A 44,026-nucleotide genomic window follows, 5' to 3' on the forward strand; every position below is an offset into this window, starting at 1 on the left:
TCCACGGTATAGATCCCCGAACCCTCCTGCCGTCATCGCAGAAGGAAAATAGGTGGACGACTTTTACGCCGCCCGCAGCAGGACTATCCCGCCGCTACCGTGGTCGAATTTTGCACCGCCGATCTCACCGACTTCCGACAGCAACTATCTCTGCCAGTCCGGGGTCGGCACGATCATCGAAAACAAGCTGCTGTGGGCGCCGTTCACCACGGCGACCGATCCGACCGTCGTGGACTACCGCTCGATCAAGCGCATCCGCACCCGTCGTTCGATTGAAAAGGCATTCGTCCGGGCAATGCGCAAGTACAATGCCCAGGATCTCGGGCCCCATCTGGCGACTCTGATCTACCGGACGATTTCCGAAGCCTGCGCCGAGCGCCAGGCCTTCGGCGCGATCATCGACTACGAGGTGATCTGGGACCGGGCGCTGAACCCCAACACCTCCCTGCGGGACGGCGCCCTGAAGGTCAAATTGCGGTTTGAGGAAACGCCAGATCTCGTCGATCTGCAGATCTTCACCGAACCCCAGCCGGAAGCATTCGATCTTCTGGCCGACAATATCGCCCAGGCCCTTGAGGCTCTCGGCGACCAGAACATCCGCGTTGCCAGCACAGCTTAAAGGAACCCAACATGGATAGCGTGATCTATGGCGCGAACTGGTATGTCGATACGCTGAACCAGCGCTTGCGCCTCGACACCGTGCAGATGCCGAACCTCAGCCGTGTCCAGGACACGATCACACTGGCCGGAAGCTGGATGGCTTTCGAGAACCCTGGAGAGATCGAGCCCCTTTCGGCCCCCTTCTCCCTGCACGGATCACATGACGACGTCCGCTCGCTCTTCGGCCGCGAGGCCGGCGACTGGACCACCTTCTACTACTATGAACGCCTGCGCGACCTGCAGGCAGGCAAGAACATCGGCCGGGTGGTGATCCTGAAAGGCCTGGTGAGCGCGGTCAGCCAGCCCCGTGTGAGCGGCAAGCGTGGCGGACAGACCGAATATCAGGTTGGTTCGATCGTCGCCTATGAGGACATCGTTGACGGAAAGCGGATCCACGCCTTCGACTTCTTCTCCAACAAGATCGTCATCAACGGCACCGACTACAGCGCCGATCACAACGCGATCATCGCGGCCTGAGGCAGCATCCATGAAAGACAGCAGAAAAACCGGTCTGGAAGTGCCACTTGAAGAGATCCCGATGCCGCCCGAAGCGCTGACCAGTGAGCTGGACAACGCAGCAGCGGCGGCCGCGCCGGAAACGAAACCGGCGCCGCCACCCGAAGCGCCGGTTGATATCGCGGACCTCGATTTCCTCTCAGACCCGGCAACGCGTCTTGCCGAGATACCGCTCAGCCATCCGTTCAAGTGGTGCGGGCGCACCGTGAAGAGCATCACCGTGCGCCGGCTGACCGTCGCGAAAGTCGGTCAGATCGCTTCCAGAATGCGCGACGGCAAGCTGGACCTCTATGAGATCTACGCTGCCCAGACAGGACTTCCGGCCGCCGTTCTGCGCGGCCTGATGGACGATGACGGCGACGCGGTGAGCGAAAGATGCCTGGATTTTTTTCCGCGCGTCTTCCGGGCGGACGACGCCTGAGTGCGCGACCGGAAGACTGGCGGCGCATTGCCGCGCGCACGGCTGCCATCCTTCACACCCCACTTCACCAGGTGCTCGGCTGGGAATGGACCGAGTGCCTGCTGTGGTGGAAAGAGGCCGACGACATCCACGGCGAAACCTTCGGCCTGATGAGCCGGGACTGAAAAGGTGGGGACCTGAATGGACGTTTCGCTAAAGCTGCGCCTTGATTACAAGGACCGAGGCGCACGGCGAGCCAAGAGAGACCTTCAGGAGATCGACCGGGCGGCTGACCGGCTCGACGGCACCGGTTCGCGCAAGCTCGGCCGGGATCTCGACAAGATCAGCGACAATGCCCGCCGGGCAGCCACGGCCCTGGAACTGCCAGCGAACAAGGTGCGCGCACTCAACGCCCAGAAAACCGATCGGGTGGAACGGGAGCTCAAGCAGCTCGGCAATGCTGCGACCCAGGCGGCCCAACGCTTGAGAACAATCGACCGGACCAAGTTCCGCGCCCTGCATGGCGAAGTGGACCGCGCGACCCGGAAAGTGGAAGGGCTCGGCCGGCGGGTCGCGGACCATGGCGCGGTCGTCGTTCCGGCAAAACGCCTGACGGGTGTGATGGGCGGGCTGGAAACGACTGCCGGCCGCGCTTTCGGTGCCCTGGCAGCCTTTGCGGCGGTCGATAATATCGTGCGCGGTTTAAACCAGCTTGAAAAGGGTTTTAACGCCGTGGACGATGCGGCCGCCCGCGTTGCCGTGACCGCAGAAATGCGCGACCCGGAGGTGGTCAAGGCGATCAAGGCGGAAAACACCCGTGTCGCCATGCGCTTCGGCCAGGACACCGAAGCGGTCAACGCGGCCCGCAACGTCTTCGCGGCAGCAAACTTCTCCGTTGCCCGGCAGAACGCCCTCCTCATGCCTGTCGGAAAAACCGCCTTCGCCTCCGGTTCCGAGCCCGAGATTATCGCCCGCGCGGTAACTGCCGCGATCAACAACCTCGGGATCAAGGAAGATCAGGTTCCGGCCTTCCTCGACCAGATCGTCAAGGGTGGCAAGGAAGGCGAATTCGAAATCGAGGCGATGGCAAAATATTTCCCGGAGCTGGGCGCGCTTTACAGCGCCAGCGGCCGCTCCGGACTGGACGCCTCGGCCGAGCTGGTTGCCCTTGCCCAGGTCGTGCGCAAGGGCGCGGGCATGGAAGCAGGCGCGGCAACCAACCTGCAGAACCTCCTGTCGAAAATGGCTTCACCGGAAACCGTGAAGAACTTCCAGGAAAAGGGTGTCGATCTCAAAGCCGTGGCGTCGAATGCACAGCAACAGGGAACGCCCTATATCCTGGCGATTCTCGATGAGGTTCAACGCCTGACTGGCGGCGATGAATTCGCCATTGGCGAACTCTTCGGCGACATGCAGGCCAAATCCGCCCTGCGGCCACTCCTGAACAACCGGGATTTCTACAATCAGGCCTTTGACGCGATCCGGAACAGGTCAGCCGGCATTGTCGATCTCGACGCGGGCTTTCTGGAGAACACACCCAAGGCGCAATCGGATCGCCGGAAAGCTGCCCTGAGCAAGAGTGGCCGCGCGGCCGGTTCCCTTTGGGGCCGCATCACCAATCCACTCATCGACGAGTTCATTGGCTGGATCAATCCGGCCTTCCGCCGGCAGGAGCAAAGCATCGCCAACACCGGCAGGCTCAAGTCGATCGACACCGAAGCCCTCCAGCTTGAGATCGAGGAGCTGAAATCCCGGATCGAGAACCGGCCCGAATCCCGCTTCGGCCTGCCGGATACCGCCCGCCTGCCGCTGGAACTGAGGCTGAAGGAACTGGAATGGCAGCTGCAACAGGCGCGCAAGCTCCAGGGCGAAAGCCAGCCGCAATCTCCGGCGCCCGGCGGAGGCCCCGTTCCGCGCGCCAAACCCGGCACGGCCCCCCTGGAGCGCCTGGTTCCCGGCCCGCAGTCCTTCCGGGAGGCTGGAGACAAGGCCGGTTCGGAGTTTGCCAATGCCCTGAGCGAGGAAGCCGGCAAGGCGGCCGCGATCGCCGATCAGCTCAAGGCCCGATTTTCCTTCACCGCTACGCCCAAGATCAATCCCAGTTTCTCCAGTGCCGACCCGATCTCACACAGGGAGCGCGGTCAGAGGCGGACCTTCAAATCGGCGCCGGCGGCGCCTGCTCCCGCCGTGAAGATCCAGAACACCTTCAACCAGGCCCGTGACCCGGAACGGGCCGCCCGCGAAGCACAGCGTTTACAGAACCGGGCGATCCGCGCCGCCCGGGCGCGCGCCCTGCATGACACCGGAGATTTCGCATGACGTCGCTTGTGTCCATCGGCGCCGCCCAGCTCAAGGTCATCGGTCTCAATCCGCAGCATGTGAGCCAGGCAAGTGAGACCCGCGTACCCGGCCGGGCGACCTTCACCGGAATGGATTATCAATTAACCGGGATCGGCGAGCGAACCTCCAGGCTGGAAGTTCTCACCCTTCCCTTCGTCTTCGGAGGCATGGATGCCCTCGGCTGGCTGCAAGCGCAGCACATCGCGCAATTGCCGGTGCTTTACCTGCGTCTCGGGGCCAATCTGGCCGCCGACAATTTGGGCCTCGTGGTCATCCGCGAGCTTTACGTGGACGAGGACCGCTTCCACCCATTCACCGGCCGCGGCCGGTCCCTCAATGCCGAAATCGGCCTGGTCTTCGTGTGAGGCAACATGAGCGATCAACCCGTCTCCACCTATACGGTCACAGAAGATGCGGAGCGGATCGATCGCATCGCCCGCGACCTTTACGGCAGCGAGCGCGGCGGTACCGCTGAAACCCTGCTCACCGCCAACCGGCGTCTTTCCGGCGACAAGAAAAACCCGGCCGGCGACGTCGCCTTCGGAACAATCCTCAGCGTGCCAGCAGCCCCCGCGCCCGCCGATGAAACCCCGGTGAGGCCCTGGGAATGATCGCCCGCCCCTATGTGATCGTTTCCGGGCCCACCAGCGCCAACCTCGTTCCCTTCTGGGGCAGCGATCTGCTCAGTGTGTCCATCACCGATCAGGCCGGGTACGAGAGCGACGAAGCGGTCCTGACATTCAAGGCACCGCCCTTTTCTCCTCCGCCCAAGGGAACGCGCTATTCCATCAAGGCCGGATTTCTGCCAGGGCCTGCCGCGGACTTCGGCAGCTTCACCGTCAGCCGTACGGCCTTCGGCGGCTCGGCCGAGGATGGCGAGACGATGGAGGTGCATTGCCGGGCGGCCGACTTCATCGACAAGATGAAGGCCAGCGGCTCGAAACACTACGATCCGGAAAACGGCTTCGGCACCGCCGGCAAGATCTTCGAGAGCCTGGCGGCGGAGGCCGGGGTGTCCGCGCTTGTCAGCCCGGCCATCGCGTCGATCGAAATCCCCTACCGGCTGCGGCTGAACCAGAGCCTGCTGGATTTCGCCACCGAGCTGGCCGACGAGATCGGTGCAGTCGTCAAGCCACAGGCGGGCAAGCTCGTCGTCCTGGAGCGGGGCAAGGCGCAATCGGGATCCGGCAAGGATCTGCAGCCGATCCTGATCGACCGGCGCCGGGTCTACGGCTGGGATGTCGATATCGAGGAACGGCCGGCGCACGAGAAGACCGAGACCAGCTGGTACGACCCGCAGAAAGGCCGGGTGGGGCGAGAAAATCAGTCGTTTGGTGAGAAAGGCGGGCCGTTCAGCGCGCTTCACCTGACGCCTAGCCAGGCGGAAGCCAAGAAGACAGCGGCGACGATGGCGACGGCCCTCACCCGGTGGAGCGGCACGGGCTCATTCGAAATGCGCGGCAACCCGGCGGCGGTTGCCGGTGCGCCGGTCACGCTCACCGGATTCGGGGCAGCGATCGGGGCGGTCCAGTGGGTCGCCGGCAGCGTCAGTCACACGATCGATCCGGAAGGCGGTGGCTGGGTGACAACGGTGGAAGTGGAGACGAGGGATGCCTAGCCTAGAAAAGACTTGGCGACAGCCCCAATGATCAGGCTCGCGGTTTCGCTGATCGCTTTTTTTCCGGCTTCGGTGCCTGCTGTTTTTGCGGCTGATTGCAACCGCTTACCGAGAGGCTCTTCGAGGCTTTTCGGATGGGCATTCATCGCCGAGAGTGCCTTGGTCGTAAGTACCATTTCGATGTTGGCACTTTCACCATCAGCGCGAATGAACCCCTCGTCTCGCAACCAGATACAAGCAGCCCAAAGAACCCTTCTCAAAGGCAATCCAGGCGATATTTCTCCGAAATTAAATATTTTGGGATCCGGCCAGTCTTTGCTCGAAACATCAATGATTTCTATGCCGAGCGCCTTCGCTATTGCGGCTTCATCCAAGTCTTCTTTTACAGGAAAGTTGGCGTACAGCTGTGCGAAAATCAGGCCCGTTATCGTATTGAAGTCATCGATGTTATCCGCCATTGCCGACCTCAGATATGCTTACAGCTTCGATCCTTGACGGACGGTCCGGGTTATCCCGGACGGCGGGCCTCCAACGCCAATCTTCAGCCCGCCCGGTAGCCGTAGACAACCACCGCGCCCGGTGCATCGCGCGATGCCCGGATTATATGGACGAGTCGCCATAAGGTTGTCGAATCCCATGAATGAAATTCGTTGCGGCTCCTGCCGCAAACTCTTGATGAAATCCGCCGACCGGGCGATAGTCGGTCCTGTCGAAATCAAGTGCACGCGATGCGGCACATTGAACAACCTGAGGCCAATCGAGCCCTTCTCCGATCGCCACGAGCGATGTACCCAAGGAGAAAACTCTTGTGGCTGTATATCCCCCAAACGAGCCTCAACGGCTTAATGGACTTTCCCTGTGCACCGGCGTTGGCGGACTGGAGCTCGGTCTCCATGTCGCGGAACCCGGATACCGAACTGTTTGTTATGTTGAGCGAGAAGCCTGCGCAGCGGCCACCCTCGTGGCGCGGATGGAAGACAAGGCCCTGGATCACGCGCCTGTCTGGTCCGATGTTAAAACCTTCGACGGCCGCCCGTGGCGTGGCAAACTTCATCTCCTCACTGCCGGATATCCCTGCCAGCCATTCTCGTCCAGCGGATTGCGCCGCGGACGCGAGGATCCCCGGCACCTCTGGCCGGACGTTGCCCGGGTCATCGGTGAATGCGAACCCGAGTGGGTGTTCTGCGAAAACGTCGAGGGACATCTGGACCGTGGATTTGAAGAAGTCGCGGGGGACTTATCGGGACTGGGTTATAGCGTTAAAGCGGGCCTGTTCTCGGCGGCTGAAGTCGGCGCGTCCCACATCCGGAAAAGGCTCTTCATTCTGGCCCACGCCAACGACAAGCATCTATGCCTGCCGGACGGATATCCTGATCGAGGGCGGCGCCTTCCGGTTCAGGACAGCAATCGACCAGAAGGGGAGCCAGCACGCCCTGGGGAATGCGGCGAGGGTCTGGACGACATTCTGGTTGGCAACACAGCGGATGGGTTTAAAGCCCGTTCAAAACCCGATTTACCCATCTTCGCTCCCCCTCCATGTGACCTTGAAGCCTGGGACACGCACCTGTCCAGGAGACTGGACCTTCAACCCGAATTTCTCGGACTGGATGATGGGCTGGCCTATCGGGTGGAGCGATCCAGGGCAGCCGGTAACGGGGTTGTCCCACTGGTCGCGGCTTATGCGTGGCGAACTCTCAGGGGTGCTTACTTCTGAGGAAGTGTGAGAGCTAAAGGCGAAGGGCTATTCAAAGCTATAGTCAAAATTGAATAGATAACATGGCGCCGGCAGCAGACCAGTCAGCTCCGGCGTCAAAAAAATTTTTACATATATGATAACTTCACAAACACTTAGTTCATACATTGTCTTAACGGCTGCATTCCGCGATAATATTAAGAATGAAGACTGGACGAAATGAGCTGTGCCCGTGCGGCAGCGGCAATAAATTCAAGAAATGTTGCTTGAACTCCACGAAACGGAATGTGGAACGCTCGCTCGTGTCTGAACCTAATCCCACCTCTTTGGCACAGGCGAAAGCCATACTGCGAAAGCATCAAGCTGCCGAGAGTGTGCGCCAACAGCAGCAAGGTCATGGCAATCCTATAGTTTCATGGATGGATGAGACGAATGGCTTCCGCTTCGTCGCAGTAAAACTCACGGTCCATTGGGGAAAGGATTGGATTATCTTCCCCAACTTTCTCGACTACTTTATGAAAAAGTCACTCGGGTACGAATGGGGTGCGCAGGAACGTAGCAAGGGTCGTCATCCGCTATTTCGCTGGCTGCAAAAGACAAAAGCTTACAGTAGCCATAAGCCCGGCGAGCCGAAGGTGAAGACCATAGTGATGATGGGCTTCATTGCGTGCTGGCTCCACTTGGCCTATGCGCTCTATCTAATCGCTCACCACGACGAGTTGCCGACGCCGCTGCTCAAACGTCTACGCGACCCCGTCAGCTTCATGCCCGCCTATCACGAGGCACTAGTAGGCGCAGCCTTGGCCGTCTCTGGAATGGAGATTTCCTGCGCCGAGACGGAGGCAGGATCAACCCCAACGCCGGAGTTCAGGGCGAAATCCAAGGCAACGGGAAAGGTCTACGAGGTCGAAGCCAAGCGCAAGAACGGCTGGAGAGCACCTACGGGCGATGTGACAAACGCTGAATTTCAGCGCGAGTTGCAAGGCTACGTGCGCAACCAGATTCACAAAGCGTCGAAAAAGAAGCTTACGAACCCGATCTATTGGATTGAGCTGAGTATCCCTACCATATTGGCACAACTTGACTGGCGCGCCGTGGCCGAATCAGTCGAAATTGCGATCCGGGATGCGGAAAACAGTATGACGGTAAACGGCCAGCCAATAGCGCCTGCCTATGTCGTCATTTCCAACCACACGTTTCTCGCAAACGAGAACGTAACTGGCCATCCGTGCTTCGGCTTCCTGCAAACCATCAAGATTGACGACTTCCCCTCCGGGCAACCCTTGGAGATCGAAGCCGCCCTTGAGGGCTACGATAAACACCGCGACATTTTCTGGCTCATGGAGGCGTGGAAGACAGCCAGCACTGTGCCGACCACCTTCGACGGTTCACCCGCCGAATGGCTCAACAGTGACGGTGGTCTTCAGCGTACGGTCAAGATCGGTGATGTAATCGAGGTGCCCGACATGGACGGCAAGACCATGAAGGCGACGGTGGAAGACATCAGTTCATCTGGCACGGACAAGGCTATGCTTGTGGTCAGAGCTGATGATCGCCGATGGATTGTGACAATGCCGTTGACAGCGGCTGAGGCGCAGGCCGCGCGCCGCTACACGGATGCGGTGTTTGGCAAAGACAATACCTCACACATCCTCCGTAATGACGATCCTTTCGATCTCTACGACTGGATGCTGAAGGCACACGCTAATATGTCGCAAGAACAGGTCGACAGCTTCTTTGAGCGAAACCCTACTCTCGAGAGCTACAAAAGTCTTCCGCTGAAAGAAGCACGTGTTCGTGTCGCTCGCGAATACACAAAGTGCACATGGGCAAGCAGCCAAAAGGACAAGGCTACCAAGCCGGGACGGGCCAGCACCACAGATGAAACGATCTCGTAAGTGGGGCAATGAGAAATTTAATACAGCCTGCGGGCCAACTGAACGCCAGCTTTCCAAGCTTCATTGAAGTTGATCTCAATAGAAGACATGGGTCGCTAGACAATCGTCTACCCAACGAAGAGACACGGCCGATTAGCGGTTGTCGTTAGGTTCAAACTGGGTGCCAAGTGAAGTTGCGCGAAATGCCAAACGAAGTTGCGCGCTACATGTTTTTCGGAGCGTTGCATATTGCACGTTACGCGCGGTTGAAACGGATAAATCGATTTTTCAAAAGGGAGAACTGGCTGGGGTGGCAGGATTCGAACCTGCGCATGCCGGTACCAAAAACCGGTGCCTTACCGCTTGGCTACACCCCAAGGCCGTGGGAACGCTGTATAGCGATGTCGCTTGACCAGCGCAAGCCTTCCCGCAGCCCTTGCCCCTCCCCTCCGGCCCGGTTTTCCCCAGACGGATTTTCGCCGCTTTCGGATGCGGCAGCCCGATGCAGCCGGGCCTCGTCAGGACGGGATCGCAGGGCCGTCTGTGCGGGCGCCCGGCAGGCCCGTTCGCACTGCCCGGAAGGACGGGAAACGGCCTAGGGCTGCAGGCAGCCACGGCTCCCGGACAGCGTGTCGAGTGGAACCGGCGGCGGCTTCCGGCCCGCGGCGCGACCGGCCTTGCGGCCTGATACCCGGCACCGGCCCGACTGTCTTCCCTGCGGGTTTTCCCGGTGTTCAAAAAAACGCCCGACACCGATGCAAAGCTCTTGCGGGAAGAGGTCAGCTTTGCTAAATGAGCCTCCACACAGCGCGGCGTTGCCCGCTGTTCCCGGTGGGCCTGACAATAGCTGGCCCAATATCATGTCGGAGTGTAGCGCAGCCTGGTAGCGCACCTCGTTCGGGACGAGGGGGTCGGAGGTTCGAATCCTCTCACTCCGACCATTTTCTTCAGATCGCATCACTCAGGGCTTCGGCCACCACGCCCATGAGCATGGTGATGACGGCCTTGCGGCACTCCTCCTGACATCGACAATCCGCTCCCGCGCCCCGTCATACGGCATCCCGGGTAAGATGCGTCATCGCTCCGTACCGGTCGCTGGAACCGGACCTCATGAAGAGATCCGGATCGTCTCCCCGCTTTACAAGCGGCTGGCGAAAGGCGCGGGCCTGCGACATCCCCCTGTCGCCCCCCCCACGCCTTTCCGGTTCATCCGGTTAGACCGGCCGATCAGATCTCGATCACGACCTTGCCGATGGCCTTGCCGCCCGTCAGCCGGTCGCAGGCTGCATCAACGTCGGAACATCCGAAGGCAACATCATCGAGCACCGGCTTAAAGGCGCCACTGTCGGCGATCCTGGCGAGTTCCGCCAGATTGGCGCCATGGGCTTCGCGATGGTGGTCATACAGCATCGGGATCAACATGAAGACGACGTTCAACGGCAGGCCCTTGAAGTGAACCGGGGTGAGGTCGAGCTCAAGCAGGGACACGGTGGTCGAGATCTGCGCGTTCAGGGCAGCCGCCTCGGAGGTGTTGGTCAGATTTGCGCGGCCAACGGTGTCGAACCGGCTTTCCGCCTCCCAGCCATCGAATTTTCGGTTTGCATATGATCGGCGTTTCGTATATGAAACAAGAAGGATTTACGACGCGTATCTTTTGGGAGGAACGATGCCGTCAATGAACAAGATTATTGCGCCCGGCGAATCCATTTCGACCGAGAGCCGGATCGACTTGACCCTGGAAAATATCGGAATGTCCTATTCTGGCGTTTCGGTTCTTCGCGGTGTCGATCTGCGCTTCGCAGGCGGTGAAATTCACACCTTGATGGGTGAAAACGGCGCCGGAAAAAGCACCCTCGTCAAAATCATAAGCGGTGTTCAGGCCCCGACGTCGGGCCAGATCTCGATTGACGGCAGACCCGTTTCCTTCACATCGCCCAAGGAAGCCGAGCATTCCGGCATCGCCATCATGCACCAGGAGCTCAGCCTCGTGCCTGAGCTGACGGTCGCCGAAAACGTGATGCTCGGCCACGAGCCGAAATTCGGCGGCCTGGTGATCGACAGGAAGTCCCTGCGTGCCCAGGCCAGCGCCGCACTGGCGCGTTTCGGGTTCAAGCTGGATGTGGATACCCCCGTCAAGAAGCTGCGCGTCGGCGAGCAGCAGCTCGTGGAAATCGCACGCGCCTTGCTGATGGATGCGCGCCTACTGATCATGGACGAGCCGACGTCCGCCCTCTCGCAAACCGAGGCCGACATACTGATGGAAGTCGTCCGCGATCTTGCGCTGCAGGGGGTGGCGATTGTCTATATCTCGCATCGCATGGATGAAGTGTTTGAAATCTCGGACCGCGTGACGGTCTTGAGGGACGGCAACCTCATCGGCACAAGGCTCGTGGCCGACACCACCTCGGCTGATCTGATCCGAATGATGGTTGGCCGGTCGGTCGAGATCGACCCGATCACCCGAAAGGTCCCCGCCTCCTGCGAGCCGGTTCTGAAAGTCTCGAATCTGAACGCCCATGCCGGCGGACGCCAGGTTCTGCAGGACATTTCCTTCGACCTGAAGAAAGGCGAAGTCCTGGGCATTGGCGGCTTGCTTGGTTCGGGACGAACGGAACTTCTGGAAACGATATTCGGAGCACGCGGCAACAATCACGAAGGCCGGATCGAAATACACGGTCGGGCGCTGCGGCCCACGACTCCGGCAGATGGCGTGCGGGCAGGCCTCGCCCTGATTACCGAAGACCGGAAAGGCAACGGGCTGCTGCTCAATCGTTCGATCGCGGACAATGTCATCCTGCCGCTGCTGCCACTGAAATCCCGTTTCGGACTGACGTCGTCCGAACAGCGCGAACGGGAGGCGATGACGGCAATCGAACGGTTGCGCATCGTGGCACGCGGTCCCGAACATATCGTCGGCCGGCTGAGCGGCGGAAACCAGCAGAAAGTCGTTCTCGGCAAATGGCTGGCGACCGAGCCGTCAATTCTGCTGCTGGACGAGCCCACCCGCGGAATCGACATCGGTGCCAAGGACGAGATTTACAACCTGATCGGCGAGTTGGCCGACAAGGGATTGTCCGTTCTTTTCGCCAGCTCCGAAATCTCCGAATTCCTTGCTGTTTGCGATCGGATGATCGTGCTGTGCGAAGGGCGCGTGACCGGAACCTTGAACAAGCAGGAAATGACCGTCGAATCCATAAAAGAACTGGCAATGCAGTTCTGAACGCGCCAACAAGCAGAAGTAGGAAACCATGAGCGCAGACGAGACTGTACCGGAAAAAGGCATTTCAAAACCTGTATTCGAGAGAGCCTTTCTTTCTGTTCTCAATCGCACAAAGCTGTATTGGGGACTGGCGGCGCTTATTTTCATCGGGGCGCTGACCTCACCACTTTCTTCGAAGGGAAACAATATCTTCCTTTCGATCGGCAACCTGACTGACGTACTGAGGCAGGTGTCGGTGACGGGTATCGTCGCCGTCGGAATGACGCTGGTGATCTTCATTGCCGGTATAGATCTGTCGGTGGGGTCGATCATGGCCCTCGGCACCGTGATCTGCGCCATGCTCCTGACCCAGGAGGGCTGGACCGCAGCCAGCATGTTCGGCGTCCCGGCAACCGGCGCGGTTGTTGCGGTCTGTCTGTTTTCCCTGATCTATTTCGTTCAGACAAACATGCTCGGGACCGTCGGACGCCCTGAGAAACGGACTGCGAACCGCCTGCTTCCCGCACTGCTGATCGCCATCGGCCTGGCCGTGGCCATCATGGCCTGGCAGGCCGGACAGGTGGACACAAAGTTCGGCGTCCTGGCTGTACTGATTGCCGTTCCCTGTATCGGTGCCGTGATGGGCGCGATGAACGGAGCGATCATTGTCTACGGGCGCCTGCAGCCCTTTATCGTCACCCTTGCGATGATGGTGGGAGCGCTGGGACTGGCCCGCGTGGTCGCGGGTCAGGATACCGCGGTCTATCCCGTCTACACGGGGAGCAATGCGACAGAAAATTTCGAAGTCCTGCGCATGCTGCTCTGGGGCATCCTGCCCGCACCCGGCCTGTTTTTCCTCGGAGTGCTGCTGCTCTTCTTCCTGATCACCCGTTTCACGACATTCGGCAGCTACCTGCTCGCCATCGGGGGCAATGAAGAGGCCTCGCGTCTGTCCGGGATTTCCGTGGGACGGATAAAGATCGTCACCTATTCGATTGCCGGCGCCCTTTCGGCACTCGCCGGCGTGCTCTATGTGGCCCAGTTCCGCCAGGGCAAGCCCGATGCCGGGCTGGGTCTTGAACTGGATGCCATCGCCGCCGTGGTGATCGGTGGAACCAGCCTGATGGGCGGCCGGGGCGCGATCATGGGGACATTTGTGGGCGTGCTGATTTTCGGCTTTCTCAGCAACATTCTCCAGCTCAACAACATCGACAGCAACACGCAGCTCATTCTCAAGGGGGTGATCATCGTGGTTGCCGTCCTTTTGCAGGAAGGCCGATTCGAGGAGATCTTCTCCTACATCAAGGTTTCGCTCGCCGGGCGAAAAGGGCTCTAACCCCTCAATCGTGGAGGATCACGGGGTTAGAGCTATCAAAACGCAGCTTGCAGGCTGCATTCCGACTAGGGAGTAGACTATGAAAAGAAGAAGTTTTTGCAAGAGGTCGGGGCTGATTGTAGCCGCCCTTGCGCTCACGACAACGCTCACATCGAACGCTGTTATCGCCGCTGAAAAATACGTCATCGGATTTTCGCAGGTCACCACTGTCGAACCATGGCGCGTTCAGTTCAACAAGGACCTGCGCGCGGAAGCCGAATTGCATGACAATGTCGAGCTGATTATCTCCGATGCCAACGACCGGACCGAAAAGCAGGTGGCCGATGTCGAGAACTTCATCCGCCAGGAAGTCGATGCAATTCTGATCTCGCCGAAGGAATCGGCCGGGCTGACCGGCGTTGTGGAACAGGCGGCGGATGCCGGCATCCCCACCTTTGTCCTCGATCGTAATGTGGATACGGACAAATTCGTCCAATGGGTCGGCGGCGACAATGTTCTGATTGGCGAAGCTGCCGGCGCCTACGCGCTGAATCTTCTGGGCGGCAAAGGCAACGCCAAGGGCAACATCGTGGAGATCTATGGCGGTCTCGGCGTGCAGGCGACGTTCGACCGTTCCGACCCCTTCCACGCAGCCTTTGAAGGCGAAGAAGGCGTCACCTTCCTTCTCGACCGGCAATCGGGCGACTGGAAGCAGGACCAGGCTTACGACATCATGGCGACCGCGCTTCGCAACTACGAAGACATCGACATGGTCTACGCCCACAATGACCCGATGGCCTATGGTGCCTATCTGGCCGCAAAGGACGCCGGACGCGAAAAGGACATCATCTTCCTCGGAGTTGACGGTCTCCCCGGAGAAGGCGTGACATGGGTCGCCAACGGTGAGCTCGCTGCAACCTTCCTTTACCCGACCCCCGGTGCCGAAGGTCTGCGTCAGGCGTTGAAACATCTGGCCGGCGAGAAGGTCGAGAAGAAGATTGTCATGGGGACCGAAGCCATCACCCCGGAGAATGCCGAGGAAATTCTCAAGCGGAATGGCTTGAAGTAAACAGGGCTGGCTGTCTTATCCTCCACGGCCGTGCCAACTTGCGGGAGCGTGCGCGCTCCCGCAATCATGAGGAAAACTGGCGGTAAGGTCTACTGTGTCCGAACAAAGAACAAAACTGCAAAAGTACTCCGCCCCGGCGCTCGAGAAGGGCCTGGATATTCTCGAGTTTCTGTCTCTCACCGATACGCGTCCGTCTCTCTCCCAGCTCGCCGCCGGCATCGGCCGGTCGAAGAACGAGATCTTCCGCATGATGATCGTGCTGGAAGAACGAGGATATATACGGCGCAACGGTGACGATCTCTTCAGTCTCACCGACCGGCTGAGCACACTGGGGGCCGACCGGTCCGTTGCCAGCAAACTGGCCGAACTGGCGACCCCCTATCTGGCGAATATTTCCGACGAAACCGGCCTGTCCAACCACCTCTCCATCCTCAAGGGAAGTTCGCTGCTTGTCGTCACCAGCTTCACGGCAACGCAAAGCTACGGATTGAGCGTTCAGGTGGGTTACAAGATGCCGTTTCTGGATACTTCGGCGGGCACCTGTTTCATGTCCGACTTCGAGACCAGAGACGAGTTGAAATCCGCCCTGGATACATCCGGCGAAAAGGTGGACCCGCTTTCCCTGCAGCGCCTGTTCGACACCGCGCAGGACTGCCGGAAGAAGGGCTATGCCATAGCCTCGAACCGGTCCACGGATTCGATCAGCGAACTTTCCGCCTCGGTGCGCCATGGGACGACACAGCAGACCGTGGCGTCAATCACGATCCCCTTCATCACCACCGATGAAATGACGAACCGGCTGTCAGCGATCGCCGCAAAACTTGTCTCTTCGGCGAATTCTCTGGGTGAAAAAATCGCCATCACGCTGCCGGCCGTCGGCCGCGACGGGCTGCACGCGTAGGATCTCCGCAGGGGCCCGGCAAGGCGATTGCCGTGAGACCGGCATATTCGCGAACGCGGGAACCATGATGCAGGCGGCAAGGTCCTGTTGTTTTCCTCTCCCATGCGTTCTCAGGAGAGTGTCCGCAAGGACGCAGGGAGACGCCCTACTCCCCCGGCACCTGGCCGATCGACCTTGCGGCATCGATCTCGTTGTGCAGGCGTTCTTCCTCCCTGGCGGCAGGAACGATGAAGCGGCCGAGAAGGAGATAGGCAACCGGCGTCAGGAACAGGGTGGACAGGGTCGCCAGACCGAGACCGCCGACGATGACATAGCCCAGAGCGATACGTGCCTCGGCGCCCGCGCCACTGGCCATGATCAGCGGCACGCCGCCGACAATGGTGCAGATCATGGTCATCATGACGGGCCGCAGGCGGATGTTGGCGGCATTCTCGATCGCCTCGCGCACCCCCTGGCCACGGTCGCGCAGCTGGTTGGCGAATTCGACGATCAGGATGCCGTTCTTGGCCATGATGCCCACGAGAAGCACCAGACCGATCTGCGAATAGACATTCAGCGTCGTGCCGGTGAGCAGCATGGCGAACACCGCGCAGGCAAGACCCAGGGGCACGGTTGCCATGATGATGATGGCGCTGATGAAGCTTTCGAACTGGGCGGCCAGCACCAACAGGATGATGACGATGGCAAACCCGAAGGTCCGGGCCATGCTGGACGATTGCTCGCCCAGTGTCGCCGCCTCTGCGAGCGGGATGATGCGCGCGCCGGGCGGCAGGAGCGGTCCGGCGATCTCCTGCGCCGCCGCATAGGCATTGCCGAGCGCGACGCCCGGCCCCAACGCCGAGGTGATGGCAACGGCGCGCAGCTGCTGCTCGCGGTCCAGGGACGGCGGCACCGCCTTTTCAGTCAGGGTGGCGATGGTGGAGACCGGGACGAAGCGCCCGTCGCCGGTTCGGATGAAGATGTTCTCCATGTCCGTCGGATCGTTGACCGGATTGGTCGTGGAGACGAATTTCACGTCGAAGGCCTGATCGTTGATGAACACCTGACCTATCTTGCGTCCGTCCAGCATGGCCTGCATTGCAGAGCCCAGGCCGTTGATGTCGATGCCGAGATCGGAAGCGCGTTCGCGGTCGATGGAGACCGAAAGCTGCGGCTGGGTGGCTTCCGTCGACAGGCGCACCTGGCGGAACCGCGGGTCCTGTTCCATCGCCGCGATGATGCGCTCGGCAGCCGAGCCGAGCTGGGCGTAGTCGCTGCCGGCGATGGCGAACTGAAGACCCGAGCCCGCCCCGCGGATACCGAGGCTGTTGGGCTGGAAGGCGAAGGCGCGCACGCCCGGAACGTCGCGCACGAGCACATTGACTTCCGACAGGATCTGCTGCTGCGAGCGGGAGCGTTCCTCCCAGGGCGCCAGACGCATCACCATGAAGCCTCTGTTCTTGGAACCGCCGGTGCCGGCGATGGAGAACGTGCTGACGATCTCGCCGCTGTCGCGATAGGGCTGCAACAGGGATTCGATCTGCTGCATCTGCTGGGACAGGTAGTCGAGGCTGACCCCCTGCGGCGCGGAGATGCGCAGAAAGGCCATGGAGCGATCCTCGGACGGTGTCAGTTCCGACTTGATGGTGCCGAAGAGGACACCCGCCGAGGCGGCGAACAGTATGGATACGGCCAGGACCACCAGCGGCGCGTCGAGGCAGGCCTTCAGGCAACGCCGGTAAAAACCGCCGAGGAAACGGCCGAGGGCACCGACAGGGCCGCTGTGACCTGCCGTCCCCTCCCCGGAGTGAGCCTTCAGGACGCGCGAGGCGAGCATCGGGCACAGGGAGAGGGCAACGATCGACGACAGGAAGACGGCAATGGCGAGCACGAAGCCGAATTCGCGGAACAGGCCGCCGGTCTGCCCCGGCAGGAAGGACAGCGGCACGAAGACGGCGATCAGGGTCGCGGTGGTCGCCAGGACGGCGAAGAACACCTCTTCCGTTCCCAGAACGGCGGCTGCGCGCGGGCCCATGCCCTCGTTGCGCCGGCGCACGATATTTTCAAGCACCACGATCGCATCGTCGACCACCAGTCCGGTGGCCAGAACCAGAGCCAGCAAGGTCAAGATGTTGATGGAGAATCCCGCCAGATAGATCGCTGCCAGCGTCCCGATCAGCGCCACCGGCAGGGAAACGCCGGGAATGAGGGTCGCGCGCCAGTCCCACAGGAAGATATAGATGATCAGCAGGACGATACTGACGGCGATGCCAAGAGCGATCTCGACCTCGTGAATGGCGCCGGTGATGAAGGTGGCGTCGTCACTGGTCACCTCGATGGAGGTGCCTTCCGGGAGGTTTTCCTGGATGCGCGCGGCCATGGCGCGCACGCCTTCGGATATTTCCAGCGTGTTCGACTGGGCGGAGCGGATGACACCGAGGCCGATGCCCGACTTGCCGTTGGCGCGCAGCTGGGTCTGGCCGAGATCCGGCCCGAGAGTCACCGTGACGAAGTCCCGCAACCGGGCGCGCCGGTTGACGATGATGTTTTCGAAGGCTTCCGGCGTGTCGATCGCCGCGGTGGCCCGCACGATCAGGTCCTGGTTCCGGCTGGTCAGGGAGCCGGCCGGCGTATCGAAGGCCATGGACGACAGGGCGTTGGCGACATCGGCGATCGTCAGGTTGAGGCTGGCCATCTTGGCCTGGTCGATATCGATGCGGAAGATCTTGCTGCGGTCGCCATAGACCTGAACATCGGCAACGCCGGGGACCGAGGCGAGCGTGTCGGCGATCTCGTCCTCGACAAGGACAGTCATGTCCTCGACGCTCATGGTGTCGGAAATCAGACCGAGCCGCACCACCGGCTGCGCATTGGCATCCGCCTTGATGATCCGGGAAGGTTCGGCATCCTCCGGCAGGTCGTTGACGATGCGGCCCAGCGCATCGCGCATGTCGGAGGCAGCGACGTCCAGATCGACATTGTCCGAGAATTCGACGGTCACGCTGCTGCGGCCGAAGGTCGAGGAGGAGGAGATCGACTTGACGCCGGAGACGCGCGCGACGGCGCCCTCGATGACACCGGTGACCTCACGGTCGATGGTCTCGGCTGCGGCGGCGGGATATTCGGTTCTCACGGTGATGACCGGACGGTCAACGTCGGGCAGCTCGCGCACCTCGACACCGAAGACCGCGGCAACACCGGCCACGACAATCAGCATGTTGATCACGAAGGCCAGAACGGGCCGCCGGACAAACAGGCCGGTAAAACCGAGGTCCTTGAGACGATCCATTTTCATCGTGTTCTCACGTCCTTCAGGAGCCGCTTTCGGTCGAGGCGGGTTTTGGCGGCTGGTCCGAGGCCGGGGCCTGCTTGCGGCCGGCAATGGCCAGCTCCGCGCCCTGGCGCACGAGATGAAGGCCCTCGGTCACGACCTCGTCGTCAGGCGTGAGCGGCGCATCGACCAGCACGCTGTCCGTGTTGCGCTGGATGATGTTGACCGGAACGCGCGCGCCCTTGCCCTCGCGCACGGCCCAGACAAAGGCGCCGTCCGATCCCCATTGCACGGCAAGCGGATCAACCGCCGGGAACTTTTCGCCGGGAAACTCCATCGATACCTGGAAGGACATGCCGGCCCTCAGCTTGTCCGACTTGTTCGGAATGCGCGCCCGCACCTGAAGCGTTCTGCTGTCGATGTCGATACGATTGTCGACGGCGCTGATCACACCGGCGAAGGTTTCGCCCGGGCGGGCCACGGAGGTCGCGGTCAGCGACGAACCGACGAGAATTGCGGAGGCAAAGCGTTCGGGCACCCAGAAATCCACCAGGATCTCGCTGCGGTCGTCGATGGTGGCGATGACTGTCTGCGAGGAGACGTAGTTTCCCGCGGTGATGGGCAGAATGCCGACAACCCCGCCGATCGGCGTTTCGACCGAGCGCCGCGAGAGGGCCAGCTGGGCTTCCTGCAGCAGCAGCCGCGCGTTCTCCACCTCAAGTTCCGCATCGGTGACCTGGACGGCAGTTGCGGTATTGGTCTTGAGCAGCACCTGCATGCGTTTCAGGCGCGCCTGGGCATCCTTGAGGGCATTGGCCGCGCGCTCGACCGCGATCTGTTCGGCATCGGAATCGAGCCGGGCAATCACGTCCCCCGGCTTCACGGTCGCGCCGGATTTCACCACAATCTCGGTCATGCGGCCACTGGTATAGGGTGTGAGAGCAACGGACTGCAGGGCGGTGCTGGTGCCGATGGCGGAAAGACGGTCGTTGATGGTGACTTCCACCACCGGTGTCGTGACAACCGCTCCCTGCGGCGCACCGCGTCCGCGCCGCGGCTTGCCGTCACTGTCCGGCGCGACCTCCGCGACGGCGAAGGACAGCCAGTCCATGCCAAGCGCGGACAATTGCGCTCCGGCCCCCGGATAGTAGCGGACCCAGACCACTGCCGCGATTGCGATCACGAGCAAGGTCAGCAAAAACTGTTTCCAAACCGGCACCCAGAAATCCTCTCGGCTTCAGCGAGTCATGCTGCGTATATTTACATATCTCCCGAACAGTTTTTTCTACGCCAAGTCGCCGGTTCCAACAATCGAATTTATCTCGCAATTTCTACGGATGCCGGCGTAAACCGGCTCCCTGTCACCATTTATGTCAATTCATGCCTTGCGGGATGTCCTTTGAGCCTCCTGCAAGAGCTTTTTCAAAATCACGTGATCGCCTATCTGATTGGCCATCAGCAGGATCAGGCGGGCATTATAGGCGTCGCTTTCGTCCTTGCTGAGCCCGTCGTGCGCGGCAACAAGGTCCGCGTAAAAGGCATCCGGCTCTTGCAGATTTGCCGTGGTCACGATATCGGCCATCAGATCTCCCCTTCCCTGCCGAGCGCCACCGACAGCGCGCCCGTAATCTCCGTCCAGTCAAGTTTGCGCCAGCGGGCCGCCACATGCTGGTCCGGGCGGATCAGATAGACCGCTTCCCCGGCCTCTCCCAGATAGCGCGTCCTCAGATCGGGCCCGATCTCCTCGCCTGAAAGAGTGATGCCCTTCACTGGCAGACCAAGAAGCTCCGTGAGCGGCGGCACCTCGATTCCCAGTCCCAGAAGCATGAAATCATGCCCCATGGCGTCGAGCAGCCACGTGCCGTTGATCGGCGCATCGACAGGCGGACTGCCGGGCCGGGTGCGCGCGGGCAGTCCGGATGCGTCCGGACCGTTCAGCGGCGAGCCGTCATAGGTGGCAGGTACCGAAAGGCGGCCCGAATTCACCATGGGCCGGGCGAAGGCGTGATGCTCGGAAAGATCCAGCACCGCATCGCGGAAGATCCGGCTGATCTCGGATTTCGGCGTGATGAAATCCGTCGACCGGGTGCTCTGGAGAATATTCTCGTCCGCCGCCCTTTCGCGTTCGAAGTCATAGGACTCGATCAGGGTTTCCGGCGCCTTGCCGGACAGGATCAGCTTCAGCTTCCAGCCGAGATTGTCGACATCCTGAAAGCCGGAATTGGCACCGCGGGCACCGAAGGGCGACACCTGGTGGGCGCTGTCGCCGGCGAAAATCACCCGGCCGTGCCGGAACTTTTCCATACGGCAGCACTGGAAGGAATAGACCGACACCCATTCCAGATCGAAATCAACGCCCTCTCCCAGCATCTGCTTCAGCCGTGGAATGACGTTTTCGGGCTTCTTTTCCTCTTCCTTGTCGATATGCCAGCCAAGCTGCAGGTCGATCCGCCAGACGCCGTCGGGCTGTTTGTGCAGCAGGGCGGACTGATCCCGGTTGAAGGGCGGATCGAACCAGAACCAGCGCTCTGTCGGGAAGTCCGCCTTCATGATCACATCGGCAATGAGGAAATTGTCCTCGAACACGCGCCCCTGGAACTCGAGGCCGAGCATCCTGCGGGCCGGCGAACCTGCTCCGTCGCAGGCAATCAGCCAGTCGGCCTCCAGGTCGTAGTCCCCTTCCATGGTGCGCACTGTCAGGGCGGTGTGGTCATCCCGGCGTTCAAGACCGACAACCTTGTTGCCGCCCCTCAGCTCCACCGGCTTGCCCGCCACCTGCAGCGCCCGGATGCGCTCGACCAGATAGAGCTCGCAATAATACTGCTGCAGGTTGATGAAGGCCGGACGTTTGTGCCCCTCTTCGGGCAGCAGGTTGAAATCGTAGACCTGCCGGTCGCCGAAGAACACCCTGCCGGCATTCCACACGACGCCCTTGCGGACCATCTCGTCACCGCAGCCGAGCCGGTCGAGAATTTCCAGCGTCCGCTTGGAAAAGCAGATCGCGCGCGAACCGGTGCTGACCTTTTCGTTGTCGTCCAGCACGACGACGGGAATATCGGCCTGGGCAAGATCGATGGCCATGGCCAGACCCACCGGCCCCGCGCCAATGACGATCACCGGATGACGCACCGGCTTGCCGGCGCCCTGGTCGGCGCAGCGCTTGTAGGGATAAAGCGGCGCTTCAAACAATTTGGTCACAGGCTCTCCTCCCGGCTCCTGTGTGAGTGACACATTCGACCGCCGGGTGGCGGTCGTGTTTCAGGCAAGGCCCCCTCCGGCCGCGACAGGGTGCACCCCACCCTGCCGACTCCTCCCCGGAGCAGGCAACCTCGCAGGCGCGGTCGCCGCCGCGCTTATCGTTTATCCTTGCAGATCCGCCCACATCTGCGCATCGCGCTCCGCCGTCCAGATGCGCGGCGTGTCGATGTCGAGCGCCTCGTCGTAAGCGCGGGCCACATTGAACGGCAGGCAGTGCTCATAGATGGCGTAGTCGGAGAATTTCGGGTCGCAGGCCGCCCGGCAAGCGTCCCAGGCTTCTTTCAGGGAACCGCCGCGCAGGGCGACACGGGCGACCGGCAGATAGGTCGAACGGACGAAATCCCGGGTGGAATCAAGCGCCGCGTTGACCATGTCCGGACCGATGAGCGCGTCGCCCCGACCGGGTGCGATGGCGTCGAGACTGAAATTGCGGATGCGTTCCAGGGTGCCCGGCCAGTCGTGAAAATGCCCGTCGCCGCAATAGCAGGCCGAGTGATATTCGACGATGTCGCCGGTGAACATCACATTGGCGTCGGGCACATAGACCACCATGTCGCCGGCGGTATGGGCGCGACCGAGGAACATCAGGTCGACACGCCGCTTGCCGAGATAGACCGTCATGCGGTCGGTGAAGGTGGTCGTCGGCCAGGTCAGGCCCGGAATGCTCTCATGACCCTGGAAGAGGCGCGGAAAGCGCGCGAACTCGCTGTCCCAGTCCTCCTGACCGCGTTCGGCGACCATGGAGCGGGCCTTTTCGCTCATGATCACGGTCTGGGCGCCATAGGCGGAAGCCCCCAGCACGCGCACGGCATGATAATGGGTCAGCGCCAGATGGGTGATCGGCTTGTCGGTGATCGACCGTACCTTCTCGATCACCTTGTTCGCCAGGCGCGGCGTGGCCTGCGCCTCGATGATCATCACGCTGTCGTCGCCGATGATGACGCCGGAATTCGGATCGCCTTCGGCGGTGAAGGCCCAGAGATCCCGGCCGATTTCCGTGAAGGAGATTTCCTTGTCGGCCATGTCGCCGGCGGACGCGAATTGCTTGCTCATGTTTCTTTCCTCAAGTCTCTTTCATCTCGCACTCGTCCTGACGGACAAGCGAGGCGCAGCCCGGAGCCGATCCGGTCTGCGGACATCGGCGCGGGCTCGCCCGCATAAAACCATCCATGCGCTGACGCGCGAATGAACCGCAGATTTCCGGAACTGCGTGCAGCCCTGCTGCCCTTGTCCGGAATGAAGGATTTCAAGCCCCGGCCCTCTCCACCGTCTGCTCGATCGCTCCAAAAATGGACTGGCCGTCACCGTCCAGCATCTCGATGCGCACCGTGTCGCCGAATTTCAGGAACGGGGTTCTGGCCTCGCCCTCCAGAATCGTTTCCACCACCCGCTGTTCGGCAATGCAGGAATAGCCCGCCCCGCCCTGGTCCAGCGGTTTTCCGGGACCGTCATCAAGCTTGTTGGAGACCGTGCCGGAACCGATGACCGTGCCCGCGGACAGGCTGCGCGTCCGGGCGGCATGGGCGATGAGCTCGCCGAAATCGAACGTCATGTCGACCCCGGCGTTCGCCCGGCCGAAGGGCGCTCCATTGAGGTCCACATGCAGCGGCAGATGCAGCTTGCCGCCCTTCCAGGCATCGCCAAGCTCGTCCGGCGTCACCGCCACGGGCGAAAAGGCGGAAGACGGCTTGGACTGGAAGAAGCCGAACCCCTTGGCAAGTTCGGAAGGGATCAGTCCGCGCAGGGAGACGTCATTGACCAGCAGGACAAGCCGGATGGCCTCGCGGGCCTCCACCGGGCCGGTGCCCATCGGCACATCCCCGGTGATGACGGCGATCTCGCCTTCCATGTCGATGCCCCAGGCCTCGTCGCCCATCGCGATCGGATCGCGCGGCGCCAGGAACGTGTCGGAGCCGCCCTGGTACATCAGCGGATCGGTCCAGAAGCTTTCGGGCATCTTGGCGCCGCGCGCCCTGCGCACCAGTTCCACATGATTGACATAGGCCGAGCCGTCCGCCCACTGATAGGCGCGCGGCAGCGGCGAGAGAGCCTCATGCTCGTGAAAACGGATCACCGGCACCGCTTCATGGGCGAGGCTTTCCGACAGCAGCTTCAGTTTCGGCACCACCTGGTCCCAGTCGTCCAGGGCCGCCTGAAGGGTGGGGGCGATATGGGCCGCCTCGGTGCACCAGGTGAGCCGGTCATTGACCACCACCAGCCTGCCGTCGCGGCTGTCATCCTTGAGCGTTGCCAGTTTCATGAGCGCGATCCGGTCCTTGTTATCGTCAATCCATCGTGGCCGACGATCGTTTCTCCCCCAAAGGCGCCTGCCGCCTCCAGCCATTCTTCCTTCCCGAAGCCCGGCAGGTCCGCGGGGATCAGGTGATTGAGCACCAGCGTCCGCGCCCCGGCGGTCTCTGCGATCCGCGCCGCATCGGGTGCCATGGTGTGGCTTGCCAGAAGATGTTCGCGCAGGCGCGCGCCGTTGCCGGTGATTTCAACGATCTTCTCGACGCCCCGCTCCAGCATGGCCTCATGAACGAGCAGATCGCAATCCCGGGCGAAGTCGGCAAGCGGCGGAAAAAACGCTGTATCGGCGGAAAAGACGACGGACCAGTCTGCCGTTTCGAAGCGCAGGGCGAAACAATCGGTCACCGGCGGATGATCGACGCGCAGGACCGACACCGTCACGGCGCCCTCGCCCAGCAGCACTGCTCCCTCCCGAAGCGGGTGGATCGTCACCAGGGCGCGCAGGTCCGGGCGGCCCTCATCGGCGATCCTGAGGTCGATATCGTAGCGCATGGAGGCCAGGAATCCGCTCCAGTAGTCCTCCAGACCCTCCGGGCCGTAGACCGTCACCGGTTTCGCAAGACCCGTGGTCCAGGCCGTGTGCAGGAGCGGCCCCAGTTCCAGGACATGGTCGGAATGCATGTGGGTGATGAAAACGAGGTCGAGCTCCTTGAGCACCACGCCGGCATCCACGAGGGCGCGGGTCACGCCCAGTCCGCAGTCCACCACGCAGCGCCGTCCGGCGATCTCCAGCAGGGAACTCGTCGGCGACGGTCCCCCCGGCCGGATCGCCGGGCCGCCTTTCGAGCCGAGAATGACCAGCCGGTCCTCCCCTCCCGGTTTGTCCTCTCCGCTCATTCCCTGTCCCATGTCCCTTCAGGCGTGCCGTCGAATCTCTTCTCCAGCGAATCCCAGCAGTCGATGTAGTCGTCCTGCAGGGGCGCTTCCCTGGCGGCGAATTCGGTCAGCTGCTGCGGGAAACGGGTCTCGAACATGAAGGACATGGTGTTGTCGAGCTTTTCCGCCGTCAAGTCCGCGTTGGACGCCCCTTCGAAGGCGGCGTTGTCGGGGCCGTGCGGCAGCATCATGTTGTGCAGGCTCATGCCGCCGGGCACGAAGCCCTGCGGCTTGGCATCATACTGCCCGTAGATGTTGCCCATCAGCTCCGACATGATGTTCTTGTGATACCAGGGGGGCCGAAAGGTGTCTTCCGCCACCATCCAGCGCTCCCGGAAGAGCACGAAATCGATATTGGCAGTTCCCGGCACACCCGACGGCGCGGTCAGGACCGTGAAGATCGACGGATCGGGATGATCGAACAGGATCGCGCCCACCGGGCAATAGGTCCGGAGATCATATTTGCAGGGCGCGTAATTGCCGTGCCAGGCGACCACGTCCAGGGGGGAATGCCCGATCTTCGTCTCATGGAACCCGCCACACCATTTCACCGTCACCGTGGAAGGCGTCTCGCGATCCTCGAAACGGGCGACCGGGGTCTTGAAGTCGCGACGGTTGGCCATGCAGTTGGCACCGATCGGCCCCCTGCCCGGCAGTTCGAATTTCTGGCCGTAGTTTTCGCAGACGAAGCCCCGGGCCGGCCCTTCGACCACCTCGACGCGGTAGACGAGGCCGCGCGGCAGGATGGCGATTTCCTTCGGCTCCAGCTCGATCACGCCAAGTTCGGTGCAGAACCGCAGGATGCCCTCCTGCGGTACGACCAGAAGCTCGCTGTCGGCGGAGAAGAAATATTCGTCCTCCATGGACCGCGTGACCAGATAGACATGGCTGGCCATGCCGACCTGGGTGTTCACGTCCCCCGCCGTGGTCATGGTGTGCATGCCGGTGAGCCAGGTCAGATCCCGGTCCGGATGCGGAACAGGGTCCCAGCGATACTGGCCGAGCGAAACCACGTCTTCGCAGATGTTCGGCGCTGACTTCCAGTAGGGCAGATCGATCTTCCTGAAGCGACCGGTATGTTTGACCGACGGGCGGATGCGGTAACACCAGGTGCGCTCGTTCTGATGGCTGGGTGCGGTAAAGGCCGTTCCGGAAAGCTGTTCACCGTAAAGACCATAGGCGCATTTCTGCGGGCTGTTCCTTCCCTGGGGAAGCGCACCAGGCAGGGCCTCGGTCTCGAAGTCGTTGCCGAATCCCGGCATATACGCAAGATCTGTCACATCACTGGCGCTTTTCGCAAGGCCCGGATGGCTGTCCGTTCTCTGATCCATGATGTCCTCCCGGTCCAGAGATGCAATTAGTTACAGATGTAACTTTTTGCCTTTTGAACGTCAAGGCGGTTCCGGCCCTTGCCCGTTCTCCGGCACCATCCGGAAGCGAACCCATTGCGGACGTTCGCGTTTGAGGACGCAGCGCGCAACACATGGCGAGAACATCCCGCCACCACCCCCCCCGGTCCTTGCGGCGACGCAGAATCCGGCTTGCCACAGGCGGAGCGACCTGCTAGAAAAAAAAGAACATAACATGAACATTGAGGTTTCCGATGCGGCTGACCAATCCCACTTTCGAGAAGTCTTCCGTTGCGCTGTCTTCATCCTCCGCCTCGCCGGAAGCACGGGAGACGACCGTCACGCCGGAAGACGTGCGCAGCATGTCTGTCTACCTGCGCAAGGCGCGGGACCGCGCCATCGATATCCGCGACCGGTCTCCGGCAGGAAGCTATCTGGAAAATGTCCTGAGCCGCACGATCGACAGTCTGACGCTGGAATTGTCGCAGCTCGATTATCTGCTGACCTGCAAGCCGGCGACCGTGGTGAAACACGGGCGTCGGATGCGGCCGGCAATCTGATCCATTGGCGAAGTGACGGCACCGTGCTAGATCGTTGCCTCTTTCCACAGACAGAGTTGACGACCATGACCACACATTCCGGTTCCTGCCTTTGTGGCGCTGTCGAGTTTCGCATCAATGGCGCATTTCAGGCGTTCTTCCTGTGCCATTGCTCCCGGTGCAGGCAGTCCAGCGGATCGGCGCATGCCTCCAACCTCTTCTCGCCCGACGGCACGATCGACTGGGTCTCCGGACGGGAAAACGTCAAGGTCTATCATCTTCCGGACACCCGCTTCGGCAAGAGTTTCTGTTCGACCTGCGGGTCCGCTCTTCCCAGGGAAAGCGCAGGCGGCAAGGGGCTGGTCGTTCCGGCCGGAAGCCTGAGCAGCCCCGTCGCGACGAGACCCAACGCGCATATCTTTTCGGCCAGCCGGGCGGACTGGGATCACGACCTGGATAGCGTTCCGTCTTTCGACGAGCGCCCCTGACAATTCAAGTCACGGAAAACAGGCCGGCCCTGGAGCATGTCGCGTTGAATTGAATTCAGAAAATTGCCCGAACGTATGTGCCCTCGGGCGTCTTCCCGAAGCCAGGAAACCGCTTGAACGCGACCCGCTTCAGGCTGCGGCCTCGTCGCCCGGCGCGGTCTGCCAGCCGAGGTCGGTGAGGGTCACGATGCGGTTGCCGCGCAGGTCCGTCGCGCAGACGAGAAAGCCGCGTTCTTCCATGTGACTGAGCAGCCAGCGGGCACGGCCAGGTGAGCGTGTTCCGTAGGCCGTGGCGATCTCGATGTTTCCCGGACACGGCGCCTTGGCGATCGCCGCCTTGGCCAGAAGCAGATAGACCCCGCGCATGTCCTCGGGCAGTTCGGCGGCAATCAGCTCCGCCTGGGCCCAGTCGCCGTCATCCATCTCGCCCTTTTCCACACCGGCCCGGGCGACCGAGAGCTTTTCGCGGAAGGTCTGCAGATCGGGCGCGCCACCGGGAAGCTTGGCGATCCGGCAGCGGACCTGAAAATCCTGATAGAGCGTCGCGATCGGCTGGAAAGCCGCATCCTCCTCGCTGAGGATTTCCGAAATGATCCCGGCCACCTTTTCTTCCCGCTCACCGAAGTCGAGAAGGCTTTCCGCCTGCGGCGCCGCCTCTTCCCCTGCCCGCTGGGCGCTGGAGAGCTGGTCGAGGATGTCTCCCGTCGACACGACCGGCTCGGCAAAGCGCTGACGGGCCGGCTGCACCTCGTCCGCCGACGGAGTGAAGATCAGATCCATCGCATCCTGTTTGGGCTGTTCCGGCAGAGGCATCAGCTTCGGGCTGCCGCCCCGGCCCATTGTCTCGACGGGACCGATCTTGACCGGCACCGGCCGCCGGGAAAGCGCCGGGCCGAGCGCGATGAAATGACCGCGATCCAGATTGCGGAAGCTTTCCGCCTGGCGGCGCTCCATGCCGAGCAGATCCGCCGCGCGGGCCATGTCGATATCAAGGAAGGTGCGCCCCATCAGGAAGTTCGACGCTTCGGCGGCAACATTCTTGGCGAGCTTCGCCAGACGCTGGGTGGCGATGACGCCCGCCAGACCGCGTTTTCGGCCGCGGCACATCAGGTTGGTCATGGCGCCGAGCGAACGCCGCCGGGCTTCCTCGGTCACCTCTCCGGCGGCGGCGGGGGCGAAAAGCTGTGCCTCGTCCACCACGACGATCATCGGATACCAGAGATCCCGGTCAGCATCGAAAAGCCCGTCCAGAAATGTGGCAGCCGCCTTCATCTGACGGTCGGCGTCGAGGCCTTCCAGGTTCAGCACGACCGAAACCCGGTGCTGGCGCACCCGCCCGGCGATCATCTGCAGATCCTTTTCCGTGCCGACCGCATCCACCACCACGTGGCCGAACTTGTCGGCCAGCGAGACGAAATCGCCCTCCGGGTCGATGATCGCCTGTTGCACCCAGCTGGCGGACTGCTCGAGAAGGCGCCGCAAAAGGTGTGATTTTCCCGAGCCCGAATTGCCCTGAACCAGAAGCCGCGTGGCCAGCAGCTCTTCCAGGTCGAGCCCGGCCCGCGCGCCGCCTGTCAATTCTCCAATGTCAATCTGTACCGTCATGCGACCACTTCAGGCACGGCTGTGGACCGTGCGGCGAAAACTCCGTCATGTGAATTCATGCAGTGCGGTAGTCAGCATGATTCCTCGTCTGTTGCAAAGCCGCGGGGACCGCAATCCCGGGTTTTCCCTGAATTCCACCGCCTGTCACGCATGGCGACCGGCTCTCTCGGGCAGAATCCGGAACTTGTCTCTTCATTTACCGGTCTGCAGCACCATTTCTGAAAGCAGAGCTCCAGAGGTGGCTTATAGATGTTCTGCAAGGGGGAGAGAAACACAATGAAAATTCATGCGGATCTGACACAGCGCGCCGTCGTCGACAGCACCGAGCTCGACTGGGTGCCTTCCCCCATGGCCGGCGTCGAGCGGCGCATGCTGGAACGGGACGGTGAGGAGGTCGCCCGCGCGACCAGTCTGGTCCGTTATGCGCCCGGCTCTTCCTTTTCCGCCCATAATCATGATCTGGGCGAGGAATTTCTCGTCCTCGACGGGATCTTCTCCGATGAAACAGGCGACTTTCCCAAGGGCATGTATGTGCGAAATCCGCCGGGGTCCAGGCATGTGCCATCAAGCGAACCGGGCGCCGTCATCCTGGTGAAACTGCGCCAGATGCATCCCGGTGACGATAGTTTCGTGCGGGTCAACACCCTCGACCCGGGCGGATGGCAGGCCGGGCGTGCCGGGGAACAGATCCTGCCGCTTTTCATTCGCCCGGAGGAAGAAGTCGTCATGCTGGACTGGCAACCGGGCACCGCCCTTGATGCGCAGACCTTTCCCGGCGGGGTGGAGTATTTTGTCGTCGACGGCAGTTTCGAGGACCAGGACGGGCGCTATGATCAAGGCACCTGGCTGCGTCTGCCGCCCGGAAGCGAACAGACCATCAGAACGACGCGGGGAACCCGCGTGTGGAGGAAGTCCGGACATCTGTGCGACCGGGAAACCCAATCTCACGATTGAAGGTTTCACGGCCGCTCCGGCGCGGATTTTCCTCTTGATACCGGCCCCGAACATGAAGCATCCTGTCCATGTTCGGGCAAAGCCGGCGGGAGAGTTTTCGCGAATTCAGCGGCGCCCCGCCTCAATTTCCACGGCTTTGGCCTGAACCTTATCGTCAAGACCTGATCACCGCGCGAAGCGCGCGACACCGAGATTTTGAGGATACATCAATGCCCACGCCCAGACCCCAGACAGTGGCCGAATTGATCGCCGATGGAGCGATTCACGTGATCGGGATCGGTCTCGGCCTGACCGCAACGCTCGTCCTGATCCTCACCTTGCGGGACACGGGGGATCCGGCGCGCCAGATCACCGTCATGATCTATGCGGCATGCCTGATGACGATGCTTGTCTGCTCCGCGCTCTACAACATGCTGGCCAAAGACGACAAGTCGGGCGTCCTCAGGCGCCTCGACCATGCCGCCATCTTCCTGATGATCGCCGGCACCTACACACCGCTCGCGGCCATCATCATCGGCGGCTGGACCGGCGGAATCATTCTGGCCATCGTGTGGACCGGCGCACTGACCGGTGCAATCGTGCGGCTGGCCAATCTGACCGGCGTCGATCGCCTCACCGTGCCAATCTATCTGGCACTTGGCTGGGTGGTCGTATTCGCCATCGAGCCCTTGATCGAACGTGCCTCGACGTTCGGATTCTACATGATCCTGGCAGGCGGCCTTCTCTACACGGTCGGCACCATGTTCTACGCCTGGAAACGCCTGCCCTTTCAGAACGCGATCTGGCACGCCTTCGTGCTCGCCGCCGCGATCTGCCATTTCGGCGCCGTGTTTCACGACGTGGCGCGGCCGCTCTGAAGAGACAAACAAAGCGCGGCTGAACGCATCCATGCGTTCAGCCGCGCTCATGATCCTCGCTCCGCCGTCAGCGGGTCTCCCGAAGCCCGCGGCCTGTCGGCGGGAAAATCCGGTTCAGCAACCGATCGACGGCAATCGAACGCTGCGCGCGGTTTACGCGTCGGCGTCCGGGTCCTTTGAAAGAACGATCACCTTGGTCCGCAGGGGAACCCGGTTGAACAGGTCGATCACATCCTGCTGCCACATGCGAATGCAGCCGGAGGAGACGTTCTTGCCGATGGAGGACGGCTGGTTGGTGCCATGGATGCGGTAGAGCGTATCGGTCGAGCCCTGCCACAGATCCATCGCGCGGGCGCCGAGCGGGTTCTTCAGACCTGCCGGGTACCCCTTTTCCCAATAGCGCTCCAAAGAGGGCTTGCGGGCGATCATTTCCCGTGGAGGGCGCCAGATCGGATGTTCGCGCTTGACGCGGATCAGGGCGTCTCCGGACCATGCGAAACCGGCCTTGCCGACGCCGATGCCATAGCGCAGGGCCTTCTTGTTGCCGAGCGTCCAGTAAAGGAAATTGTTGTAGGGATCGACGATGATCGTTCCCGGCTTCTCGCGGGTCTTGTACTCGACCACCTGCCGCCAGTATTTCCGGTCGAATTTCTTGTAGTTGATCGCCGGCCAGGTGACGTCGCCGTCAGGCAACGCCGCGTAGGCCGCAGCGTAATCGAACTCCTCGTCGGGCAGTTCGGCCTGATCCGGCAGCCCCGGATAAGTCTGGCAGGCGGCCAGGGGCGCGGCGGCCAGAAGCAGCCCTCCGGCGAGAAAGGAACGGCGGGCGATGAGACTGCCGTCGCCAGCGGGCGCCTGTTCGTGCGGCGAAAATTTGCGCTTCATGAAACCTCCGGAATTTTCGGCTCCTTCTTGGGACAGCTTTTCAGGAGTTGCAAGTCACATTCCGCCGAGGTGCCTTACATTCTTTGCAGGAACAACTAGATTAGGTCGCATCCCAACGGTCACGGCCACGGCCGGCGACAAGTAGTTCTTTCGAGGAAAATGCGTGCAAAACGAAACGATCAGATCCCCCTATCCCGTTTTCGACGGCCATAACGACACCCTGCTGAAGCTGGAGATCGAGCAGATCAGGGGCGCGGAACGCAGCTTTTTCGAGCGTACGGACAATGGACACCTGGATCTGCCCAGGGCCCAGGAAGCCGGATTTGCCGGGGGATTGTTCGCCATGTTCGTCCCGTCCGGACCGGACCAGGATTTCAGCCGGCCCTTCAATCCGAAGGATCCGGTCAACTTTCAACCCGTTCCACAAAAGACGGCCTTCGATTTCACCATGAGACTCCTGGAGCGCGCGGAGCAACTCGCCACCGATTCCGATGGCGCCGTCGTCATCTGCCGTACGCCGGAAGAGAACAGGTCGGCCATCGACAGCGGGAAGCTAGCGGTCAGCCTTCATATCGAAGGGGCAGAGGCAATCGACACGCAATTCTATGCGCTGGAAGACTTCCACAAGCGCGGCCTGCGCTCGCTCGGACTCGTATGGAGCCGGGAAAACGCCTTCGGATACGGCGTCCCGATGGCCCATCCGGCCTCCCCGGACATCGGCCCCGGCCTGACCGAAGCCGGACGGGATCTCGTGCGGGCCTGTAACAGGCTGGGCATACTGGTTGACGTTTCCCATCTGAATGAAAAGGGCTTCTGGGATGTTGCCCGCATCACCGAGCGCCCGATTGTCGCCAGCCACTCCAACGCCCATTCGATCTGCGCCAGCAGCCGCAATCTGACGGACAAGCAGCTGGATGCCATCAAGGAAAGCGGCGGCCTCGTCGGCATCAATTTCCATGTGGCCTTTCTGCGTCCGGACGGAGGTTTCTCACGCGACACCTCCCTGGAGGTCATCGCCGATCACGCGGCGTATCTCATCGACCGGATGGGAGAGGATTGCGTGGCGCTCGGATCGGATTTCGACGGATGCATGGTGCCCGGGGACCTGGGTGACGTCACGGGCCTGGCACGGCTCATGGAAACGCTGGACGCCCGAGGGTTCACTTCACAGGTTCTGGAAAAAATCGCCTGCAGGAACTGGCTGGACGCGCTGGAAAAGACGGTGGCCTGACCGTCGCCCTGAGAGCGGGAGCTGGCCGGGATTTCCCCTCTGAACCAGCTCCTGCCGGTTCGATCCGCCTCATCCAGCTCCGCCGGATCACAAGCTCCCTGGAAACAACCTGTGGCAATCGCCTCTTGACGCTGCTGTTTTTTGAAACCGACCGGTACGCTCGCAAAGTTGTTACTAAAAGTCTTGATTAAACAATTGCTTTTGGCTGCCGGCCACGAAACAATGCATTCATTGTGATTTCCATCAGCCGCCGGAAATTCCGAACCCGGCCTGGTTTTTGAACTGCGCACATGACTGGCTGGCCGTTTCCGGCCGGAAAAGACGCAGACAGGAGCTTGTGACCGGGGACGTGGCTGGATTAGAATGGCACGCCCCAATGACCGCTCTTTTCCTCCACCGGAAGGACGGATGCCAACGCAAAACAGGATTGCAGCCGGATGCGCTTCCGGAAGCGGTCCTGTCGGGTCTTGCCACTCAAAATTGACGTTATCGGGGGCAAAGGCGTGAATATACATCTCTCTGCGAACAAGAATTCGCAGACCGGTCTGACCACCGGCGCCAAGCGGGCACGCAAGTCGGATGCAGTCTATCAGGATCTCAAGCGCAAGATCCTGACCGGCGAAATGACCTCCCACAGCCCGATCACCGAACAGGCGCTCGCCCAGGACTACGGCTGTTCCCAGAGCACGATCCGGGAAGCCCTGATGCAGCTCCAGCAGTTCGGCCTGGTCATCCGCCGGGGGTATCAGGGAACATTCGTCACCGACCCGAGCCCGCTGGAAGCGCGCCTGCTCCTGAAACTGCGCATCGATATTGAAGCTACGGGCATTGCCGAGGCAGTCAAACTCGCGACGGCCGCCAATCTGGCCGAATTGCGCGATCTGGACCGCCAGTTCGAGGAGCGCCGGATTCGCCGCGACGTCTTCGGCTGCGCCGAACTCGACCGGTCCCTGCACCTGAAACTGTTCCGGATCGCCCGGATGCCCATCCTGGAACCGATGCTCGTCAGGACCACGATGATCCTGCAGCGGGTCATGCTGCCGACACCCAGGCCGGACTGTACCTGGGCCCAGCCTCCCGTCACCCGTCATCGCTCGATATTCGATGCGCTGGAGGCGCGGGACGTGAACCAGACCCTTGATGCGCTGAAGTCCCACATCCTGTCGAGCGCCATCATGCTTGCACCGCATTACTACGGCACGGATCTCGTTCGCCTCAGGGATGAATACGACAACGCCTTCCTCCGGACGCCCGGACTGACCGGGCACTGATCCCGGTCACGGACGGAGCGGAGCGCACCACTTGCCGCGGATACGGTCTCCTTCGCGCTTCCCGGGCATCGGAGGTCAGGCCGGTTCTGTCACCTGCCTCTGGGTCAGCAGTGCCGCACCGATCAATTCCCTTGTGTAATCGCTTTTCGGCGCTTCGAAGATCGCATCCACCGTGCCCGCTTCGACGACCTTGCCCCGCTGCATCACCATCACCGTATCGGCAATGGCCCGCACCACCGCCAGGTCGTGGCTGATGAACAGGTAGGTCAGGCCATGAGCCTCCTGCAGGTCCCGCAGCAGTTCAACGACCTGTTTCTGGATCGTGCGGTCCAGAGCGGAGGTCGGCTCGTCCAGCACCACAAGTTCCGGCTTGAGCACCATGGTGCGGGCAATGGCAATCCGCTGGCGCTGCCCGCCTGAAAACTCGTGCGGATAGCGGTTGCGCATTGCCGGATCAAGCGACACCTCCTCCAGCGCCTGACAGGCCCGCGCATCGCGGTCCCTGGCGGTCAGGGCCGGCTCGTGAACCAGCAGTCCCTCCGAAATGATCTGCCCGACCGTCATGCGCGGGCTGAGGGACCCGAAGGGGTCCTGGAAGATAAGCTGCATGTTCTTGCGCAGCGGCCGCATGGATGCCCGGTCCAGGCCGGATATCTGCTGCCCCTTGAAAACGACGCGCCCCTGCGCCGGAAGCAGGTTGAGAACCGCCCTGCCCAGGGTCGACTTGCCGGAACCGCTTTCGCCGACGACGCCGAGCGTCTGCCCCTTGCGCAGAGAGAAGCTGATATCGTCGACCGCCCGCAGGATGTGCCCGGGTGCCAGAAATCCGGCTTCGAAGGAAAACTCGACCCGCATCTTCTGTGCTTCCAGAAGGACCGGTGCGCTGTCGGGAACCGGGAGCTTGTGGCCGGCCGGCTCGGCATCCAGCAGCATTTTCGTATAGGGATGTGCAGGCCGGGTGAAGATCTCCGCGGTTTCTCCGCTTTCGACAACTTCGCCGGTTTTCATCACATAGACCCGGTCGGCAATGCGCCGGACAATGCCGAGGTCATGGGTGATGAAGATGACGGACATGCCGAGCCGCTTCTGAAGATCGGCAAGCAGATCGAGGATCTGGGCCTGCGTGGTCACATCGAGCGCCGTTGTCGGCTCATCGGCGATCAGCACATCCGGATCGTTGGCAAGAGCCATGGCGATCATCACGCGCTGGCGCTGGCCGCCCGACATTTCATACGGATAGGACTTTATCTTGCGCTCCGGCTCGGGAATGTTCACGAGCTTCAGAAGCTCCAGCGCCTTTGCCCTGGCCGCTTTCCACGACAAGCCGCCATGCACCACCAGCGGTTCTGCCAGCTGCCGGCCGATGGTGTAGAGCGGGTCGAGAGAGGTCATCGGCTCCTGGAAGATCATGGTGATCTTCCTGCCGCGCACCGCATTGAGCTTGCTGACCGGCAGCCCGAGAATGTTGCGGTCTTCGTAAACGACTTCGCCGCTCGCCCGCCCGTTGGAGGCCAGAAGCCCCATCGCCGCCATCATGGTCTGGCTCTTGCCGGATCCGCTCTCGCCGACGATGGCGACGGTTTCACCCGCGTTCACGTGAATGTCGATCCCCTTGACCGCACTGACCGTTCCCGATGCGATTTCGAAATCGACGGTCAGGTTTCTGATGGCCAGGACCGGTTGTTCGCTCCGCTTGGTCATGTTCCGCTCCTTACCGGTCTTTCGGGTCCAGCGCATCGCGCAGTCCGTCGCCGATGAAATTCAGCGCGAACAGGGTCGACGTCAGGAAGATGGACGGGAAGATCAGCATCCAGGCGGCCCCTTGAAGGTTGCGCGCGCCCTCGGAAATCAGAACGCCCCAGCTCGTCATCGGCTCCTGAATGCCCAGCCCCAGAAAGGACAGGAAACTCTCCAGAAGGATGACCTTGGGAACAAGCAGGGTCATGTAGACCACCACTGGGCCAAGGGTGTTGGGAATGATATGCCGGCGCAGGATGCCACGGTCGGACACGCCCATGGCTTCCGCCGCCTGGACATATTCCTGGCGCTTGATGGAAAGCGTCTGGCCCCGCACGATACGCGCCATGTCGAGCCATTCCACCGCTCCGACGGCGATGAACATCAGGATGAAATTGCGGCCGAAGAACACCACCAGCATGATCACGAAGAAGATGAAGGGCAGCGAGTAGAGAATGTCGACGACCCGCATCATCATCTGGTCGGTCCGGCCGCCGAGATAGCCGGAGGTGGCCCCGTAGAGCACACCGATCGAGATCGCGACAAGGGTCGCCAGAAGCCCGATGGTCAGGGAAACACGGCCGGCGATGAACGTCCGGGTCATCATGTCCCGGCCGTTGGCGTCGGTGCCGAAATAGAAATGCATGAAGTTGATGTCGGCGGACAGGGTTGCGGATTTTCCGTCGGCGGAAAGTCCGCTCAGGTCTGCATCTCGGAAGAGATCGCTGCGGTCGATATAGCGCACGGAGCGCGGGTCGATCTCGCGGCTGGAGCTGACCTTTGCGATCACCATGCTGCCCTGGCGCTCGTAGCTGTCGACACTGAGACGGGCCCTGCGGGCGGCCGACTGGAAGGCGGGCTCAACCTGGTCGGCGCGCGGATAGGCTTCGAGGCTGGCCGGCACCTTGACGTAGTCGCGATAGACGGTGTCGAAGTCATGCGGCGACAGGATCGGCCCGAAGACGGAAACAAGGGCGATGAAAGCCAGCACGATCAGGCTGGCGACAGCGGCGCGGTTCGCCAGCAGCCGGTCCCGGGCATCGTCCCAGAGGGAACGTCCCCTGACCGGCGCTTCGGTGTTTGTCACGGTGAGGGTCATGGCGGCTCTCCTCCTCAATCGTAGCGCACGCGCGGATCGAGCAGCGCGTAAAGCAGATCCACCACGAGGTTGAACAGGATGACGAAACAGGCGACGACCACGACGGTGCCCATCACCAGCGTATAGTCCCGGTTGAGAGCCCCCTGCACGAAGTAGCGGCCGATCCCCGGAATGCCGAAGATGGTCTCGATCACCACCGAGCCGGTCAGAAGCGCCGCTGCCGCGGGGCCGAGATAGGAAACCACGGGCAGGATGGCGCCCCGGAGCGCATGCACCACGATGACCATGAAGCCGGTCAGGCCGTAGGCCCTGGCCGTGCGCACATGATTGGAGCGCATGGCCTCGATCATCGAGCCGCGTGTCAGCCGCGCGACCACCGCCACCTGCGGCAGCGCCAGCGTGACGACGGGCAGGATGACATTGACGAAAGCACCGCCGTTCCAGCCGCCCACCGGCAGCCAGCCGAGCCAGACGCCGAGGATCAGGGTCAGGATCGGCGCGACGACGAAATTGGGAACCGTCACGCCGAGGGTCGCGGCCGCCATCACCGAATAGTCGGCCGGCCTGTTCTGGCGCAGCGCGGCAAAGACCCCCATGGTCCCGCCCACGACCAGCGCCAGACACAGTGCCGACAGGCCGAGCTGGATCGAGATCGGCAGGCTTTGGGCGAAGAGTTCGTTGATGGTGAAATCACGGAAATAGAAACTCGGGCCGAAATCCAGCCGGGCGACGCTCTTGAGATAGAGCAGATACTGGTTCCAGAGCGGTTCGTTCAGGTGATAGATCTTGTTCAGATTCTCCATCACCTTGGCCTCGAGCGGCCTTTCCAGATCGAACGGACCGCCCGGGGCGATCCGGATCAGGAAGAAGGAGATGGTCACGATCAGAAAGAGGGTCGGGATTGCGCCAAGCAATCGACCGAGCACATAGCGGTGCATAGGCTTTGCCCCTGTTGTTCAACGACGGTCTTTTGTCGCCGCCTTGCCGGAACCGGCAGGTTTGCCCTGCCGGTTCGGTGGTGTCAGCTCATTCGGAGATGGTTATCCAGCGGCTCGGGTGGATGTTGAGGAGGTTGTCCTCGAATCCGGAGACCTTGTCGGAGACAAGATTCATCGAGCCGTAGTACATCATCGGAATGAAGGGCAGATCCCGCATGAAAAGCTCTTCCGCCTTCTTCAGGATTTGGGCGCGTTTTTCCAGATCCACCGTCACGGCGGCCTCATCCATCAGCGCGTCATATTCCGGATTGTTGTAGCGGGCGTAGTTGAAGCCGTCGTTGTCGCTCTCGACCATGAACAGGAAGTTCTGCGGGTCGGAATAGTCGCCGATCCAGCCGGCCCGCGCGACATCGAAATCCTGACGGTCGCGCAGCATGGCATAGTGGGTCTTGGTGTCGGTGTTGATCAAGGACACTTCGACCCCCAGAGGTTTCCACATGTCGGCAATGGCAACGGCCGTGTTCTTGTGGTTTTCGGAGGTGTTGTAGTTGATTGTCAGCTCGAAGGGGTTGTCCGGACCATAGCCGGCCTTCTCGAGCAGTTCGAGCGCCCTGTCCTCGCGGTCGATCTGGGACATGTCCTTGTAGTCGGCATAGGCCGGTTCGCCGTAGTTGCCGATGCCCGGCGGCACGAAGGAATAGCCGGCGACCATGGTGGAGCCCCAGATTTCGTCGGCCAGGAACTCCCGGTCGATGGCCATGGACAGGGCCTGGCGGACATCCGGGTTGCTCAGCGCCTCGTCTTCATGGTTCAGCGCGTAGTAGTAGGTGCCCAGATAGGGCGCCACGCGGAACTGGTCGCCCAGGTTCTCGCGCATGAAGGCAACCTGTTCGGTCGGCGCGTCATTGTTGGTATGCAGCTCGCCCGCCTGGAACCGGCGCAGCGCCGCGCCCCGGTCTTCCGTCGGATGGAAATAGACGGCATCGACCTTCACGTTGTCGGCGTCATGGAAATACGGGTTCTTGACCGCCTTCACATGGGCGTTCGGCACGAATTCCGCCAGGGTGAACGGCCCGTTGGTGACGATGTTTTCCGCCTTGACGAAGTCGGAGCCGAATTTCTCGACGGTGGCCGGATGCACCGGCAGGCCGGTCTGATGGCCGAGCAGGTCGATGAAATAGGGCGTCGGCGAGGCCAGCGAGATTTCCAGTGTGTGATCATCGAGCGCCTTGACGCCCAGATCCTCCGGCGGCATGTCGCCCTTGTTGACGGCCTCGGCATTCAGGATCGGGTAAAGCACGCTGGCGTATTTGGCGCCGGTTTCCGGTGTCATGATGCGGCGCAGGGAATAGACAAAGTCGCCTGCGACCACCGGATCACCGTTGGACCATCTGGCATTGTCACGCAAGGTGAACGTATAGACCTTGCCATCCTCGGAAACGGTCCAGTCGCTGGCAACGCCCGGAATGATCTTGCCGTCGGCGCCATAGGCGACTAGCCCCTCGTAGAGGTCCCGCAGGATATGCGCTTCATAGACCGTGGAGGTCTTGTGCTGGTCCAGGGTCTCCGGATCCGCGGTGTTGCCCCGGTGATAGACCATCTCCGCTGTCGCGGTAAGAGTAGTGGCAGCCATCAGAGCAGCCGCAAACGCGCCGACGCGCACGGACTTGAACATATCGCTCTCCCCTCGTGGTTTTGTTTGCATCCAGAAACGATGCGTCACAAGATTCCACGCTCTTTGCGTGCAATCAAGCATTCCCCAACGACACGTTCCGTCGAAAGCTGTAAAAAGGCGATATTTTTGCTACGCCCTTAAATTATCGGGAATAATTTTCCCGATTTTTATACTTTACCCCTCGCCTTGTACCCGGACATGCGATTTTGTTCCGGGCCTAGCGGCAAAACCGGTATTGTCCACTGTAGGCCAGATACGTCCCGGTATTGGGGTTGAATGATTTGAACTTGCGTGCGCAATAGGCCACCCATTCGGGTGTGAACGGGGCCAGGCCGGTCTTGGTATAGGGCACGCGCCTGGGCTGCCCCGCGTGATGTCCCCTTTGGCGGCGGGGCGGATTGACATAGACCCGGGACCGGTAGGGATAGGCGCGCGAGTCATAGGGGTGATAATAATAGGGAGCGCCATAGGGCCGGTAGGGCGGGCCGTAGAAACCGACCGGCCCGTTGAAATAGGCACCGCGAAACCCGCGCGTTCCGATACCGACGGCAAAGCCGTTGCCGCTGAAGTAGATGCCGTCGGCCCGGGCCTGCCCTGGCGCGGTCAGGGTGGCGGCCCCGCCGATGGCCATGCAGAGCAGTGCCGCAGCGGTGAACGTCCTGAAGGCTCCGGACAGGCGCGCCGCCACGGGGCGCGGCAGGTCTTTCTCGGTCTTTTCCAGCAGTGTCATCTGATCAGGCATGGTGCTTCCTCCTGACAGCCGGGGCCTTCCCGGTCTGCGCTCTGGTGCTCGGCCCCTGTCCACGTCACCGGATCATAGCCGATAATCGTGCGAAAATCTCGCAGCCGCCGATCAAAAAAGCGGGCTGCCTTCGCCAACACGCTTGCGCGGTTCCGGTCCGGCCAGTAAACCGGGCGCCGATCCGACGATACGTGACCCAGGCACCAGCAAGGCACTCATGGCCCCGCCCCTTCTCATCCTGCGCGACATTCACCTGACTTTCGGCGGCACGCCGCTTCTGACCGGAGCGGAGCTTTCCGTCTCCGAGGGCGACCGCCTGTGCCTGGTCGGGCGCAACGGCTCGGGCAAGTCGACGCTCCTGAAGATCGCCGCGGGCATGGTGGAAATGGATTCCGGCGAGCGATTCGTCCAGCCCGGTCGCACCATGCGCTATCTGCCGCAGGATCCGGACCTTTCCGGCTATGCGACCACCCTCGACTATGTCAACGAGGGGCTGACGGAAGGCGACGATCCCTATCGGGGGGCCTATCTGCTGGACGTGCTCGGCCTGAGCGGCCAGGAAGACCCCAATTCCCTGTCCGGCGGCGAGGCGCGCCGCGCGGCCCTGGCCCGCTCTCTCGCGCCGGAGCCGGATATCCTGCTGCTCGACGAGCCGACCAACCACCTGGATCTACCGGCCATCGAATGGCTGGAGGGTGAGCTGCGAAGTCTGAAATCCGCACTCGTGCTGATTTCCCACGACCGGCGCTTCCTGGAAAACCTGTCGCGGGCAACCGTGTGGATCGACCGGGGCATGTGCCGGCGCATGGACAAGAGTTTCTCCCATTTCGAGGCCTGGCGCGACGAGGTCTTCGAGCAGGAAGAAATCGACCAGCAGAAGCTCGCCCAGAAGATCAAGCGCGAAGAACACTGGATGACCTACGGCGTGACCGCACGCCGCAAGCGCAACATGCGCCGGGTGCGTGAACTGGCGGACCTGCGCAAGCAGAAGCGCGAACATCGCGGCCCGCAAGGCACCGCCAAGCTCAGCGCCACGGAAGCGGAGGTCTCCGGCAAGCTGGTGATCGAGGCCAAGGGGATTTCCAAATCCTATGGCACGCGCGACATCGTGAAGGATTTCTCCACCCGCATCCAGCGCGGCGACCGGGTAGGCTTCGTCGGACCGAACGGCGCGGGCAAGACCACGCTTCTGAAAATGCTGACCGGGGAACTCGCGCCGGACACCGGCACCGTGCGGCTCGGCACCAACCTGGAAATGGTCACGCTCGACCAGAAGCGCGAGAATCTCGACCTCAACGACACCCTGGCCGCCGTCCTGACCGGTGGACGCGGCGACACGGTCGTCATCGGCGACGAAACCAAACACGTCATGTCCTACATGAAGGACTTCCTGTTTTCGCCGGAACAGGCCCGCACCCCGGTCAGCGCACTGTCCGGCGGCGAGCGCGCCCGCGCCATGCTCGCCAGGGCGCTCGCCAACAGCTCCAACCTGATGGTGCTCGACGAACCGACCAACGACCTCGACCTGGAAACCCTCGACCTGCTGCAGGAACTGCTGGCCGATTATCCCGGCACCGCCCTGATCGTCTCGCACGACCGCGATTTTCTCGACCGGGTGGCGACCTCCGTGATCGTTTCGGAGGACAACGGCCTGTGGCGCGAATATGCCGGCGGCTACAGCGACATGCTGATCCAGCGCGGCGAAGGCGTCACCGCCCGCAAGGCCGGCAAGCCTGCCGCGCCGTCCAGGAAGGAAAAGCCTGCCGCACCGCCCCCTCCGGCGCAAAAGCCGCAGCAGAAATCCAGACTGACCTTCACGCAGCGGCACCTGCTTCAGACCCTGCCTGAAGAGATCGAAAAACTTGAAGCAAAGCTTGAAGCGCTTCAGGCGGAAATGAACGACCCGCAACTCTATGCGAAGAACCCTGACAAGTTTGCCAGACTTTCGCAGCAAATCACTGATCTGACACAGAAAAAGGAAGCTGCCGAAGAGCAGTGGCTGGAGCTGGAAATGCTGAACGAAGGGTGAGGCATGTTCGGCGCAGCCGGCAAAAAGCAACCGCTTCTGCTTTTTGAATGCCGAACGCCCGAGGCCATAGCGCAGGGAAGGAACAACCGGAAGCCCTTCACAATCTGATTCAACCTGCCCACCGAAGCGACCAGCGACGCTTCGTCCGACCCGGCTGCCGCCCCCCAGAATCATCCCGGCCCCCGAGCCGGGGTCCATTGACCTGTCCTCCGCGAACCGCCTCCGGAAAGGTCTTCCCGGACCGCCTGCCAGCACTGCCCTTCCATCGCTCTGGGAACGAATGGATCCCGGGTCAAGCCCGGGATGACCTCAGAGAGTGGGTTCAGGTCAGGGGCAGAACCGCTTCTTCTGATCTTGCGACGCGTGGCCCAATCCCAAGGGGATGAGTGAATGGAACCGTCCGGCAGGCTCCCTCCGCGTCTCCAGATCTGAGTCAACGGCCTGATTATACCCACCGCTCGGGCACAGCCCTTCCACCCGGTCATCCCGGCCCCCGAGCCGGGATCCATTGGCCTGTCCTCCGCGAACCGCGTCCCGAAAGGTCTTCCCGATCCGCCCGTCTCCACTCGCCTTTCCATCGCTCTGGGAACGAATGGATCCCGGGTCAGGCCCGGGATGACCTCGGGGGGTGGGGCGGTTCAGAAGCAAACCCGCTTCTTCTGATCTTGCGACGCGTGGCCCAATCCCAAGGGGATGAGTGAATGGAACCTTCCGGCAGGCTCCCTCCACGTCTCCAGATCTGAGTCAACGGCCTGCTCGTACCCGCCGCTCGGGCGCAACCCCTCCATCCGGTCATCCCGGCCCCCGAGCCGGGATCCATTAGCCTGTCCTCCGCGAACCGCCTCCGGAAAGGTCTTCCCGATCCGCCCGTCCCCACTCGCCTTTCCATCGCTCTGGGAACGAATGGATCCCGGGTCAGGCCCGGGATGACCTCAGAGGGTGGGGCGGTTCAGAAGCAAACCCGCTTCTTCTGATCTTGCGACGCGTGGGCTCATCCCGAGGTGCTGAGCGGGTAGAAGCATCGAGCAAGCGCGCGCCGTGCGCCGTTCCTGTCCAACTGCCAGCTCATACCCGCCGCTCGGGCACAGCCCCTCCATTCGGTCATCCCGGCCCCCGAGCCGGGATCCATTGGCCTGTCCTCCGCGAACCGCCTCCGGAAAGGTCTTCCCGATCCGCCCGTCCCCACTCGCCTTTCCATCGCTCTGGGAACGAATGGATCCCGGGTCAGGCCCGGGATGACCTCAGAGAGTGGGTTCAGGTCAGGGGCAGAACCGCTTCTTCTGATCTTGCGACGCGTGGCCCAATCCCAAGGGGATGAGTGAATGGAACCGTCCGGCAGGCTCCC

General features: G+C 61.8%; 38 protein-coding genes and 2 tRNA genes. 22 read left to right on the plus strand and 18 right to left on the minus strand.

The annotated features are described in order from the left end of the window. The first annotated feature begins 52 nt into the window (after positions 1 to 52). Genes DCO57_RS20635 through DCO57_RS20670 form a run of 8 tightly spaced genes read left to right on the plus strand, consistent with a single transcriptional unit; the run spans position 53 to position 5,534 of the window. A complete protein-coding gene (locus tag DCO57_RS20635; RefSeq protein ID WP_205756235.1) occupies positions 53 to 619 on the plus strand; it encodes a hypothetical protein in 567 nt (188 codons plus the stop codon). A gap of 11 nt (positions 620 to 630) precedes the next feature. After that, complete coding sequence (locus DCO57_RS20640; protein WP_116700815.1) at positions 631 to 1,137, plus strand: phage major tail tube protein; 507 nt, start codon at positions 631 to 633, stop codon at positions 1,135 to 1,137. 10 nt (positions 1,138 to 1,147) lie between these two features. Then, a complete protein-coding gene (locus DCO57_RS20645; RefSeq protein WP_116700816.1) occupies positions 1,148 to 1,597 on the plus strand; it encodes a phage tail assembly protein in 450 nt (149 codons plus the stop codon). After that, positions 1,552 to 1,761, plus strand: coding sequence for a hypothetical protein (locus DCO57_RS20650; protein ID WP_116700817.1), 210 nt, complete (start codon positions 1,552 to 1,554; stop codon positions 1,759 to 1,761). The genes DCO57_RS20645 and DCO57_RS20650 overlap by 46 nt, the downstream gene beginning before the upstream one ends. 16 nt (positions 1,762 to 1,777) lie before the next feature. Continuing rightward, on the plus strand, positions 1,778 to 3,895 hold the full coding sequence (locus tag DCO57_RS20655; RefSeq protein WP_116700818.1) for a phage tail tape measure protein: 2,118 nt from the start codon (positions 1,778 to 1,780) through the stop codon (positions 3,893 to 3,895). Beyond that, on the plus strand, positions 3,892 to 4,281 hold the full coding sequence (locus tag DCO57_RS20660) for a hypothetical protein (RefSeq protein ID WP_116700819.1): 390 nt from the start codon (positions 3,892 to 3,894) through the stop codon (positions 4,279 to 4,281). The genes DCO57_RS20655 and DCO57_RS20660 overlap by 4 nt, the downstream gene beginning before the upstream one ends. Before the next feature lie 6 nt (positions 4,282 to 4,287). Further along, positions 4,288 to 4,527 carry a hypothetical protein gene (locus DCO57_RS20665; RefSeq protein WP_116700820.1) on the plus strand — a complete coding sequence of 80 codons (240 nt, stop codon included), beginning with the start codon at positions 4,288 to 4,290 and terminating at the stop codon, positions 4,525 to 4,527. After that, complete coding sequence (locus tag DCO57_RS20670) at positions 4,524 to 5,534, plus strand: hypothetical protein (protein WP_205756236.1); 1,011 nt, start codon at positions 4,524 to 4,526, stop codon at positions 5,532 to 5,534. Before DCO57_RS20665 ends, DCO57_RS20670 begins: the two co-directional genes overlap by 4 nt. Here DCO57_RS20670 and DCO57_RS20675 read toward each other — a convergent pair. After that, positions 5,531 to 5,992: a hypothetical protein gene (locus DCO57_RS20675; RefSeq protein WP_116700822.1), complete on the minus strand. Its 462-nt coding sequence runs from the start codon at positions 5,990 to 5,992 to the stop codon at positions 5,531 to 5,533. The genes DCO57_RS20670 and DCO57_RS20675 overlap by 4 nt on opposite strands. A 350-nt stretch (positions 5,993 to 6,342) precedes the next feature. Between DCO57_RS20675 and DCO57_RS20685 the strand changes: the two genes are divergently transcribed. After that, positions 6,343 to 7,248 carry a DNA cytosine methyltransferase gene (locus tag DCO57_RS20685; RefSeq protein WP_116700824.1) on the plus strand — a complete coding sequence of 302 codons (906 nt, stop codon included), beginning with the start codon at positions 6,343 to 6,345 and terminating at the stop codon, positions 7,246 to 7,248. 182 nt (positions 7,249 to 7,430) lie between these two features. Beyond that, positions 7,431 to 9,125 (plus strand): SEC-C domain-containing protein, encoded by a 1,695-nt coding sequence (locus DCO57_RS20690; protein WP_116700825.1) that lies wholly within the window; start codon positions 7,431 to 7,433, stop codon positions 9,123 to 9,125. A gap of 281 nt (positions 9,126 to 9,406) precedes the next feature. On the opposite strand, the gene DCO57_RS20695 is transcribed toward DCO57_RS20690, so the two are convergent. Next, positions 9,407 to 9,481: transfer RNA gene (locus DCO57_RS20695), tRNA-Gln, on the minus strand. 487 nt (positions 9,482 to 9,968) lie between these two features. Here DCO57_RS20695 and DCO57_RS20700 point away from each other — a divergent pair. Beyond that, positions 9,969 to 10,045: transfer RNA gene (locus DCO57_RS20700), tRNA-Pro, on the plus strand. A 286-nt stretch (positions 10,046 to 10,331) separates the two neighbouring features. On the opposite strand, the gene DCO57_RS20705 is transcribed toward DCO57_RS20700, so the two are convergent. Then, positions 10,332 to 10,742, minus strand: coding sequence for a zinc-binding dehydrogenase (locus DCO57_RS20705; protein WP_116700826.1), 411 nt, complete (start codon positions 10,740 to 10,742; stop codon positions 10,332 to 10,334). Positions 10,743 to 10,779: 37 nt separating this feature from the next. On the opposite strand from DCO57_RS20705, the gene DCO57_RS20710 reads away from it, so the two are divergent. The 4 genes from DCO57_RS20710 (at position 10,780) to DCO57_RS20725 (ending at position 15,588) form a co-directional block, all read left to right on the plus strand. Further along, on the plus strand, positions 10,780 to 12,324 hold the full coding sequence (locus DCO57_RS20710; RefSeq protein ID WP_116700827.1) for a sugar ABC transporter ATP-binding protein: 1,545 nt from the start codon (positions 10,780 to 10,782) through the stop codon (positions 12,322 to 12,324). A 28-nt stretch (positions 12,325 to 12,352) separates the two neighbouring features. Beyond that, entirely contained in the window at positions 12,353 to 13,639 is a 1,287-nt protein-coding gene (locus tag DCO57_RS20715; RefSeq protein WP_116700828.1) for an ABC transporter permease, read from the plus strand. A 79-nt stretch (positions 13,640 to 13,718) separates the two neighbouring features. Beyond that, the gene (locus tag DCO57_RS20720) at positions 13,719 to 14,687 is read left to right on the plus strand and encodes a substrate-binding domain-containing protein (RefSeq protein WP_116700829.1); all 969 of its coding nucleotides are present in this window, start codon (positions 13,719 to 13,721) and stop codon (positions 14,685 to 14,687) included. A 94-nt stretch (positions 14,688 to 14,781) separates the two neighbouring features. Beyond that, the gene (locus DCO57_RS20725) at positions 14,782 to 15,588 is read left to right on the plus strand and encodes a helix-turn-helix domain-containing protein (RefSeq protein WP_116700830.1); all 807 of its coding nucleotides are present in this window, start codon (positions 14,782 to 14,784) and stop codon (positions 15,586 to 15,588) included. A 145-nt stretch (positions 15,589 to 15,733) separates the two neighbouring features. Here DCO57_RS20725 and DCO57_RS20730 read toward each other — a convergent pair whose 3' ends face one another. From DCO57_RS20730 to hmgA, 8 genes are all read right to left on the minus strand, one after another. Beyond that, complete coding sequence (locus DCO57_RS20730) at positions 15,734 to 18,862, minus strand: efflux RND transporter permease subunit (RefSeq protein ID WP_116700831.1); 3,129 nt, start codon at positions 18,860 to 18,862, stop codon at positions 15,734 to 15,736. Between the two features lie 16 nt (positions 18,863 to 18,878). Further along, on the minus strand, positions 18,879 to 20,057 hold the full coding sequence (locus tag DCO57_RS20735) for an efflux RND transporter periplasmic adaptor subunit (RefSeq protein WP_116700832.1): 1,179 nt from the start codon (positions 20,055 to 20,057) through the stop codon (positions 18,879 to 18,881). Between the two features lie 159 nt (positions 20,058 to 20,216). After that, complete coding sequence (locus tag DCO57_RS20740) at positions 20,217 to 20,420, minus strand: DUF2783 domain-containing protein (protein ID WP_116700833.1); 204 nt, start codon at positions 20,418 to 20,420, stop codon at positions 20,217 to 20,219. After that, positions 20,420 to 22,036, minus strand: a complete 1,617-nt coding sequence (locus tag DCO57_RS20745; RefSeq protein WP_116700834.1) for an FAD-dependent oxidoreductase — start codon at positions 22,034 to 22,036, stop codon at positions 20,420 to 20,422. The genes DCO57_RS20740 and DCO57_RS20745 overlap by 1 nt, the downstream gene beginning before the upstream one ends. A 162-nt stretch (positions 22,037 to 22,198) precedes the next feature. Beyond that, complete coding sequence (locus DCO57_RS20750; protein WP_116700835.1) at positions 22,199 to 23,149, minus strand: MBL fold metallo-hydrolase; 951 nt, start codon at positions 23,147 to 23,149, stop codon at positions 22,199 to 22,201. A 193-nt stretch (positions 23,150 to 23,342) separates the two neighbouring features. After that, positions 23,343 to 24,356, minus strand: a complete 1,014-nt coding sequence (locus tag DCO57_RS20755) for a fumarylacetoacetate hydrolase family protein (protein ID WP_116700836.1) — start codon at positions 24,354 to 24,356, stop codon at positions 23,343 to 23,345. Further along, entirely contained in the window at positions 24,353 to 25,243 is an 891-nt protein-coding gene (locus tag DCO57_RS20760; protein WP_116700850.1) for an MBL fold metallo-hydrolase, read from the minus strand. The genes DCO57_RS20755 and DCO57_RS20760 overlap by 4 nt, the downstream gene beginning before the upstream one ends. Beyond that, the gene (gene hmgA, locus DCO57_RS20765) at positions 25,240 to 26,613 is read right to left on the minus strand and encodes a homogentisate 1,2-dioxygenase (protein WP_116700837.1); all 1,374 of its coding nucleotides are present in this window, start codon (positions 26,611 to 26,613) and stop codon (positions 25,240 to 25,242) included. The genes DCO57_RS20760 and hmgA overlap by 4 nt, the downstream gene beginning before the upstream one ends. Positions 26,614 to 26,885: 272 nt before the next feature. Here hmgA and DCO57_RS23360 point away from each other — a divergent pair, with 272 nt between their 5' ends. Continuing rightward, the gene (locus DCO57_RS23360) at positions 26,886 to 27,191 is read left to right on the plus strand and encodes a hypothetical protein (protein ID WP_133192720.1); all 306 of its coding nucleotides are present in this window, start codon (positions 26,886 to 26,888) and stop codon (positions 27,189 to 27,191) included. Positions 27,192 to 27,256: 65 nt separating this feature from the next. Then, positions 27,257 to 27,658 carry a GFA family protein gene (locus DCO57_RS20775; protein WP_116700839.1) on the plus strand — a complete coding sequence of 134 codons (402 nt, stop codon included), beginning with the start codon at positions 27,257 to 27,259 and terminating at the stop codon, positions 27,656 to 27,658. 129 nt (positions 27,659 to 27,787) lie between these two features. Here the strand turns inward: DCO57_RS20775 and DCO57_RS20780 are convergent, their stop codons facing one another. Next, positions 27,788 to 29,263, minus strand: a complete 1,476-nt coding sequence (locus tag DCO57_RS20780; protein ID WP_116700840.1) for an ATP-binding protein — start codon at positions 29,261 to 29,263, stop codon at positions 27,788 to 27,790. 276 nt (positions 29,264 to 29,539) lie between these two features. On the opposite strand from DCO57_RS20780, the gene DCO57_RS20785 reads away from it, so the two are divergent. Together DCO57_RS20785 and DCO57_RS20790 are read left to right on the plus strand one after the other, a co-directional pair. Continuing rightward, entirely contained in the window at positions 29,540 to 30,217 is a 678-nt protein-coding gene (locus DCO57_RS20785) for a cupin domain-containing protein (protein WP_116700841.1), read from the plus strand. A 209-nt stretch (positions 30,218 to 30,426) separates the two neighbouring features. Beyond that, complete coding sequence (locus tag DCO57_RS20790; protein WP_116700842.1) at positions 30,427 to 31,074, plus strand: hemolysin III family protein; 648 nt, start codon at positions 30,427 to 30,429, stop codon at positions 31,072 to 31,074. Positions 31,075 to 31,227: 153 nt separating this feature from the next. Here the strand turns inward: DCO57_RS20790 and DCO57_RS20795 are convergent, their stop codons facing one another. Next, a complete protein-coding gene (locus DCO57_RS20795) occupies positions 31,228 to 31,959 on the minus strand; it encodes a L,D-transpeptidase (RefSeq protein WP_116700843.1) in 732 nt (243 codons plus the stop codon). Positions 31,960 to 32,122: 163 nt separating this feature from the next. Between DCO57_RS20795 and DCO57_RS20800 the strand changes: the two genes are divergently transcribed. Then, positions 32,123 to 33,190: a dipeptidase gene (locus DCO57_RS20800; RefSeq protein WP_244287989.1), complete on the plus strand. Its 1,068-nt coding sequence runs from the start codon at positions 32,123 to 32,125 to the stop codon at positions 33,188 to 33,190. A gap of 503 nt (positions 33,191 to 33,693) precedes the next feature. After that, entirely contained in the window at positions 33,694 to 34,461 is a 768-nt protein-coding gene (locus DCO57_RS20805) for a GntR family transcriptional regulator (protein WP_165814798.1), read from the plus strand. Between the two features lie 75 nt (positions 34,462 to 34,536). Here DCO57_RS20805 and DCO57_RS20810 read toward each other — a convergent pair whose 3' ends face one another. The 5 genes from DCO57_RS20810 to DCO57_RS20830 form a co-directional block, all read right to left on the minus strand. Further along, positions 34,537 to 36,162 (minus strand): ABC transporter ATP-binding protein, encoded by a 1,626-nt coding sequence (locus DCO57_RS20810; protein ID WP_208978069.1) that lies wholly within the window; start codon positions 36,160 to 36,162, stop codon positions 34,537 to 34,539. Between the two features lie 10 nt (positions 36,163 to 36,172). Further along, positions 36,173 to 37,297, minus strand: coding sequence for an ABC transporter permease subunit (locus tag DCO57_RS20815; RefSeq protein WP_116700846.1), 1,125 nt, complete (start codon positions 37,295 to 37,297; stop codon positions 36,173 to 36,175). 14 nt (positions 37,298 to 37,311) lie between these two features. Beyond that, positions 37,312 to 38,235: an oligopeptide ABC transporter permease OppB gene (gene oppB, locus DCO57_RS20820; RefSeq protein ID WP_116700847.1), complete on the minus strand. Its 924-nt coding sequence runs from the start codon at positions 38,233 to 38,235 to the stop codon at positions 37,312 to 37,314. An 88-nt stretch (positions 38,236 to 38,323) separates the two neighbouring features. After that, entirely contained in the window at positions 38,324 to 39,910 is a 1,587-nt protein-coding gene (locus DCO57_RS20825; protein ID WP_116700848.1) for a peptide ABC transporter substrate-binding protein, read from the minus strand. Between the two features lie 217 nt (positions 39,911 to 40,127). After that, positions 40,128 to 40,652, minus strand: coding sequence for a BA14K family protein (locus tag DCO57_RS20830; RefSeq protein WP_208978070.1), 525 nt, complete (start codon positions 40,650 to 40,652; stop codon positions 40,128 to 40,130). Between the two features lie 217 nt (positions 40,653 to 40,869). Here DCO57_RS20830 and DCO57_RS20835 point away from each other — a divergent pair, with 217 nt between their 5' ends. Then, positions 40,870 to 42,681 (plus strand): ATP-binding cassette domain-containing protein, encoded by a 1,812-nt coding sequence (locus DCO57_RS20835; protein ID WP_116700849.1) that lies wholly within the window; start codon positions 40,870 to 40,872, stop codon positions 42,679 to 42,681. Positions 42,682 to 44,026: the final 1,345 nt, after the last annotated feature.

The sequence above is a fragment of the Labrenzia sp. 011 genome (assembly GCF_003075075.1).
In the GTDB taxonomy this organism is placed as follows: Bacteria; Pseudomonadota; Alphaproteobacteria; order Rhizobiales; family Stappiaceae; genus Roseibium.

Bases quoted from the DNA above. Each gene is read 5' to 3' on its own strand.
- DCO57_RS20640 (WP_116700815.1), top strand. From the start codon at position 631: ATGGATAGCGTGATCTATGGCGCGAACTGGTATGTCGATACGCTGAAC.
- DCO57_RS20645 (WP_116700816.1), top strand. From the start codon at position 1,148: ATGAAAGACAGCAGAAAAACCGGTCTGGAAGTGCCACTTGAAGAGATC.
- DCO57_RS20650 (WP_116700817.1), top strand. From the start codon at position 1,552: ATGCCTGGATTTTTTTCCGCGCGTCTTCCGGGCGGACGACGCCTGAGT.
- DCO57_RS20655 (WP_116700818.1), top strand. From the start codon at position 1,778: ATGGACGTTTCGCTAAAGCTGCGCCTTGATTACAAGGACCGAGGCGCA.
- DCO57_RS20660 (WP_116700819.1), top strand. From the start codon at position 3,892: ATGACGTCGCTTGTGTCCATCGGCGCCGCCCAGCTCAAGGTCATCGGT.
- DCO57_RS20665 (WP_116700820.1), top strand. From the start codon at position 4,288: ATGAGCGATCAACCCGTCTCCACCTATACGGTCACAGAAGATGCGGAG.
- DCO57_RS20670 (WP_205756236.1), top strand. From the start codon at position 4,524: ATGATCGCCCGCCCCTATGTGATCGTTTCCGGGCCCACCAGCGCCAAC.
- DCO57_RS20675 (WP_116700822.1), bottom strand. From the start codon at position 5,992: ATGGCGGATAACATCGATGACTTCAATACGATAACGGGCCTGATTTTC.
- DCO57_RS20690 (WP_116700825.1), top strand. From the start codon at position 7,431: ATGAAGACTGGACGAAATGAGCTGTGCCCGTGCGGCAGCGGCAATAAA.
- DCO57_RS20710 (WP_116700827.1), top strand. From the start codon at position 10,780: ATGAACAAGATTATTGCGCCCGGCGAATCCATTTCGACCGAGAGCCGG.
- DCO57_RS20715 (WP_116700828.1), top strand. From the start codon at position 12,353: ATGAGCGCAGACGAGACTGTACCGGAAAAAGGCATTTCAAAACCTGTA.
- DCO57_RS20720 (WP_116700829.1), top strand. From the start codon at position 13,719: ATGAAAAGAAGAAGTTTTTGCAAGAGGTCGGGGCTGATTGTAGCCGCC.
- DCO57_RS20730 (WP_116700831.1), bottom strand. From the start codon at position 18,862: ATGAAAATGGATCGTCTCAAGGACCTCGGTTTTACCGGCCTGTTTGTC.
- DCO57_RS20740 (WP_116700833.1), bottom strand. From the start codon at position 20,420: ATGGCCGATATCGTGACCACGGCAAATCTGCAAGAGCCGGATGCCTTT.
- DCO57_RS20750 (WP_116700835.1), bottom strand. From the start codon at position 23,149: ATGAGCAAGCAATTCGCGTCCGCCGGCGACATGGCCGACAAGGAAATC.
- DCO57_RS20755 (WP_116700836.1), bottom strand. From the start codon at position 24,356: ATGAAACTGGCAACGCTCAAGGATGACAGCCGCGACGGCAGGCTGGTG.
- DCO57_RS20760 (WP_116700850.1), bottom strand. From the start codon at position 25,243: ATGAGCGGAGAGGACAAACCGGGAGGGGAGGACCGGCTGGTCATTCTC.
- hmgA (WP_116700837.1), bottom strand. From the start codon at position 26,613: ATGGATCAGAGAACGGACAGCCATCCGGGCCTTGCGAAAAGCGCCAGT.
- DCO57_RS23360 (WP_133192720.1), top strand. From the start codon at position 26,886: ATGCGGCTGACCAATCCCACTTTCGAGAAGTCTTCCGTTGCGCTGTCT.
- DCO57_RS20775 (WP_116700839.1), top strand. From the start codon at position 27,257: ATGACCACACATTCCGGTTCCTGCCTTTGTGGCGCTGTCGAGTTTCGC.
- DCO57_RS20780 (WP_116700840.1), bottom strand. From the start codon at position 29,263: ATGACGGTACAGATTGACATTGGAGAATTGACAGGCGGCGCGCGGGCC.
- DCO57_RS20785 (WP_116700841.1), top strand. From the start codon at position 29,540: ATGAAAATTCATGCGGATCTGACACAGCGCGCCGTCGTCGACAGCACC.
- DCO57_RS20790 (WP_116700842.1), top strand. From the start codon at position 30,427: ATGCCCACGCCCAGACCCCAGACAGTGGCCGAATTGATCGCCGATGGA.
- DCO57_RS20795 (WP_116700843.1), bottom strand. From the start codon at position 31,959: ATGAAGCGCAAATTTTCGCCGCACGAACAGGCGCCCGCTGGCGACGGC.
- DCO57_RS20810 (WP_208978069.1), bottom strand. From the start codon at position 36,162: ATGACCAAGCGGAGCGAACAACCGGTCCTGGCCATCAGAAACCTGACC.
- DCO57_RS20815 (WP_116700846.1), bottom strand. From the start codon at position 37,297: ATGACCCTCACCGTGACAAACACCGAAGCGCCGGTCAGGGGACGTTCC.
- oppB (WP_116700847.1), bottom strand. From the start codon at position 38,235: ATGCACCGCTATGTGCTCGGTCGATTGCTTGGCGCAATCCCGACCCTC.
- DCO57_RS20825 (WP_116700848.1), bottom strand. From the start codon at position 39,910: ATGTTCAAGTCCGTGCGCGTCGGCGCGTTTGCGGCTGCTCTGATGGCT.
- DCO57_RS20830 (WP_208978070.1), bottom strand. From the start codon at position 40,652: ATGCCTGATCAGATGACACTGCTGGAAAAGACCGAGAAAGACCTGCCG.
- DCO57_RS20835 (WP_116700849.1), top strand. From the start codon at position 40,870: ATGGCCCCGCCCCTTCTCATCCTGCGCGACATTCACCTGACTTTCGGC.